This window comes from Providencia heimbachae ATCC 35613 (genome assembly GCF_001655055.1).
GTDB lineage: Bacteria > Pseudomonadota > Gammaproteobacteria > Enterobacterales > Enterobacteriaceae > Providencia > Providencia heimbachae.
Genome location: NZ_LXEW01000008.1, coordinates 1 through 52,572 on the forward strand (window position 1 = coordinate 1; position 52,572 = coordinate 52,572).

General features: G+C 39.2%; 41 protein-coding genes and 1 pseudogene. 25 read left to right on the forward strand and 17 right to left on the reverse strand.

The features are described from left to right. Positions 1 to 142 precede the first annotated feature (142 nt). From M998_RS01230 to M998_RS01285, 12 genes and pseudogenes are all read left to right on the forward strand, one after another. Positions 143 to 409 (forward strand): PAAR domain-containing protein, encoded by a 267-nt coding sequence (locus tag M998_RS01230; protein ID WP_068907179.1) that lies wholly within the window; start codon positions 143 to 145, stop codon positions 407 to 409. A gap of 2 nt (positions 410 to 411) precedes the next feature. Next, entirely contained in the window at positions 412 to 1,554 is a 1,143-nt protein-coding gene (locus M998_RS01235; RefSeq protein WP_068907180.1) for a KPHS_23130 family T6SS system protein, read from the forward strand. After that, a pseudogene (locus tag M998_RS01240) lies at positions 1,544 to 4,892 on the forward strand (ImcF-related family protein). Before M998_RS01235 ends, M998_RS01240 begins: the two are co-directional and overlap by 11 nt. Before the next feature lie 59 nt (positions 4,893 to 4,951). Further along, positions 4,952 to 6,568 carry a type VI secretion system protein TssA gene (gene tssA, locus M998_RS01245; RefSeq protein WP_068907181.1) on the forward strand — a complete coding sequence of 539 codons (1,617 nt, stop codon included), beginning with the start codon at positions 4,952 to 4,954 and terminating at the stop codon, positions 6,566 to 6,568. A gap of 24 nt (positions 6,569 to 6,592) precedes the next feature. Further along, positions 6,593 to 8,356: a type VI secretion system baseplate subunit TssF gene (tssF, locus tag M998_RS01250; RefSeq protein WP_068907182.1), complete on the forward strand. Its 1,764-nt coding sequence runs from the start codon at positions 6,593 to 6,595 to the stop codon at positions 8,354 to 8,356. After that, entirely contained in the window at positions 8,320 to 9,414 is a 1,095-nt protein-coding gene (gene tssG, locus M998_RS01255; RefSeq protein WP_068907183.1) for a type VI secretion system baseplate subunit TssG, read from the forward strand. The genes tssF and tssG overlap by 37 nt, the downstream gene beginning before the upstream one ends. Further along, on the forward strand, positions 9,395 to 9,979 hold the full coding sequence (tssJ, locus tag M998_RS01260) for a type VI secretion system lipoprotein TssJ (RefSeq protein WP_073890182.1): 585 nt from the start codon (positions 9,395 to 9,397) through the stop codon (positions 9,977 to 9,979). The genes tssG and tssJ overlap by 20 nt, the downstream gene beginning before the upstream one ends. Beyond that, positions 9,976 to 10,404: a type VI secretion system baseplate subunit TssE gene (gene tssE, locus M998_RS01265; protein WP_068443911.1), complete on the forward strand. Its 429-nt coding sequence runs from the start codon at positions 9,976 to 9,978 to the stop codon at positions 10,402 to 10,404. The genes tssJ and tssE overlap by 4 nt, the downstream gene beginning before the upstream one ends. 39 nt (positions 10,405 to 10,443) lie before the next feature. Continuing rightward, the gene (locus tag M998_RS01270) at positions 10,444 to 11,820 is read left to right on the forward strand and encodes a VasL domain-containing protein (RefSeq protein WP_068907184.1); all 1,377 of its coding nucleotides are present in this window, start codon (positions 10,444 to 10,446) and stop codon (positions 11,818 to 11,820) included. A 26-nt stretch (positions 11,821 to 11,846) separates the two neighbouring features. Beyond that, positions 11,847 to 12,689: a tetratricopeptide repeat protein gene (locus M998_RS01275; protein WP_068443905.1), complete on the forward strand. Its 843-nt coding sequence runs from the start codon at positions 11,847 to 11,849 to the stop codon at positions 12,687 to 12,689. A 119-nt stretch (positions 12,690 to 12,808) separates the two neighbouring features. Further along, on the forward strand, positions 12,809 to 13,894 hold the full coding sequence (gene mnmH, locus M998_RS01280; protein WP_068907185.1) for a tRNA 2-selenouridine(34) synthase MnmH: 1,086 nt from the start codon (positions 12,809 to 12,811) through the stop codon (positions 13,892 to 13,894). Positions 13,895 to 14,161: 267 nt separating this feature from the next. Continuing rightward, on the forward strand, positions 14,162 to 15,289 hold the full coding sequence (locus M998_RS01285) for an ElyC/SanA/YdcF family protein (protein WP_068907186.1): 1,128 nt from the start codon (positions 14,162 to 14,164) through the stop codon (positions 15,287 to 15,289). Positions 15,290 to 15,399: 110 nt separating this feature from the next. Here M998_RS01285 and M998_RS01290 read toward each other — a convergent pair whose 3' ends face one another. The 5 genes from M998_RS01290 to M998_RS01310 form a co-directional block, all read right to left on the reverse strand. Then, entirely contained in the window at positions 15,400 to 15,810 is a 411-nt protein-coding gene (locus M998_RS01290; protein ID WP_068443896.1) for a hypothetical protein, read from the reverse strand. Between the two features lie 126 nt (positions 15,811 to 15,936). Further along, entirely contained in the window at positions 15,937 to 16,581 is a 645-nt protein-coding gene (locus M998_RS01295; RefSeq protein ID WP_068907187.1) for a LysE family transporter, read from the reverse strand. 116 nt (positions 16,582 to 16,697) lie between these two features. Beyond that, the gene (locus M998_RS01300; RefSeq protein WP_068443891.1) at positions 16,698 to 17,159 is read right to left on the reverse strand and encodes a YaiI/YqxD family protein; all 462 of its coding nucleotides are present in this window, start codon (positions 17,157 to 17,159) and stop codon (positions 16,698 to 16,700) included. Positions 17,160 to 17,262: 103 nt separating this feature from the next. Further along, complete coding sequence (locus tag M998_RS01305) at positions 17,263 to 18,015, reverse strand: DUF4184 family protein (RefSeq protein ID WP_068907188.1); 753 nt, start codon at positions 18,013 to 18,015, stop codon at positions 17,263 to 17,265. A gap of 94 nt (positions 18,016 to 18,109) precedes the next feature. Continuing rightward, positions 18,110 to 19,318, reverse strand: coding sequence for an MFS transporter (locus tag M998_RS01310; protein WP_068907189.1), 1,209 nt, complete (start codon positions 19,316 to 19,318; stop codon positions 18,110 to 18,112). Between the two features lie 113 nt (positions 19,319 to 19,431). Here M998_RS01310 and M998_RS01315 point away from each other — a divergent pair, with 113 nt between their 5' ends. After that, entirely contained in the window at positions 19,432 to 20,019 is a 588-nt protein-coding gene (locus M998_RS01315; protein ID WP_068443881.1) for a TetR/AcrR family transcriptional regulator, read from the forward strand. Positions 20,020 to 20,076: 57 nt separating this feature from the next. Here M998_RS01315 and M998_RS01320 read toward each other — a convergent pair whose 3' ends face one another. From M998_RS01320 to M998_RS01330, 3 genes are all read right to left on the reverse strand, one after another. Continuing rightward, positions 20,077 to 21,102 (reverse strand): threonine aldolase family protein, encoded by a 1,026-nt coding sequence (locus M998_RS01320; protein ID WP_068907190.1) that lies wholly within the window; start codon positions 21,100 to 21,102, stop codon positions 20,077 to 20,079. A gap of 230 nt (positions 21,103 to 21,332) precedes the next feature. Then, the gene (locus M998_RS01325; protein ID WP_375342640.1) at positions 21,333 to 21,932 is read right to left on the reverse strand and encodes a YiiX family permuted papain-like enzyme; all 600 of its coding nucleotides are present in this window, start codon (positions 21,930 to 21,932) and stop codon (positions 21,333 to 21,335) included. Positions 21,933 to 22,047: 115 nt separating this feature from the next. After that, positions 22,048 to 22,920 carry an EamA family transporter gene (locus tag M998_RS01330; RefSeq protein WP_068907191.1) on the reverse strand — a complete coding sequence of 291 codons (873 nt, stop codon included), beginning with the start codon at positions 22,918 to 22,920 and terminating at the stop codon, positions 22,048 to 22,050. A gap of 84 nt (positions 22,921 to 23,004) precedes the next feature. Between M998_RS01330 and M998_RS01335 the strand changes: the two genes are divergently transcribed. Then, the gene (locus tag M998_RS01335) at positions 23,005 to 23,490 is read left to right on the forward strand and encodes a MarR family winged helix-turn-helix transcriptional regulator (protein ID WP_068443871.1); all 486 of its coding nucleotides are present in this window, start codon (positions 23,005 to 23,007) and stop codon (positions 23,488 to 23,490) included. Positions 23,491 to 23,526: 36 nt separating this feature from the next. On the opposite strand, the gene M998_RS01340 is transcribed toward M998_RS01335, so the two are convergent. The 5 genes from M998_RS01340 to M998_RS01360 form a co-directional block, all read right to left on the reverse strand. Next, positions 23,527 to 25,584, reverse strand: a complete 2,058-nt coding sequence (locus tag M998_RS01340) for a hypothetical protein (RefSeq protein WP_068907192.1) — start codon at positions 25,582 to 25,584, stop codon at positions 23,527 to 23,529. Next, entirely contained in the window at positions 25,581 to 26,744 is a 1,164-nt protein-coding gene (locus M998_RS01345; RefSeq protein ID WP_068907193.1) for a VWA domain-containing protein, read from the reverse strand. Before M998_RS01345 ends, M998_RS01340 begins: the two co-directional genes overlap by 4 nt. Continuing rightward, complete coding sequence (locus M998_RS01350; protein ID WP_068907194.1) at positions 26,744 to 29,287, reverse strand: DUF5682 family protein; 2,544 nt, start codon at positions 29,285 to 29,287, stop codon at positions 26,744 to 26,746. The genes M998_RS01345 and M998_RS01350 overlap by 1 nt, the downstream gene beginning before the upstream one ends. Positions 29,288 to 29,363: 76 nt before the next feature. Beyond that, positions 29,364 to 30,473, reverse strand: coding sequence for an ATP-binding protein (locus M998_RS01355; protein WP_068907195.1), 1,110 nt, complete (start codon positions 30,471 to 30,473; stop codon positions 29,364 to 29,366). A 24-nt stretch (positions 30,474 to 30,497) separates the two neighbouring features. Then, positions 30,498 to 34,232, reverse strand: a complete 3,735-nt coding sequence (locus M998_RS01360; protein WP_068907196.1) for a DUF4132 domain-containing protein — start codon at positions 34,230 to 34,232, stop codon at positions 30,498 to 30,500. A 391-nt stretch (positions 34,233 to 34,623) separates the two neighbouring features. On the opposite strand from M998_RS01360, the gene M998_RS01365 reads away from it, so the two are divergent. From M998_RS01365 to M998_RS01375, 3 genes are all read left to right on the forward strand, one after another. Continuing rightward, a complete protein-coding gene (locus M998_RS01365) occupies positions 34,624 to 35,013 on the forward strand; it encodes a RidA family protein (protein WP_068907197.1) in 390 nt (129 codons plus the stop codon). Between the two features lie 28 nt (positions 35,014 to 35,041). Beyond that, positions 35,042 to 36,013 carry a threo-3-hydroxy-L-aspartate ammonia-lyase gene (locus M998_RS01370; RefSeq protein WP_068443848.1) on the forward strand — a complete coding sequence of 324 codons (972 nt, stop codon included), beginning with the start codon at positions 35,042 to 35,044 and terminating at the stop codon, positions 36,011 to 36,013. A 110-nt stretch (positions 36,014 to 36,123) separates the two neighbouring features. Then, positions 36,124 to 36,753 (forward strand): helix-turn-helix transcriptional regulator, encoded by a 630-nt coding sequence (locus tag M998_RS01375; protein ID WP_068443845.1) that lies wholly within the window; start codon positions 36,124 to 36,126, stop codon positions 36,751 to 36,753. 10 nt (positions 36,754 to 36,763) lie between these two features. On the opposite strand, the gene M998_RS01380 is transcribed toward M998_RS01375, so the two are convergent. Continuing rightward, positions 36,764 to 37,690, reverse strand: a complete 927-nt coding sequence (locus M998_RS01380) for a LysR family transcriptional regulator (protein WP_231906726.1) — start codon at positions 37,688 to 37,690, stop codon at positions 36,764 to 36,766. Positions 37,691 to 37,784: 94 nt separating this feature from the next. Between M998_RS01380 and M998_RS01385 the strand changes: the two genes are divergently transcribed. Beyond that, the gene (locus M998_RS01385) at positions 37,785 to 38,969 is read left to right on the forward strand and encodes an MFS transporter (RefSeq protein ID WP_068907198.1); all 1,185 of its coding nucleotides are present in this window, start codon (positions 37,785 to 37,787) and stop codon (positions 38,967 to 38,969) included. A 148-nt stretch (positions 38,970 to 39,117) separates the two neighbouring features. Next, on the forward strand, positions 39,118 to 40,008 hold the full coding sequence (locus tag M998_RS01390) for an alpha/beta fold hydrolase (RefSeq protein ID WP_068907199.1): 891 nt from the start codon (positions 39,118 to 39,120) through the stop codon (positions 40,006 to 40,008). A gap of 95 nt (positions 40,009 to 40,103) precedes the next feature. On the opposite strand, the gene M998_RS01395 is transcribed toward M998_RS01390, so the two are convergent. Then, positions 40,104 to 40,988, reverse strand: coding sequence for a 4Fe-4S binding protein (locus M998_RS01395; RefSeq protein ID WP_068907200.1), 885 nt, complete (start codon positions 40,986 to 40,988; stop codon positions 40,104 to 40,106). 732 nt (positions 40,989 to 41,720) lie between these two features. Here M998_RS01395 and M998_RS01400 point away from each other — a divergent pair. From M998_RS01400 to M998_RS01415, 4 genes are all read left to right on the forward strand, one after another. Next, complete coding sequence (locus M998_RS01400) at positions 41,721 to 44,156, forward strand: DMSO/selenate family reductase complex A subunit (RefSeq protein WP_068907201.1); 2,436 nt, start codon at positions 41,721 to 41,723, stop codon at positions 44,154 to 44,156. A gap of 13 nt (positions 44,157 to 44,169) precedes the next feature. Next, on the forward strand, positions 44,170 to 44,787 hold the full coding sequence (locus M998_RS01405; RefSeq protein WP_068907202.1) for a DMSO/selenate family reductase complex B subunit: 618 nt from the start codon (positions 44,170 to 44,172) through the stop codon (positions 44,785 to 44,787). 3 nt (positions 44,788 to 44,790) lie between these two features. Continuing rightward, entirely contained in the window at positions 44,791 to 45,558 is a 768-nt protein-coding gene (locus tag M998_RS01410; RefSeq protein WP_068907203.1) for a dimethyl sulfoxide reductase anchor subunit family protein, read from the forward strand. A 305-nt stretch (positions 45,559 to 45,863) separates the two neighbouring features. Continuing rightward, the gene (locus M998_RS01415; protein WP_068443824.1) at positions 45,864 to 47,021 is read left to right on the forward strand and encodes an iron-containing alcohol dehydrogenase; all 1,158 of its coding nucleotides are present in this window, start codon (positions 45,864 to 45,866) and stop codon (positions 47,019 to 47,021) included. 106 nt (positions 47,022 to 47,127) lie between these two features. Here the strand turns inward: M998_RS01415 and M998_RS01420 are convergent, their stop codons facing one another. Continuing rightward, on the reverse strand, positions 47,128 to 48,534 hold the full coding sequence (locus M998_RS01420; protein ID WP_068907204.1) for an MFS transporter: 1,407 nt from the start codon (positions 48,532 to 48,534) through the stop codon (positions 47,128 to 47,130). Positions 48,535 to 48,631: 97 nt separating this feature from the next. Here M998_RS01420 and M998_RS01425 point away from each other — a divergent pair, with 97 nt between their 5' ends. Both M998_RS01425 and ydeE read left to right on the forward strand, forming a co-directional pair. Next, positions 48,632 to 49,432: a helix-turn-helix transcriptional regulator gene (locus M998_RS01425; protein ID WP_068907205.1), complete on the forward strand. Its 801-nt coding sequence runs from the start codon at positions 48,632 to 48,634 to the stop codon at positions 49,430 to 49,432. A gap of 201 nt (positions 49,433 to 49,633) precedes the next feature. Further along, the gene (ydeE, locus tag M998_RS01430; protein WP_068443816.1) at positions 49,634 to 50,815 is read left to right on the forward strand and encodes an efflux MFS transporter YdeE; all 1,182 of its coding nucleotides are present in this window, start codon (positions 49,634 to 49,636) and stop codon (positions 50,813 to 50,815) included. A gap of 26 nt (positions 50,816 to 50,841) precedes the next feature. On the opposite strand, the gene M998_RS01435 is transcribed toward ydeE, so the two are convergent. After that, the gene (locus tag M998_RS01435) at positions 50,842 to 52,251 is read right to left on the reverse strand and encodes an aminotransferase-like domain-containing protein (protein WP_068907206.1); all 1,410 of its coding nucleotides are present in this window, start codon (positions 52,249 to 52,251) and stop codon (positions 50,842 to 50,844) included. Positions 52,252 to 52,572: the final 321 nt, after the last annotated feature.

A 52,572-nucleotide genomic window follows, 5' to 3' on the forward strand; every position in this document is an offset into this window, starting at 1 on the left:
AGCAGAGCAAGAAACGAAAAAAACAGCAACTGATTTAGTGTATGTAGCTAGTAACTAGAAATTACCTTTATTTTTAAGGTGGCTAATACATCATTAATTTGTCGCATTATAAATAATCAAGTCATTAATTTGAGGTGTTGTTATGCCAAAAAATATTATTTTATTAGGTGATAAGACGAGTCATGGCGGTACGGTTATTACCGCAACCTCCGATATTATTGTCAATGGTAAAAAAGCAGCCAAAGTTGGTGATACGGTGAGCTGCCCTAAAAAAGGACATGGAGTAAATAAAATTATACAGGGAGCTTCTGACTTTACTTGCAAAGGTATTCCAATCGCCATAGAGGGTTGTAAAACTGAATGTGGTTGTACTTTAATTTCTTCTTCGTCTGATTTTGTAATGGAGTAAAAATGGCTTGGCATAAAAAACCTTCCGGACAAATTGATAAACCAACTCCTCCGCCGTATTTAAAATGGCTATTATTTTTTTTAGCCGCAATGATAGTTTCAACTTATTTATTATTGACGTTGGAACAAAAAGAATTAAAAATAAATAAGCTTTTATCAATATTAATTATTATATCTCCAGTTATTTTGGTTTTAATAACACTATCCACTAAACTATTTATATACATTAAAAATTACCGGCTATATGCTTTTCTTGAAAGGGAAAAACAATATATTGATAATCAATGGTGCCTATGGGGAGAGCGTAGTGTTAGTGTACTTGATAGTTGTTTATTGCTACCTGAAAAAACAACACTCCCATATATACTTAACCATACACAATCACATGTATCCAGCTACAACATAACACAAAAAATTGACTATCTGCCTAATCATCATGGTGCATGTTTTTATTTATTACGTTCCGTGAAAGACATTATTTTAACGCTTCCCCCTTCATTACCCTTGCATATCACATATGTAACAGATAAAAGCAATGATGATATAGCTAAGAAATTTAGAGATTCTTGGGTTAACTTATTAAAAAATAAGCAGTACGCTAATATAAGTATTATCAGTGACTTTAGTTTTAATAACGTTGATAAAATCATATCAAAAAATGATGAAATTATTAATATTATTATATTTGAACAAAATGAGATAAAGAACATTCAGTCTGAGTTAATGGCTATTTTTATATTAACATCAGATGATGTCACGAAAAAATATCAATTATCAAAAAAAATTGATTTAAAAAGACCTATGTCTATTGATGCAAATGATGATATTAAAAATAGCATTAAAATTTTCGGTGAAGTACAAGTTGATTCTATCAATTCGGTATTTTTATTTTCGGCTGGAAAAATAAATGATCAGATACTAGCTGAGCTATACCAGTCGGATAATTGTTTTGGTTATTTATCGCCTCAGAATATGATTGATTTGGAGTTTTTCTCAGGTCCTACAGGGAAATATGCTCCCTGGTTTATCGCTGCTTTAGCTTCACAATATGTCGAACAAAAACGTAAACCCACCGTTATATTATCAACTGAAAACGATGTAACGTTCATAAGTACTATTACACCGGTCATGAAAAATGAAATTTAATACGTTTAAATTGCCCATACGCTTCACTTTATTAAGCCTATTTTGTTTAGTTGCATTTTATCTAATCTGGGAAAATGGTGAATTATTACATTTATATAATAATGAGCAAAAAATTTTGGCGATGGTTGCGCTAGCCTTTGCTGTCGTAATTTTGACTAAAATCTTTGATTATTTTACTCGTCCAAAACAGGCGAGTAATGAACCAGATAAAAAAGATTCTGTTCCGAAAAAAGAAAAACGTATTTCGGGTACGACAAGATCTGATCAAGCTTTACTCATAAAAGAAAACCTGAAATCCCAATACGGTACGTTCTGGCACAACAAAATTACCATCCAGCTTCTCCTTGGCTCTCACTCTGCGGTTGAAAAATTGGCCCCTAACCTCACCCAGGAGCTTTGGCAAGAAAGTAATGGCACCTTATTGATTTTTGGTGGTGATATTTCTGCATCGGTGGATGAGCAGCGGGTGCAAATGCTAAAACAACTGCGTCGCCGTCGACCTGTGGATGCAGTGATTTGGGTTAATGAAAATTCGATTTCACAGCAGCCCCTTGAAAGCACCCTCTCCTTTAATCATCTTAATACTGCAACATCCGATATCGCAGGACGCTATATCCATAATTTATTTAAAGCCTTGGGATGGAAAGCGCCCGTCTGGTTATGGAGCGTCAGCGATACTTCGGTGCTCAGCAGCAATGAAACCCCTTCGGTGTTGTGTTTAACCGAACCCGGTAGCGCCGCAGAAAAATTATCACCGACTTTGTTGAGTCTATTACCCATATTGACGCAGCAAGGTACATTAGCCTTATTACAACAGCCCAAACATACCTATTTGTTGACCTTGGCTCAGTATTTACGAACTGGGGGAAGTCAACAGCTTGCCACCCTATTAGCCCCCCTCGTCTCCGGTTTTCGTGCATTACCGTTTGCAGGCTTGGCCTTTAGTACCGTGCCGGTGACCGCTGGCGTTCGGTTATTACCCCATAGTTGGCAGCCCGATAATCGCTGGCAAAGTTTGTTAACCGCACAATCTGAGTTGTCGGCAGCATTAAAACCCGCTGCGCTAGGCGTCAACACCAAACGTGTTCTGCAATATACCGCAGCAACGGCCATGACCCTTTGGGGAATTGGGATGGTGGTGTCTTATCTTGCTAATCGACAATTAATTAACGATAGCCAGCAAAATGCCCTGATTGCATCAGACAGTAAGCTGACTGATGCGACACGACTTAAAGCACAGTATGACTTTCAGCAAACATTAGGGCAGCTTAATCACCGTGAAGCAACCTATGTGCCGTTATGGATGCAGTTTGGGCTAAGTACCAATGAGGCTTTATTGACTCAGTTATGGCCTGTGTATAGCCAAACTATCCTGCCATTATTGCGCGATACCGTCCGCCAGCAACTGGAAGAACAACTCCAAAAATTTGCGCAACTTCCTCCGGATAGCGATGAGCGCGCTGGCGCATCACAAAATACGTATCAGATATTAAAAGCCTATTTAATGATGAGCACACCTGAACGTATCGAACCTGAGTTTTTTGCCACAACCGTATTAACGGCAATGCCAAAACATGAAGGGTTTATTGATGGCGAGTGGCAAACCTTAGGTAAAGAATTATTGCTGTTCTACGCGAATCAGTTGCCACAACACCCTGACTGGGTTATCCGCCCGAATAAATCACTCATCGCCAGCAGCCGTACCTTGCTTATCCGCCAAATTGGACAACGTAATGGCGAATCAGCGCTATATCAAAAGATCTTACTGCAAGCTAAACATAACTACGCCGATATGACATTGGATGAAATGGTAGCGGAAACCGATGCGAGCTTCTTATTTACCACGCAAGAGTTCATCCCCGGCATATTTACGCGCAAAGCATGGGAAGAATCGGTTGAACCTGCCATTAAACGTGCAACGGAAGAACGTCGCGAAGAAATAGACTGGGTATTAAGTGATAACCAGCACCAAATTGACAGTGACATTTCCCCCGAGCAACTGAAACAGCGTTTAACCGACCGCTATTTTGCTGATTTTGCCGGAAGCTGGCTTAACTTTATGAATAGCTTGCAATGGCGCCATACTGAGAATTTATCAGACACTATCGATCAGTTAACCTTAATGAGTGATATCAATGCAATCACCGGTGATTGCATTGATGAATACATTATCTTATCAAGGTAAAACAGGCCGCCAGCAACAAAAGCTGTCAGATTCATTTATGAGCTCCGCCAAGGATTTACTTAACAAAGAGCAACAGCCGATTATCAGCCAAAAAGCGGAATATTCAGGCCCTCTAGAAGATGTTTTTGGACCCATATTAAACTTTACGGATCCCCAAGCAACGAGTAACAATAGTGATAATTTAAGTCTACAAGCCTATCTGACTCGGGTAACGCGTGTTCGCTTGAAGTTGCAACAGGTGGTCAATGCCCCTGATCCTCAAGCCATGTCACAAGCGCTAGCGCAAAGTATTTTTGAGGGAAAAACAGTCGACCTATCTGAAACCCGAGATTATGGCAGTCTGATCGCGGCAAGTCTTGGACAAGAATGGAACAGTTTTGGCGAGACATTGCTGGTTCAACCGATGACGCAAGCATGGCAACAACTGTTAATGCCGACCTCTCAAGGCATTAACAGTGAATGGCAAAGTGCCATTGTCAATGATTGGAATACGGCCTTTGGCGGGCGTTACCCCCTAAAAAATACCCAGAGTGAAATCTCTCTGCCTTTAATGGCGCAATATTTGCGACCGGATAATGGGCGAATTCAACGCTTTCTCGAAACACGTTTAAAAGGTGTTTTACGTAAAGAAGGCAATCACTGGGTGCCAAATAGTACGCATTCACAAGGGTTAAGATTTAACCCAGAATTCCTAAAAGCTCTCGATACATTAAGTTACCTTGGTGATGTCGCCTTTGCCAATGGCGAAGCACGTTTGTATTTTGAAATGCGTCCGGGAACCGGAAAAAGCATCATGCAGACAACCTTAGTGATTGATAAGCAAACCCTCACCTATGATAACCAACAACCTCAATGGCAGCGATTTGCTTGGCCTGCCGATACCATTGCATCTGGCGCATCATTAAGTTGGATGACCACCAGCACGGGTACCCGTTTATACGGTGATTATCGTGGCGTATGGGGCATTATTCGCTTACTAGAAACCGCCACGGTGACGCCTTATGCAGGAAGTACAAGCAGCTATTCCATTGACTGGAAAACGCTCGGCGGTCATTCACTGGCCTATACCCTACGCACTGAAATGGGTGATGGCCCATTAGCGTTATTGAAATTACGCGATTTTGTGTTACCTGAAAAAATCTTTTTAGATTAGTCATCCCTTTGTTATTTATTTTTCAATTCAATATTCGGCCGTAATAGGACTGACCTTTTATGAATGTACTGAGCTCACTGCGTGCGACCTGTTTTCCTGACAATCCGGAAGCAGCTAAACAGCTAGCCGAGCAACAAATTATTTTATGGGAACGCTGGTTATTACCGATCACACCTGATCTCCCTGTTGGAGAGGATCCGGGTTATGACGATGATTTCGAACGAATGCGTGAGGAAGTCAATAAACTCTCCGGTGCGGACACCGATTTAATTTGTTCACTCGCCGAAAAATTATTGACCACGGTATGCAAAGATGTGCGCATCGTGACCTACTATATTTGGGCGCGATTACATAAAGAAGGTGAAACTGGGTTTGCCGATGCGCTAGCCTTGTTAGTGGGGTTATTAAGTCGATACCATGAAAACTTACTCCCGACTCGCCCAAATAGCCGAAAAGCTGCTTTAGAGTGGCTTGCTGGTGCAAGAGTTCTCGGCAGTTTATCACTCTATCCCGAGGTCGACAGAAACGAATTTTCACGAATTATTGCCTTACTCGGAGCCATCGCCGATGAATTTCAATCATGGCCAGAAGCTAGTCGACCTACATTGTCCCCATTGGTTCGCGCATTAGAAAAACGCCTTGCTCAGTCCGGTGGCGCAGACAGTCTCGTTCCACAAAACATTCGCACTTCTGATAATACGCGCATCGGCAATACGAATTCTTCCGCAGCGTCCAGTTCTTTAGCGCCAATACAATCCGGTCGTGAATTATTAGACCAAGCCAAAGTCCTTGCTGGTTACTTACGCAATCAACCTAATGGCTGGCTTGCTGGACATCGATTAATGAAATCAGTCCGTTGGGATACCGTTCATCAATCTCCCCCACAGAATCAACAAGGCTGTACTCGGCTTACACCGCCGCGTTCAGAAGCAAAAGCACAACTTAAGCGCTTGTATTTACAGCAAAGCTGGGGGGAACTCACCGAACAAGCCGATAAACTGTTTGCTGAAGGGGTGAACCATTTTTGGTTGGATGTGCAGTGGTACCTTTATCAAGCTTTAAGCAAATCATCCGCACCATGGGATGGCTGGGCAAATGTGATTATTTCTGATTTAAAACAGCTTTTATTGCGTCTGCCGGGTTTGGAAACGCTTGCATGGGAAGATGGCACACCTTTTGCTGATGACGTCACCTTAAGTTGGATCAAACAGCAAGTACTTGAAGATCAAAATAACCCATTGCATGGCATTCCATCACACCATTTACCACAGGCTGATGAAGATTCAGTGCTGGCGCTTGAGCAAGAAGCGCTAATTCAAGCCGACAGTGAAGGCATCGAAGCCGCATTGACTTGGTTAAGTCGTCACCCAGATATTCGGAGTCCAAGGCAGAAATGGCTGCTTAATTTAGTGATGGCGCGGGTCTCTGAACAATTTTCCCGCCATGATCTCGCATTAAACCTCTTACGTGAGCTTGATGGGCTCGCCGCACAGATGCCGTTATCCGATTGGGAACCGCACTATATTTTTGAAATCAAAGCGCGCCAATTGCAATTACTACGAACTAAAACGCAACGTAATACCGCAGACAAACTGGGGTTGCAGCAGCAAATGGACGGTTTGTTAGCCGAATTAACCCGTCTTGACCCGGTTCGCGCTATCGTTTTGTACAGCTAAATTTAAAATAAAGAGAGTGAATGAATGGATGATTTAACACTCCGCTACTTTGATGCGGAGATGCGCTACTTACGTGAAGCCGCAAAAGAATTTGCGCAAGCGCACCCTGATAGAGCTGCAATGCTCGATTTAGACAAAGCGGGGATCCCTGATCCCTTTGTCGAGCGTTTATTTGAAGGATTTGCCTTTTCGATGGGGCAACTTCGCCAAAAAATTGATGATGACCTACCCGAATTAACTGAAGGTTTAGTCAGTTTACTGTGGCCCCATTATCTGCAAACGATCCCCTCGTTATCGATTGTCGAATTATCGCCAGACATCGATAAAATGAAAATCACCGATAATTTACCTCAGCACTTTGAAATTTTATCTCGCCCAATTGGTCCGAAAAAAACCGTTTGCCGTTATCGGACTACCCGTGATTTGCCCTTAAACCCGTTTACGCTATCAAATGTGACACTAACAACCGAGCCAGATGGGCGTTCGCTGATCCGAATTAAATTTACGTGCAGTGAGATGATTGATTGGACACAAACGCAGTTGAGTGATTTATCACTTTACTTAGCGGGTGATATTCCCACCACCAATGCCCTACATCTTGCATTAACAAAGCAAGTCTCTGCCACCTACTTAAAATTACCGGCAGCGCCTGACAGGATCCCCCTTCCACTCTATTTTTCGCCCGGGGGGTTCAGTGAAAATGACCAATTATGGCCCAAAAGTGACACCACATTTAGCGGCTATCAATTGCTATTAGAGTATTTTTCATTTCGAGAAAAATTTCTCTTCGTCAATCTCAAAGGACTGGGAGATATTCACTTTCCTGAGCACACTAACCAGTTTGAATTAGAGATTGTTTTAAACACGCTATGGGATAATGACCTTACGCTTAATAGTGATAACATCCGACTCCATTGTGTGCCGGTCATTAACCTATTTAATGTGGAAGCTGACCCATTAACGGTGAATGGATTAGAAAGTGAATACTTATTACGTTCCCGTCGTATTCAAGATGGCCATACCGAAGTCTATTCCGTTGATAATGTCCATGGCTCAAGGCGTGATGAAAAAGTTAATTATGTGCCCTTCACCAGCTTTCGTCATCGCGGCGGAATGTTACGCCGTAACGCACCTGAAAACTATTACCATACTCGAGTGAAACGCGGCGTCACCGGCTTACACGATACTTGGCTTATTTTGGGTGGTGAAAGCCGCAATAACGGCGCCTCGTTGGAAAGTGAAACCCTTTCCCTTCAGTTGACTGGAACCAATGGGCAACTTCCTCGGAAAGCGTTGCAAAGTACCTTACTCGATAGAACCGAGCAAACCTTACAAGTCCCCCTTAAAGTTCGCAATCTGTGTAAACCGACATTACCCACTTACCCTCCCGCAGAAGATCGCTTTCATTGGCGAGTTTTAAGCCATTTAGGTTCAAGCTTCCTGAATATGATGGATAACGCCGAGGTATTGCGGGGAACGCTAGCCCTTTATGATTGGCGGGATGATGATATGAACAGCCGCAAACTCGAGGCGATTATTCAGGTAGAACATCATTTAATTGAACGTTTCGAAAAAGGCTTCTTGCAACGTGGAATCGATATCGACGTGACCCTAGATAGTAACGGATTCAACGGCGAGGGTGATATTCATTTATTTGGCGAAATGCTCAACCGCTTCTTTGGTTTATATACCGATGTTCACCTTTTTAACCAATTAACCCTCACGATATTACCGACAGGAAAACAACTGCAATGGACAGAAAATCACAGTCCTCAGCTACCGCGGTAATTGAGGCATTGGGTGATAAAATTTCCTATGTGAATTTTTATCGCTTCTGCCAATTACTGGAAAATAAACAACCCCACAATATCCCATTAGGTAGTTCGCAAGATCCCAAAACGGATCCGATCCGTTTTCGTCCACACCGTGGAATGGGGTTTCCTACAACGGAAATTAATGGGCTTGATCAGGATGACCGCTATCGCCCATCCGATGTCCCCAGTGTAAGAACCACTTTTCTCGGTTTATATGGTATTACCTCACCACTGCCAACTTCATACCTCGATGATATTGCGCAACGGCGAGATGGTATTGATTCACTGACAGACTTTTTAGATATTTTTAATCATCGGCTAACAACGCAGTTTTATCGCATTTGGCGTAAATACTCCTACCCAGCGACCTTTGCCGCTGGCGGAGAAGATGAGACATCCCAATATTTATATGGATTAATTGGTTTGGGGATCCCCGGTTGTGCGAACCATGTGCAAACGCCACTCTCCCGTTTTTTAGCGCTATTGGGCACAATGCGTTTACCGACTCGGACGGCAGAAGGTATTATCGCACTCATTACCTTATTAGCGCCGAATACTTCAGTACAGGTTATTCCTCATGACCCAAGGCGTATCGAATTAGACAAACCCACCATTTTGTCAGTTCAGCACCCTATCACGCTAAAAAATAAGCCGGTATTGGGGACATATGCCACAGACGTCAATAGCCAAGTACTGATCAAGCTACAAACAACCGACCTGTCAGAAGCGCGTGAATGGCAAAGTGATGGGCAAATCTATCAAGACCTAATGGCGCTGTTGCATGTCTATTTAGGCTCTAGAGTTAATGCCCGATTAACCTTAACTTTACCCCGCAATTTATTGCCAGATGCGAGCTTAAATTCTAAATCTTATCAAGGCGTCCAACTGGGACGTACCGCCGTAATGCGGCCACATGGCAATGCAAAAGCCTTCTTTGATACTGAAATTACCATTGGCCTAGGCCATTACCTACGCCTGAAGCCCAATTTTCAACGCCAACAAAGTGATGAATATGCTAACTATCGATTCTAAAAAAAATCATTCCTCGGTTAAACCATTTACTCGCGGTATTCAATCCACGCGTCATGCTTTTTTATTGATGGCAGTGTTAGGTTTAACGGGTTGCGGATTAACGCAAACTATTGGTGACGGCACAAGCAACATCGCTAAATCTATTTTTTATAAGCAAATTAAAGTGGTGCATTTAGATTTTGTGGCGCGAGATGCCTTAAATACCAATGACAACGGGGTATCACTGTCAACGATCATTCGTGTTTACCAATTGAAAAATGCGGATAACTTCAACGACACAGATTACCCATCGTTATTTGCTGAGGATAGCGAAGTGCTGAAATCATCACTACTGGCGCAAAAAGACCTACGTATCCGCCCGGGTGAATCGATTTCACTCGATATGCCAATGGAAGAAGGTGCCGAATTTGTCGCCATTGCAGTTATGTTTCATGATCCTGATTTAATCACGGATGATTGGCGAGTGGTTATCCCTAAAAAACGTTTACTGCCTGATGATCCGCGCCGTCTTGTGCTATCAGAACACACAATGACGCTGAATCCGTTAGGGGATTATAAGTTATGAGCCAGCCATCCTTATATGAGATGTTAACCGGTTATTTCGCCGGTGGCTTACCCATCGAAACGATTGATGAGGAAGAACAACTCATTCTTTCGGTGATGGATAATATACGACGTATTTTAAATTCACGAGCAGGTACAATTGACCATTTGCCGGATTATGGGCTACCTGACATGAGTAAAATGATCCAAGGATTACCCGGTACCGCCCATAATATGATGAACATATTATCGAATACTTTGTTGAAGTATGAGCCACGCATTAAGTCCCTCTCCCTTGTGCTATTACCACAGAACGAATTTGGTACTCTACGTTATTCCTTGGATGTTGAATTACACGAACGTGGGCTTATACGCTATGGCACTGAGTTTGTGCCCGATGGACGCATTCTTTTGCATCATCTAAAAAAACAATTTGATCTATCCTAAATCGCCTTATAGGCCGACTATTTTATTTTTGAGGCTGGTATGAATTCTGACTTAAATACGCTACGTCCCGGTGGCGACCCTCGCACACTCAGTGATTTTTCCGCATTAAAAGAAGAACTAAACAAACGTTTTCACCCTGCCCGTCCTGATGTTGATTGGGCGAGAGCCCATGGGCTTTGTTTATCATTATTTAACCAAAATGGGGCAGATTTACAAACCGCGGCATGGTTTACACTGATTCGTCAACATCAAGCCGGTATTGATGGGTTGAATGAAGGGTTATCAATCATACAAATTCTACTCAGTCAGCATTGGCAAGCTATCTGGCCACAGCAAACTCATGCTCGAGTTGAAATTTTATCCGTGCTTAGCCAGCAATTAATTGCCGGATTGCGTAGTATTCACCCTATTTACGCTGATTTACCTGCGTTATATCAAGCTGAATCAACGCTGAGTAAAATTGGTCAGCAACTGCAATCATTAGAACTAAAACACTTAACGCAACTCGAACGCTTACAAGATTTACTCACCACCCAAGCAAGGCAACTTGAAAGTACGGATATGCCTGACAGCGGGTTTGTGCCATCAACGCCACTGAAAATGCCACCTTCTTCTCCCTCTAGCTTCCATGTACGCACGGCTGCAACGCCAATATCAATCAAAGCGAACGCGACATTAACAACAAATTCCCCGCAACCCACTGCCGCGGACATAGCAAAAAAACAATATCGTCGAGGATTAGGGATCGGCATATTGGCCGGACTGGTTACAGCGAGTGTTTTAGGAACCGGAATACTCTATGGGTTATCACCTGATTTTATTGCCCAAATCAAAGCATCAAAAAGTATTGAACATGTTTTACCTAAGTTGCCTGATTTTAACGTCAATACTGAATCTATTTTGAAATCTCAATTAGTCGATAAAGCAAATCCAGAGCTAGTATCAACCCAACATCTTGCTTCAATCGATGGCTATCTTGGTGAATTAGAATCACTCTCTCCGATTTGGTCACAAGAGTATGCCTTTGATATGGTGAGTTTTCTTAAAAAACAATTCAATAATAATTCTGATATCAATAAATTAAATGAACAATGGCAGCAAAATATTCAGGTTAACGCCTTGCCCGAAGATCGCTTAAATCAATGGTCTGAAGGTATGGCTAAGTTAAATGCATTGAGCCTGCGATTGGATAGCCTTGATGGTAAGCCTCGCAGTTATATGACCGGTTCGGAATTAAAAACGATCATATTCAATGCACGGGAAAACTTTAATCGAAGTATTCCTCTGGAAGAAGAGTTACGACAATTAGAAGCATTACAGAAAAAAGGCACTGTCGCCGAATCCGAGTACCAACGGATTGATACGCATTTTAAGCAATTGCTTAACCGTTACACGCTTATTTTGCATGAGAAATAATTATCTCAATAACAAGGTTATTTAATATGAAGGGTTTTGTCTTATTTTTATTTATTTTATTTTCCCCTTTTCCATTTTTTGCATCACAAAATAGCGTGAAACAATCTGATATTGAACAATGGACTGAACTTGCTACAAATAAAAATTCGGCTCAAGCACAATATGCTTTAGGTATTTCATATTTCTATGGCGATGGTGTTGAAAAAAATAATACTAAAGCCATTGAGTGGCTTGAAAAGTCAGCGAAGCAAGGTGATGTTGACGCTCAATCTTTTTTAGGCGCTATTTATTATTGGGGCACTAGCTCAATACCTATAGATTATACTAAGGCTTTATTGTGGAATGAAAAAGCTGCAAATAATAATCATGTTAATGGTCAATTCTATTTAGGATTAATGTATGGCAAAGGGCTTGCGGTAAAACAAAATCATGAAAAAGCACTCTATTGGCTCACTAAAGCGACTGAAAATGAGTACAACTCCGATGCAGCTAAATACTATTTAGGTTTGATGTATGCTAATGGCTACGGTGTTCCTAAAGACTATGTAAAAGCAAGAGCCCTATTTAAAAGCATGTACAGTGATATACAAGGCCTTTATGTCTTAGCGCTTATGAATATTGAAGGAATTGGAGGAGAACAAAATTATGAAGAAGCACGGAGATTGCTAGAGCAAGTAGCTGTAAGTGAGGAGCGTGAAATCATAGTTCCAAAATCACTTATTTATTTGATTCTATTAATGGAAACAAAAAAAATACAACCTAAATTATTTAGTAATTCAGTTATTTACGCATATGTATTATTAAATTATGCATTAAAACCTTATCCATCAATACAAGAGAGAGTAAATAATATCATTATTGGTGATTAATTAGCCCCTCTTATCTTCTTTAACAACGGCTCTTTTAAACGCATCATTACGTGTCATCATGCCAATTTAGGCGTATAATAATTCGCATTACAACCTGAATTGACAACACAATTTTTATTATGGAATTAATCCCATCGTCTCAAAATATCCGCCAACTTCTTGCTTCCGATACACCTTTAATCGATGTTCGAGCACCTATTGAATTTCATCAGGGTTCAATGCCTGCTGCTTATAATTTTCCATTAATGAATGATGATGAACGGGCTGCGGTGGGAACCTGCTATAAAAAATATGGTTCAGAAAAAGCACTGGCACTCGGCCATCAACTGGTTAATGGCGATGTGCGAGCAGATCGTTTAGCGGCTTGGATGGAAGCATGTAAACATTTCTCCAATGGATATATTTGCTGCGCTCGTGGTGGAATGCGTTCACACATTGTTCAACAATGGCTAAAAGAAGCTGGTATTGATTATCCTCTGATAACTGGGGGTTACAAAGCCTTGCGTCAAGCAACAATAGATGCAATGAATGAACTTACTCAACGACCCATTGTGCTCATCGGCGGCTGTACAGGCAGCGGAAAAACGACATTAGTGGGTGAATTAGCCGATGGCATCGATCTTGAAGGTCTTGCTCACCATCGTGGCTCATCGTTTGGTCGAACACTACAACCTCAGTTCTCACAAGCGACATTTGAAAATCATCTCACCGTTTCCATGTTAAAAAAAGCGAGCCAATGCACTCGCTGGGTATTAGAAGATGAAGGCCGTGCTATCGGTATTAATAGCTTGCCTGAGTCATTGCGGAATCAGATGGAAGACGCTGACATTGTTGTTGTTGAAGATCCTTTTGAACTCAGAATTGAGCGATTAAAAGAAGAGTACTTTGACCGAATGACCCATGATTTTTTAAATGCTTATGGGGAAGAAAAAGGTTGGATTGAGTATAGCGAATATCTCCATCATGGTTTGCATGCCATTCGTAAACGTTTAGGATCTCAGCGGGCAATCGAGCTGACAAATTTACTGGATAATGCCCTTAATGTACAAAAAATCAGCGGTAATACCGAGGTTCATTTTGATTGGTTACGTCCGTTACTTCATGAATATTATGACCCGATGTATCGTTATCAATTGAGTAAAAAACAGGAGCGAATTGTCTTTAGTGGAACCTATGACGCTGTTTTGCAATGGCTACAAAGATAACTATTAATCACGTTACCCCACCAATATTTATCCTCTATAAGACCTTATCATCACCTCACTTATAGAGGATACCCCGACCTAAATTACCAAGAATTCAATACGTACAGTTATCTACTTATTTTACGCCACTTATTTTTCGATAAAAATTAATGAGATCTGTATTTGATTTCTTAACGTTACTTTCCCATTGCTGCTTAACCTTTGTTAGTATCATATTGTTTTGCAAGCACATAAAATTATAAACTTAATTTTAAAAGGAAAATAACTATGCGTAAGCCTTTTACAAATCACATCCAGGTAAAAACAATTGCTGCCATTGCGGTCGGATTAGCACTCTCATTTCAAAGCTTAGCAGCACCAACAATTACCCCTCCGCAGGCTAACTATTCAGACTACGTTAGCCAACGTCAAACGGTCGACCTTCTCGTAAATGAAGCACTTCAAGCGTTTAAAAATCCTTCACGGGTTTCTGATGCTGGCTTTACCGGCAAATTGCCGTCTAATCTTGAAATTGTTGCTCAAAAACTACTTCAAGCCCACAAACTTGAGCCCTATCGTGTCGATTTATTATTTAGCGCCGCTAGCGCTTATATTTACAATAATAACGTTGATAAGGCACTGGAAATCTATCGTGATATTCTTGAAGTTGCGCCCGATGACATTGATGCCTTAATTTATTTATCAGCATGGTCACGTTTTGCGGGCAAAACGCAAGACAGTGAAAAATACCTCGCACAATTAAATGAATTAAACGTAAATAAAGCACAAGAGCTCAGCGAGTTTTATAAGGTTATTGACCGCGTTACCACAATGCCAATCACCGATAACCTTTCACCTGAGTTACAAAAAAAATTACGCGAAAGTCAGGAAGGAACGGCAATTGTGACATTAGGTTACGCCCTTAACCCAGATGGAAGCATGCATGATATCTTAATCAAACGGCTTGAAAAAACGTTACAAATTGCCAATGAGTTACCTAGTGCAATTATCTTAGTCACTGGCGGTGTGCCTCAGAATAATAAAACTGAAGGTAAACTAATGGCTGATTGGTTAATCAAACAAGGTGTTGATAAAACACGTATTTACCAAGATAATTACGCAAGAACTACCGTAGAAAACGCCTTATACAGCCGCTATGCGCTGGCTAAGCATCGCATCAAAGATACGGTATTAATTAGCTCCGGCAGTCATATCCGTCGTGCGGATGCCATATTTACCTTAGCAAGCTGGGAGACTGGCCCTCGTAATATTCAATTTTACGGCATAGTTGCATTAGATAAGCCATTAGAAGAATTGCAAAAAGTGAATCAAAAAGATATTCAAGGCATTTATCGCGACGGCTTGAAGGCGCTTGGTTTATGGAGTTTCCGCAGTTATCCACTTGAAGAACGTTAATTTTTTATTTAAAAAAACACAATCGTCCCATTGATTGAATTAAGATTAACCTAACCGCAGGGTACCTCATCGCAATAATGACTGTGGGGTACCCTGCTTATCTGTTTACACTAATACAATATTGCACCGACTAGATAAAATAAACCCAGAATTAAACATACCGATGAACTAACATACCAAAATAGATCACTATTTCCTTCAAATCGAGACTTTAATAATGGGAATAATGCAGCCCTAAGTAGAAATATGGTAGCAACAATCATCAAAATGGGTGAGGTAAATGGCAAAGAAGGGCTACCTTTTGCCGCAGTAAAGGCATAAGTCGCACATATTGCCAGTACACCGCCTACAATAATTGCTGCAACATTAGGATACCAACTCCCTTTTTCTGCTTTTTTAACAAGTGACTCCCCCGCCCCTAAAAAGCGGAAGCCTGCCGCTCCCCAAAATAGACATGCAAAATGTAATAATGCAGCAATCAACGTAAATATTGAAGCTAGGTATAACGTATAACTTCCCATTCGAGGATCTCAAATTAGCCATAGACAATATAAATTAACAACTCAATGGCAGTAAGCCATAAAGTTTAAAATTAAGTGCTTTAAACCGTATATTCAATACACAAATTTGAGTTTTTTGTGTATGAATTATCTTTTGCTCATTAGCTCGGAGATACCCTGATAAATTAGCTTAGAGGCTAACGCACCTAATACTAAACCCACAAACTTGCCGACGACTTTATGGACTCGCGAATAGGTTCGTCTAACTGAGCTTAATGAAAAGGTTTGGCATAAAATGATACGCCATATTAATGACGCCAAAACAATGCCTAACCACATTAATACTTTTGCCCACAGTGGCGTCGCTGGTGAAATAGTTGTCGAAAAAATACTGACAAAGAATAAAACAGTTTGAGGATTAGAGAGATCCGCAATGAGCCCACGGCGAAAATAGGTTCCTGTCGGAAATTTTTCCTGTGTATTTTCTGTTGATAAATTAAGCTGAGTTCTATTTTTAAAGACACTTATCGCATAATAAAAAAGGTATAATCCGCCTAAAATCTTAATCAACGAAAATAAAGAGCCAAATTCAGACATCAATGTAACTAGGCCAAAAAGCCCTAGCCCTGAATAAATAGCATCACCCAGAACAACGCCATAACCACATGTTAAGCCAGCTTTTTTACCCGAACTCAATGTAGTTTGCACAACGGTGAATAAGTTAGCGCCAGGGTTAAAAAAGGTTAACACGAATAAAAATAACGTGATTATAATGCTATGAATGGGATCCATAATTTGTTCTTCCTAGACTTAGGGATAACAGCATTATAAGCACGAAATAATCGACAACTCTATTTAAAAATTGGAGATTGACTGAACAAATTTAGATTTATTTTTAATCCGAAAAATTAAGAGGCTAACGCTTTTTTTCTGTGCAATAACCATTTATCTAATTCATTGGCAAATTGCTGGCGATCACGTTGATTTAAAGTTGCAGGCCCACCTGTTTGAATACCACTTGCTCGCATCGTATCCATAAAATCACGGATGGTTAAACGTTCACGAATAGTGGCTTCACTATAACGTTCTCCTCGTGGATTTAGCGCAATAGCCCCCTTCTCCATCACTTCAGCAGCAAGCGGAATATCTGCGGTAATCACTAAATCACCGGCATTGGCTAACCTAACAATCTCATTATCCGCAACATCAAACCCAGCAGGAACTTGTAACGTTTTTAAAAAAAGTGACGGTGGAACCGTTAGCCGCTGATTGGCCACTAACGTAATTTGCACTTTTTCTCGGTCTGCGGCTCGATATAAAATTTCTTTAATCACTTTAGGACATGCGTCAGCATCTACCCATATCAACATAATATTTCCCATAATTTTTCGAGTAAACTACTGTATATCATAACATGTTCATGCATAAATCGTTTATCGTTCAATCACGATAATTGTGATTTATGCTTTTATTCTAGGTTAACATCTTAGATGATTTGTAATTTTTGAAAAGTGCATAACCAATGATAATCCCAAAGAAAAAGGGGACCGATAGCGTTAATTCAAGGTAAACAAATCGATTAAAATTAAATAAATTAGCGTTAATGGCTAGATAATAGGCTAAAGGGAAAGCGATAATTCCAGCGCAGATAGATATAAGTAATAAATTTTTAAGTTTAATTAAATTAGCTTGTTGGTTTTTTTTTGATTGTCTTTGGTGAAACTTAAAATATTTAAAGCATAAATACAATAGCCCCAATAAAGAACCCAGATGCTGCAAGATTTTGTATATCGTAATTTCTTGGCGGTCCGTCATGTTGATCAAGCCAAATTGCAACAAAGGTAGATTTCTTACTGCGGCTCCTGACTCATGAGTAAAGGAATCCCAAACGATATGCGTCGCGGCACCGATAAATAAGGAAAACAGTAAGGTAATAAAATAGCGTTTATCCCATTGGTTATTTTTTTCAATTGGAAAAGGAATAACCTGCTTCAATGGTGTCGCTAGCAGGTATATTCCAATATAAATGATTAAACAGACTGGAAGCCCAGTATAAAACCAGCCAATAAAATAATGGGCTGTCGTCGCGGTATGATATAAACCAAATGAATACAGTAAATCTGGACTTAAGCTCCCCATGATCAGCGCGGGTAAATTTAAAAAACGTCCCCATTTTGATTGTTTCAATGGAAATACAACGGCTGGGTGTGAAAAAGTCCAAGGCATAAAAACGCTCAAAATAATCTATTGTTGAAGAATAGCTTGCGTTAAAAAACACCATAAATCTATACGAGAAGTCGGAAAAACAATGTGTGGTTAATTAACCTAAATGACACGCAACACGCGACTTTGATGGCGACTGAGCGTAGCTAAAGATAACCGCTATCATTACAAGCCCCCCACCACCTATAGCAACAAAGTAGCTAGTATAAATATCAAAACTATCAATAACTTTCCCTGACAATATTGCACCTAAAGCAACGCCAATATTTAACCCCGCCAATAGCCACGTCATTCCTTCTGTTAACCTATTTTCAGGCACAATACTTTCAACTAATGACATAGCGATAATCATCGTTGGGGCAAAAAAGAGTCCTGAAATAAAGACCACTAAAGATAACGTCAAAATACTGTCCACTAATAACAGAGGAATTATTGATAAGAACGTCATTAATCCACTCATTAGCAATAAACGAGGTAATGGCGTTGTTAGTGTTAAAGCACCAAAAACCAACCCCGTAAAACAAGAGCCTATGGCATAAGCAGATAACACCATACTTGCGGCTGCAGGTTGATTTTGTAATTCCGCTAAACCTACACTTAAAATATCCACGGAACCAACAATAATACCTAAAGCTATCATTAGAATGATTAACAACTGCAAACTCGCAATTCCAAGAATGGATTTTTTCGCATGGAATGTGTCGTTTTGAGCTAATATTTTAGGCTCGGTACTGCGCTGAGCAACTAATAAAACCACCCCGCTAATGAGCAGAATTGCGGCAACTAGCAGCCCCGCTTGTGGAAACAATATGACAGTTAATCCAACAGATAGCGGTGGGCCCGTGATAAAAGTAACATCGTCGAACACGGTTTCTAACGAATAAGCCGTCTGTAAAATAGGCTGACCTTTATAAATAGCGGTCCAGCGAGCTCTGACCATTGCAGACATACTTGGCATAAATCCGGTTAGAAATGCACCAATAAATAAGCCGATATCAGGCAATAGTAACCATGTCGTGGTAATAATAGATACCACACCAACAATACTGATCAGCGTAACCATGGGTAGAATGCGAAACTGACCATATTTATCCACTAGGCGAGAAATTTGCGGTGATAATAATGCATAGGTTAATACAAATGTTGCCGATACCGCCCCTGCCAATGTATAACTCCCTTTTAACTGCGCTAACATAGTTATGATACCAATCCCCATCATGGGCAAAGCTAAGCGGGCAAGTAAGCCTGCAAGAGCAAAGCTTTTACTGCCCGGCGCCTTAAATATTTCTTGATAGCGACTTATCATTAATTTCTCCAGAAATAAGGATATAAATTATATATACGACATGTATGTATAAAAATGATATATTGATACGAGATGAATGTAAACAATTATACGTTATGTATGTAAGGGGTTTTATGGCACGACGAACGCAAGCCCAAATGGAAGAAACACGTGCAATTTTACTCACCACCGCACGTGATTACTTTAGCCGACTCGGATATGCAGAAACTTCAATGGATGATTTAACCGCGAGTGTTGAATTAACTCGCGGCGCACTCTATCACCACTTCGGCGATAAAAAAGGATTATTAACTGCCGTTGTTGAACAAATAGATGCAGAAATGTATGAACGATTGCACGCAATTACCCATGACTCAGACGATTTATGGCAAAGTTTCCGCCAACGCTGCCATGCTTACTTGGAAATGGCGCTAGAGTTGGAATACCAACAAATTGTCTTGCGTGATGCTAAAGCTATTTTAGGTGTGGCTATTAACAAATATCATGCTCAATGCATTGATTCTATTGAACAAATAATTGTTAGGTTAATCCAGCAGAACATTATTGATGATGTTAATACGCGAGCATTGGCTTCAATGCTCAATGGTGGTCTAGCAGAGGCAGCTTGTTGGATAGCACAAGAAAATAGTCAAGAAAGGCTCCAACAAAGCATTACGGTAATTGATTTATTGTTAAACGGATTATTATGTGACAAAAATTAAAGTAGTCTGCTCAGTCTATTAACCTGAGCAGACAAAAAGAGCGATATTAAAAATATATTAACTTAATGAAGTAAAAAAATTAATAAAATCATCAATGTCTTGCTGACTAGTAGACCAAGAGGTACAGAGGCGAACACAGGTTTTGCCCTGCTCTGGTTCACAGATTTTGTTCAATTCATATTTTACGAGTAACTTCTCGGTAAGCGGATTGGGTAAAATCACAAATACTTGGTTGGATTCTGTTGGCGCTAGCAGTTCATAGCCTTGTTTTTCAAGAAAATCAGATAACTGTAATGCGGTATCGTTGACATGTTTACCTAATTTGAAATACAGGTCATCTTCAAATAACGCTTTAAATTGAGCGGCAAGTAACCAACCTTTTGCCTGTAACCCACCACGTTGTTTAATACTAAAGCGAAAATCTGATTTTAATTTATCATTCAAAATGACTAAAACCTCACCGGTGAACGCCCCTATTTTGGTTCCGCCAATATAAAACATATCTGTTAATTCGGCGATATCTTCAATGGTGAGATCACTGAATTTAGACATCAAGCCCGAAGCTAAACGAGCACCATCTAAAAATAAAAATAGGCCATTATCATCACAGACTTTTCGTAGTGCGACTAATTCGCTTTTGCGGTAAACCGTGCCAATTTCAGTTGAATTGCTGACATAGACTAACTTTGGTTGAACTGTATGTTCGTCACCGTGCTCTGATAATACTTTTTTGATGTGCGCTGGCGTCAACTTGCCTGATTCAGACACTACCGTAACCACTTTATGCCCAGTGGCTTCGATAGCTCCCGTTTCATGGGTCGATATATGCCCTGAATCTACAGTAATAACCGCTTGGTGTGATCTCAAAATATGAGAAATCGCCGTTAAGTTGGTAATGGTGCCACCATTAAAGAAATGAATGTCCGCATTATTTTGGCCAATTCGACGCTTTACTTGTTCGGCAACCTCCGCACAAAGCGTATCTGTTCCATAATTCTTATAGCGTTTACCGACTAAACTATTAAGTTCTTGCATCACCGCAGGATGTGCTATTTCGTTATAATCATTGAGAAAACTATACATAAATATGACCTTCTATTGACCAAATTATACTTCAAGTTGCAGGATTGCTGGCTACCGGTAACTCGACGTATTTTAAGTATTGTATACCATTCAAATAGTACATTAGTTATATGTGTATCTTATTAATTATTCAATGTTATTTTTGGTCATTCACTAGATAAAAATAATAAAATCGCAATTTATTTATTAACAGGCAGTTAATAACCCGTTGTTGTATCAATATGAAAACATTAATTTTGGTCTACGGTAATAAGTAATGAAGAATCAAATATTGCTTTTGGTGATATAACAGTTTCATTGAAAGGAATATTTCGCCCATAGCGCTCAATCATTTTTAATTTTACTTCCTTTGAGTTTAACTCAAACTCTTTAAGCTTTTGCAATTTGCCCACTTTCAGATCAATACCATGGTAATAAATCTTCCAGACTAATTCAGAACAATAAATTTTATCATCAGACCAAGAAAAAGCTAAATCATAGGGCTTAGCTTTATATCGCATTGCCTGTTGATATAGCTTGTTTTTTTGCTCATTATTCAACGGTTTTTCAGTTCTTTTTATCACATATTTATTAGATATTCCCTGCTCAATCCAAGTTTGCAATGGGGTAAATTTAACAATATTAGATGCCTCGTAAACATAAGGTTTATTATTTTTAAATAAAATAATTCCCATATGGCTATAAGGTGAGTTTGTTGCTTTTTGAATAGCAAGACTTTGTGATGATTTTGATGTCTGAAAAATAATATCCCCTTGCTCTGGGGTAAAGCTATAACTAAAAGAAGCCCAAAAGATAAATATGAGTGTCGATAGCCTTACAATTCGCATCATTCGCTATTTTTCCGTTAATCAAAAATCAATAGGATTTAAAATTGATTATCTCACTTATCGATAACCGATCACTAAAAAGTGAATAAAACGGTTAATTTATAAGATAATGCCTGAATTAAATGGATAATTTTTTCAACGCCAGTTTTTTCTCAGACTGCTGACTGAGCCATACACTCACTAATATCACGACCATGCCTATAAATTGCAAAATGGTCAGTTGTTGACCTAACCACATCCAACCTAGAATAACCGCACTAACAGGACTTAAAAAGCCAAGAGAGGCTACCGAACTTGGACCTAATAAGGCTAATCCTCTAAACCAAAGTGCGTAAGTTAACGCACCACCAATAATCGTTAAATAAGCCAAACCAACCAGATTAATTGCTGTTAATGATGGTAAAGCAGGCTCAAACAATAAGGCAAACGGTAACAATATTGCGCCGCCAGCGGTTAATTGCCAAGATGTAAAGGTTAATGCAGTAACCGGGGGTTGCCAGCGGCGGCTAAGTACTGTCCCTGCTGCCATCGATAATGCCCCCGCAAGACCTGCGATAATACCAACGATATCAAGTGCTGCATTAGGTGTTAGCAGTAATATTGCAACGCCCATTATCCCCGCAAAAGAAGCAAAAATGGATAACATCGACAGCTGACTATTTAATAACCAACGGCTTAAAAATAGCACCACTAACGGTTGAACCGCCCCTACCGTCGCAGCAACTCCGCCGGGTAAACGATATGCCGCAATAAATAATAACCACCAAAAAAGTGAAAAGTTCAAAATACCCAAGATAATGACACGAACCCACCAAATACCTTGCGGTAATTGACGTAAGAAAATCAGTAAAAATAGTCCCGCAGGTAAAGCTCTTAGCGCAGCAAGCGTTAAGGGTAACCCCTTTGGTAACATTTCCGTTGTGATTAAATAAGTACTTCCCCACACAATCGGAGCAAGTGCAGTTAATAATAAAATAGCGTATCTATTCATGATATGACTCATTCAATTTATCTTGACGTCAAGATAGTTTTTAATTACCTTGACGTCAAGATAAATAATTGTCATTATTTATTCATGGATAGAATAGATAAAATCACTCAACAATGGGAACGTGAACGCCCTGACTTAGATATTAGCCCAATGGGGCTTATCGGACGTTTAGGTAATATTGCCCATCACCTTACTCGAGAAATGGAGAAGGTATTTGCCCAGTTTGACCTAAATCGTTCAAGTTTCGACGTGCTGGCTACCCTTCGGCGTTCAGGTTCACCTTATACATTAAGCCCTAGTGAAATGCTGGCGACGTTGATGGTGACATCAGGAACAATGACTAACCGTATCGACCAATTAGAAAAAGTAGGTTATGTAACCCGTCACGTTAACCCTGAAGATGGCCGTGGTTTTTTGGTGTCATTAACACCGGAAGGGTTAACCCTGATTGATCGAGTTATTGAAGCCCATACTCAAAATCAAGCTAGGCTTGTCGCGAATTTATCAAAAGAACAACAGCAGTCACTTAACCAACTGTTACGCACATTTTTAACTTCATTCGAGTCGTAGAAGTTTAGGGCACAAGCAATCATGCCCTTCTCTATTTTATTTATTTAATTCAAACGGTAATACGACCTGCATTCGTTCAAATCTATCGCATAAATAGACTAAACGTAGCAACCCCTCGGCACTTTGCTGTGTGGACAAAATGAAGCTTTCAACCTGATTAGCAAACCATTCCATGCCTAAATCTTGCGATACCTTAACAACATGCATTAAGTCTTGTTGTTGTATTTGTGAAAGAATCTGCCTTCCCGTGCAAGCTTGAGTTTCTAAAATCGCATAAATAGGTCTGGTGAGTTGCTGAGCCAGTGTGGACTCGGCAGAAAGAGTACGGCTTTTTTGCTGTTTTTTTGCCATATATTCCAAAATATGGTTAATAAAATTTGAATTTTTCTTTTTCCGAGGAATGGATTCAAAATCCAAATAGAATAGCGCTATTCCCTGATCTTTATGGATCCACAACGTTTTTGGAACAAGTTGAATTTGTTGTTGGTGATAAATAACCTGTGCCGATATCGCCACGACCGGCATTTTTTGTTGAGTTATAAAACGTAATTCTTCAATTTTATTATGCTCATTGCCTTCCCAATTCAAACGTAAAAAGGCTTTATTCTGATTTTTATCTGTCACTGCCCATAAGACACATTGTTCAGTTTCATTCCAATATAATTGTTCATAACTATCGATATGTAACAATATCGGCTCAAAAACATAATCATCCTGTAAATTGGATAAATAATCTGCCGCTTTTTGCCAATCCATATAGCCATATTCTGCTTGTATTTGTTGATATTCGGCTAGTGAGACTAATTTATTGGAATGACTAATCGCATAGCTTTCACCACTCGCCGCTAGTTTTCCCTCTTCAGATAAGCGAGGCGAATGCAACTCAAATGCGCTATGCATCAGATGATCTGCGGTTTGTTTCCAAATGGCTAACGTTTGCCAGACATTGATGCGATTAAACATCGGGTCTAATCGATTTGCTCTTGCTTGGGTACATTGGATAACACGTTTTTCTTGGTCATTCCAAAAACTCAATGTTGCACCAATAGCCCCACTTTGAGTCTGCCACCATTGCGCATCTATCGGTATGAGATTAAGCGAAATAGATTGATCTTCATATTGGCGTCTTATTAGACCTCTCAATCGAATAAGCTGGTTTTCATTGGCATAAGATAATTGGTATAAATAAGCAAAAATTTGTGCAATAAAACGTAAAACCTGCCCTTCATCCACAGTGAAATGTTTATCCGCCAACAGTTTTACTTGGTGGCTTAATTGTTTTAAATAATTGGCTAATCTTGGTAGCCCTTCTGCTCTAGCAGACATATTCAAAAGATGTAATTGCACCGCACTGCTTTGGCTTATATGAGATAACCCTTGGCGCAACATATCTTGAATAAAAACCTGTATGGTTCCAATAACCGCTTTATCGTCATCACTCAAGGTTTGCCTTGAATCTTGCACGGGTGCTAAATCATCAGGCCATTGCCATAACAGATTTTGTTGCTGAAATAATTTAGCCATGGCCGCTAAATGCAGTGCCTTTTTCTGTTTTTCGGGTAATGAAGATAAAATTCCTTGAAAGCCATTTCCACGCATGAAAATAATAGGTTCGTCAAAATTGGGTAGGAAAATTTTAAATTGTGCGCATTGGTCGTCTGTTTGTAATTGATTATTATCCCATTCATAAAGGATACGCACCGCTAGCCTACAATCCGCTTTAGTCGTTTGTTTAATGAGTAATTCAGGGTTTAGGGCTAATAATTCAGGCAATAATGACTCAGGCTCTTCAGGAATGAGACTGCCACTATTTTGAGAGGCTATTTCTGTCTGCTTATTTTCTTGTAACCATAAAATAGCGGCTAAAATATGTTTACAGCATCCCACTGCAACACAATCACATGTTGCCCTTTGAACCCCTTGTTCATCAAGTTTGACTTGTTGGCCATCGCTGTTGAATAAGCCATGTTCAATATCAATAAGTACTACTTTGTCATTTTCTATATCTTTACGTGCTCGCCTTAATAGCCCAACATTAGCAAAGACAGCTAAGGCATCATCATCGTAGTGAAAATAGACCGTTCTCCAACTCATTGCATCACCTCCGCCAACCACTGGGCGAAATGTTCGGGGGTCAATGCGGCAACATGCATTCCCCTATCGGCCAGTTTTTGGGCAATCTCGGCATCATAAATAGGTAATGCTTCGTCATCGAGCGCCGCTAAGCCAAGTAATTTAACCTGTTGGCTGTTTAAACGCTGTGTACAATTGAGCAAATTATTTAATGCACCACCTTCTTCAAAGTCACTAATTAATGAAATAACTGTACGCTTTGGGTTTTGAATTAAACTTTCGCAATATTGCATCGCTTTCGCAATATCAGTACCGCCGCCAAGTTGAACAGTCATTAACACTTCGACGGGATCATGGGCTAGGTGGCTAAGGTCAACAACTTGAGTATCAAAAATCACTAATGAAACTTTTACGGTTGGAAGCGCAGCCAGAATGCTGGCGCAAACGGCAGCATACATAATTGAACTTGCCATTGAGCCACTTTGGTCAACACACAAAATAACATCCCAAGGTAAGTGTTGTTGTTGCCGAGAATTAAAATACGGTGTTTTGATCACTAAACGCTGATTATGCTTATCGTAATTTTTGAGATTGGCTGCAATGGTGGCTCGCCAATCAAAATTGCGACTATTTGGTAATAATGAGCGTCTAAAACGATTACGTCGCCCTGTTAGTGCATGCTTAAACTGGTTTCGCATTTGGCTTAAAATATCATCGACAACTTTACGAATAATATTTTTTACTGCATCACGGGTATCCTCACTCATTTTACCTCGTAGGCTTAACAATGATTTAGCTAAGGCTTTGGTCGGTTCCATCTCATTGAGTGCTTTAGGATCTTTTAAAAGCTCACTAATTTCATAACGTTCTAGCGCCTGAGATTGCATCCGCTCAAATGTACTATTTGGAAATAGCTTGCGAGCTTGATTTAACCAATTTACCGCCGTTAATTGTGATGCATCTAATGAGCCATGACGGCCATTTTCTTGACGTAAACCACGACGCTGGTATTCACGTCGATATAAAAAATCAAGAGAACGTTCTATTTTTAGCTCATTTGCATCAAATTTGGCTTGTCCCAATGCATCATCCGCATATTGGCCTAATATAAGTCGCCAGCGTTTTGCTAGTTGGATCTGCTCAATGGTTAGCGCTTGATTTTCAGATTTATTTTTGCTCATTAACCCTGACTCCCAATCGCATTATCAAACCAGCCTTGTAAACCTTGTTCTGCTAACTGCTGTTGTATTTTTTGTTCCAATTGAATGGCCTGTAGCATCTGGTTTTGATTAAATTCAGTTTGATGCAGCGTTAGGCTTTGCGTATCAATCGCTAAATGATTTGCAATAAATTGCGCCATTTGTGCATTTTGCTTTGGCGTTAACTGACTAAAAGCGAAGCGTAGATCCGGTAGAACCTGGATAAAACGGTTATCATCCCATTGACTAAGAAGTTGATTTAATAACTCAATGAGCAATGGCATACGGGTTACTAATTCCGGCGCTGTACGCATTACACCAATAAAATAACCAATGGCAATTTCAGGATCACTCCCCGCACTAAACGCACGCTTAATTTCCTTAATCAATACGGATTCATCAATCTTTCCACCTAAATATCGCAATGTATCAACTGCGCCTTTAAGTAACGGTACATGATTGAGTTGCCCATCTAATCGAGATAATTGGTGATAAAAATCTGTTGAGTAATCAATATTATTCAGTTCAGGCATAAACATGATTAACTCACGACATGAAAGTAATGAATTAAAGTGTTGCTGTTGCTGCTGTTCATCCCCCTGCGATATTTGATCAAAATTATAAAATATTTGCTGAAGCACATTATCTAAACGCTGCTCTATGGCAAAATTTTCATCAATATCAAAAAAGTGGCGACCTCGCCATAAATGAACCAATCTATGTCCACAAGAGATAAGCGATTCAAAATTTGTATCTTGTTGGATATAACGGTCAAGCAGATGAAATAAAGTCGGAATTCGTTGGTGTAAACCAATCAGTGCAGCCTGCATTAATAAAGAAACCGCATTTTGACTAGAACGGCTTACCCCCTGTTCTTCGAGTTGTTTTTCCATCTCAAACACGCGATTAAGTGCGATAGCTTTAAGCTGAGTTCCTTTTTCGGATAACGCAATTAATTCCCCTTCAACATTCGGCGTCCAAGCATATCGCCACTCTTCGAATAAGAGATCCATCTGATTACCCGATAGAAAATTAGGGCCTGAAATATGTTTAGCAAAATGAATGTCGAGGAAGGATAATAAGTGTAAAAAACGGCTACGCATACGATGCTGGCGGTTACGGTAGACATCCAACCGACTCACTTTACTCAAGGTATCTTCTAATTTAAAACGAAAGCCCTTCGCCATGGCGTAAGTTTCAGCCACTAATGGGGGTGTAACGGTATCTTTAGGTATCTGCCCAAGGGTAAATCCTGAAAAACAGGTTTTAATTTCATGCCATAATTCATTTTGACTTTCGTCTAAACTGCCTTTGATAAAAGCACTTTGTAATCCATCAAGTAAATCATACCGCCCAGGCCCAGTATGCCCTCGAAATACGGCTAATCTTAAACTTTGCTCTGCAGCAAGTTTTACCGATAAAAACCCGGGCGCTGCATCAAATTGTTTTTCTCTCAATACTTCGGCAACTTTGGATAAATAATTGATACCCAATTGATTTCGATAAACTTGTGTTGGCTTAACGAGATTGTTAGCAAGATCTTCCCGTTGTTGTAATAGCGTATTCCAAACCTGTTGATAAAATGCAGGTGATGGCATACCGGATGCATAACCATTTAACGCATCTAATCGGTCATAACTATAACGGATCAGCCAAGCATTATCTTTTTCGCTTAATTTTTGCTTATGGCTAAACTGTTGTTTTTCTTTATCGGTTAAATCAAAAGCAGACGTAATATTACTCGCTAGCCCTTCAATCAATGCTAGGGTATGAAAACCGCCAGTAACAACAACAATTTTGGCGTCAGGTTCCTGCGCTTTTATCGTTTGAATATGCCCTTGCATATGCCTTTCACGTTGAATAGAACCTTCAGATTCAAGTACTTCTGGCTCATAATCAAGACGTGCTAATGCGCACCAAATAAAACTATCTTGAAAAAATGACTGCCAATCAATTAACGATTCAATAGTGCGTAATTCAAACAAATGTTCCCATAATTCATCGTGATCGCGGCAACCACATTTTTTAGCTAATTGTTCGATAAACAAACTATGTGCTAAATAACGCTCTTTCTGTAAGCTTTGACTTTCATGATCGCCATCTATTTCAACTTGGGCTGCCCAAGGTAAATCGATAAAGCGTAACTTGGCCTTATATTGATGCCCTATCTGTAACGCTTGCCACTCAGGTGAATATTCACAAAATGGAAAATAAGCTGAACGAGTGACAGCGTCACGTTTATCACTGTCTGATGGGCTTTCTTTTTGCTCAGTTTGCGCCATAATCGCGATTGGCGGCTGCGTTTCCTTATCAAGTAATCCCGAAATAAGGGGATTGAAGCTGTCTGGGCCTTCAATGAGTACATAGTCAGGCTGTATCTGTTCAATCAGCGATAATACACTGTAAGCACATGCAGGGCTGTGATGGCGTATTGGTGCAAAATACAGTTGCTGAGACTCTAACAGGTGCCATTGTGTTAATGCCCTTTCAAGTCGTTCAGGTAGAGGTATTGATGGCAAGCTCACCGATTATATTTCCTAGGGCTGTTGATCTTTACTGATTATTGGCAAGGTAGACCCTCACCAATATCATTTTCACACGTTATTGCCAGAATGCACGAGAAGCCTCAAAAAAGGCTTTCCACTCTTTGCTCTGTTTTGCCCTTTCACGAGCAACATTATCAATGTAATAACGCATTCTTTTGATATCATCAGCATTGTCTTTAAGCACAACGCCAATCAACTGACGTGCGACAGCTCCTGCATCAAGGATCCCATCGCCAAGATAATGTGCTTCAAGTGCGCATGCATAAGCTATGTTCACCGCTTCTGCTGTCGACATTACTGCGTCAGGGGTTTTGATATTGCCACCATCCCGAGTATTGCCTGAGCGAAGCTCTTGAAATGTCGTGACTAAAAGCTCAATCACATTTTCAGGAATAGTAATATGGCTGTTAAGTTCGCCCAATTCAGCGTTAAGCTGTTTATTAATTAGCTCAATTTCAAATGCTGGATCTTGAATCGGCTTAACGGTTTCAAAGTTGAAACGACGTTTAAGTGCTGATGACATTTCATGTACACCACGATCACGTAAGTTGGCAGTGCCAATCAAATTAAAGCCCTGCTTAGCACTAATGCGAGCATTGTCTTTCATTTCAGGGATCATCATTTGTTTTTCAGACATTAGGCTCACTAACACATCCTGAATTTCAGGTGGGCAACGCGTAATTTCTTCAAAACGGACTATTTTTCCTTCCTGCATCCCTTGATAAAGAGGCGAACTGACTAAGGCTTTTTCTGTCGGACCTTCTGCAAGTAATAATGCATAATTCCATGAGTACTTTATGTGATCTTCCGTTGTTCCTGCCGTACCTTGAATAGTCAGCCCCGAATCCCCGCTAATTGCAGCGGCTAATAATTCTGAAAGCATTGATTTGGCCGTACCCGGCTCACCCACTAACATCAACCCTTGTTTGCCAAGCAATGTAACGATAGCTCTATCGACTAAGGCATCATCACCAAAAAATTTAGGGGTAATCTGTAATGCCTCATCCCCAATAATAAATTGCCTAACTGCACGAGGGGAACGCAACCATCCTTTTGGTTTTGGGTTGTTTTTATCGGCTTGTGTCAAGCGTTCTAATTCATCAGCAAAGCGAATTTCTGCGCTTTCACGCAGTATACCTTCCTGAGATTTTTGTTTATCGACCATTTCCATATCCTAAGTTAATACGCATTACCACGGTGTTTTCTTTTCCCATTCAGGATCAAAGCCAGCACAAGCATTCGCAACTTTTAAATAATCAGCGTAACTTTCCGCTAATAAAATAGGCGGAATATCTTTTAATTCGATATAACTTCTATTCCAAGTGCTTTGCTGGGATCCTTCGAAACTGAGTGTATATAGTACGGCGGGAATATTTTCTTCTGGCACATAACTGCCACTGAATTCGATGTAAACATAAAAGTCTAAGCTAGAGAAATGTTTATAATAATGACTAAAACTTCCACCGTCTTCAGCTTGTCCGCGCTGATAACCCATTTTGGTTAAAACGCTTCTTAAGGTGAAGGTATCTGTTAGCCAACCTTTGCGATCGTCGATTTCAGTCAGCATTAGCGCTAAATCAGGGATGTTATGCTCCATTTGTGAAAACAAAAATTTTATTTTGTAATCTTTAAAATGCGCAATCCATGCTTGGCTTTCCACCGGTGAAACTAACGCCGAATGAGCAAGTTTAATCGATGAATCAACACTGAGCGTGATTTCATCATCATCTAGGTTTAACAAACAACCGTCATCGGAAGGTCGGAATATATTAATAACTTTATCATCTTTTACTTCCATCCAAACTAATCGTTCAATTAAGCAACGCATAATTGGGTGAGCTTGAATATATTCTTGCCAGTCAGCAGTTGTCCAAAGACGCTCTGCGCACATGGCTTCATAAAGGCGAGCGGTTTGTAATTCGATAACTTGTTTCAGCTCTTTCTTACTTGAGGTGAGCAATTTTTTAGATTCTTTAATTTGTTCTTCATTATCTGTTTTACGGGCGGCAGGTAATGCTTTGATTTCTTTACCTTCCGGATTAAATAAAACTAACTTTTGCTGCGCATCCAACTTCGCAGTAAAGGTTCTTTCGCCATATTCCAGCACCAATGTACCGGTTTCATCCATACCTGCGGTTGGAATAGTACGGTCTGCTAGCTCATCTGAACTCCAACCATTTCGTTGAGCAATTTGAGTGACTAATCCACGCGCTTTTTCTTGCACGGATGCGGTACGATAACGGCGAGATAACGACAGCAGTAATTGGATAATTAAGGGGTCATTGCTTGTTGCTATCGCATCAATCATCGCTTCAATTTGGGCACGACGTTGGTAGTGATCACGCATATAATTACGCATTGCGCTTACGGCAATGTGCCCTTCGATGCCACAAATTAGTGCTAACATTCCTTTATCGCTGATTGCTGAACCTAAATAACGACGCAAAACTTCATTTTTAATCTCGTTAATAGTCTGCTCAAGCGTATAATTTTCATATTGTGCATAATATTCAGGCCAGCGTTTTAAACTATTTTGGTAGTTCACTAATCGCTGTGGTGCATTTTTTTCCGCTTCTGCCATTGCCTCTTCAAGTGATGGGCCGGCAGTATCTTGGGAAATAAAACTATTCAAAATGAAGCTGCCTAAATTTCTTTGGCTTTCTAGCGAAAGCAAACTTACATAACGCTGTAATAAACCATTTCCCGCAGGCATTTTTAATTTAACCGCAAGTACTATCCACCAGCGGATAATATCCGCATCTACTGGTTTTTTATTCTGCCATGTCAACGTTGGAATCGTGTCTAAATTAAGCCAAGCCATACTGGTAGGCGCTTTCGCTTTTAACCCCTTTTGTGCTTCAGTTAAAAGTACTTTTGGGGAAAGGTAAGCAGAAATATCTTCACCAAGCTGTTCCAATGCAGTTAATAATGCAGCACGAACAACTTCTCTTTTTTCTTTTATCAATAAAGCGTATAGCGGCTTTAATGATTCCGGGTGCTTAAGGCGCACCAGCCATTCTATCGCAGTGACACGAATTTCTTGTTTACCAGAATCTAACCCTTCAGCCGCATTAAGATGAATATTAGGTAGCGTTTCAAGTAGTTTTTGTGCACTCAGACGATGTGTCTTATTTTCCCCTAAAGCCAATTCCATAATACGCGGAATAAAGCGCGCCGGAATTGACGGTAACATTGCTAATACTTCGATAGCATTGGTTGCGTCATATTCCTGATATGAGTTTTGGACTTGCTGTTGAGGAATTAAACCTAATGCTTCGGCTAAGTAGTCCGGATTTTGCACAAAGAAAGGCCATATTTGCTCTTGATTTGGAAATAAACGCAAACCATCCGCATATGAACGTAAGCAAAAATCCGCAACCAACCGTTTCGGTTCTTTAAAATAACAGTGAGTTAATGCATCTTCAAGTTGGCGTAATTCCAATTGAGCCATAATTCGCGCAGGCACTTCACGAATAAGCTGATAATGAGACAAATGTTCAACATGACGGCGGTTATTGCTCATTAAGCGTAGTGCATGAAATAAAGTGAAATCTGGTAGATTGGTAATGCGCTCTTTGTATTTAGCGACATTATATTCGTCTTGAGTGATTATCTCTTTCCCAGAATTAAGCTTATTAAGGATCTTCCGGCAATCTTTCTCATTGAGCTTTTTAAATTCTTTATAATGTCGTTGCGACCAATTATAGGTGTGCTTCTGATTTTTATTTTCTTCAACTTCTCGCTCGGCGTTTTCTTTTGCTTTTTGCAGCATTTCATTGAAGTTATTCGCTAATATTTCTTCCGCACTTTGAGGTAGAGGCGTATCGTCAAGTCCAATAAAAGGCGGCAGCTCAGCGTCTTTAATTTCACTTGCCGTATCCATAACTTCAAATCGAGAAATGGCACTCTCTATACTTTTTAATACCGTTTTATTTGTTTCAACTTTTAAAGCTGCTTCAAGTATTTCCCTATCTTTTCCTATTCGAGCAAATAAATCAGCGGCTTGTGTGCGCTGTTTCGGTGTACCTTCAAGTAAAACTTGTGTTAAATATTTTTTTACTGACTCCGTTGGCAAAATAGCCATAATCGGTTCAGCCGCTGAACGTACAGTTTTTAGTGAGCTAGTTGCAAATAACACTAAAATATCTGCGAATGCGGTATACAATTCTTCATCGTTTTTCAAGTTATTCAGCAACTGGATTTGCCCTGCCGCCGATAAATTTTTAATTAATGTTTGTTTAATGAAATCCTGCTCAGCGAGTAAATAATCTTTCAATCCAGAAATAGCAAAGAAACGATTAAGATTATCGTAATGGTAATCAGATAAATTTTGCCTGTCGAAAATAGCATATAAAATTGTATTGGCAGGCTTATCGGTCTCTTGTTCAACAATTTGCGCAAGTAAATCAAAATTCCAATGATTACGATGTTCTAATTTAGTATCTCGAGTATTATCAAATGTTTTTGCGAATGCATCACCAAGTAAGTAAATCACCCATGACGGCAATTCTTGGGTAAAGACTTTAATATTAATATCTTGGCATGCTGCTGCCATCACTTTGGCAAATCTCGCGATTTGAGATGCAGTTATTTCTTCACCTACTTTTGAATACAATTTATGCCGTGCATTCATCCCTTGACGGATCACTTTGGTATAGGGGTTAGTATCAATACCATTACTTCCCCACCACCAATCTATCGTCCCCGGCTTATCCAGCAATTGAGCCGCTTTTTCATTATCTAATTGGCTCAGTTTTACCAGTATTTCCGGTGATTTCCCTGCTAATACATACTCCAATATCTCTTTAGGCAGCTTTTCATCAAATACAGAAAAAGGTAAAAGCGCTTCTTGAAGATATTTCTCCGCAACTTTAGATTCTTTTTTCCCAAAAATAGACAGCAAATTAAACATAATTTTAGCCATGACAGATCCCTGAATGTAGTTATATAACAACTTCTTACCATTTCTTTTTTATCGTCACAATTTGATTATTCTTAATCGAATTTTTTTAAGAAAGTCCTATTAATGTGTATTCAGATTTTAATTCTGATTATTCAAATCAACCTTATAAATACGGTTTTAATAAACCTTATTTTTGGTTAATAAATTTTAATTTCAGCATTTTATTTTTTTATTATTGGAAGGAGAACATTACAATTAACACCATTTTTTAACTGAATTGACTGATTGAATTTTTAGTCTTTTAGATTGGTATTATTCTGCTTTACTTATTTTCAGTACTTAAAAAAACGTTGACTAAACATATAGTCTAGTATTAGATTAAAAGTCTAATCGATAAGCAATTGGAGTAACTATGCCTAAATCTATTCTGTACCTTAATGCACCAGGACTTATCCCACCAAAGGGACATTACTCTCATTGTGTCACTGCAAATGGATTTGTCTTTATTTCAGGACAACTCCCTGTTGATCATGAAGGTAATCCAAGAGTTGATCTGCCCTTTCAGCAACAAGCGGAACTGGTACTTGAAAACGTTACCGCATGCTTAGATGCTGCTGGTATTGCCAAAAAACACTTAGTCCAGGTCCGTGTTTATATTTTAAATATGGATAATTGGAATAGTTTTAATCAGGTTTATGCACAATGGATTGGCGAATATCGTCCTGCTCGCGCTGTTGCAGGCGTTTCCGAACTTCATTTTGGTGCCGAACTTGAAATAGAAGTTACGGCTGTTTCAGCCTAAAGTTCCCTATTCTTTTTTGAGGTAATCAATGACAATTTTAACTTTACCCACTTATCAAGATATTCAAGCAGCGGCTAAGCGTATCGCTGGTTTAGCAAATAGAACACCGGTTATGACGTCGAGAACCGCCAATGAGGAATTTGGTGCTGAATTATTTTTTAAATGCGAAAACTTTCAACGAATGGGTGCATTTAAATTCAGAGGAGCATTAAACGCACTTGCACAATTTACGCCTGAGCAGAAAAAAGCAGGCGTCATTGCATTTTCCTCGGGGAATCATGCCCAAGGAATTGCACTTGCTGCACAAATTCTGAATATTCCTGCTACTATTTTGATGCCACTCGACGCACCGGAAGTAAAAGTTGCAGCAACAAAAGGTTATGGCGCAAATGTCATTACATTTGATCGTTACACTCAAGATAGAGAACAACTTTGCCAAGAACTCGCGCAGAAGCATGGATATACGCTGATCCCTCCATTCGATCATCCCCATATTATTGCAGGCCAAGGAACAGCTGCAAAAGAACTGATTGAAGAAGTTGGTGAACTTGATGCATTGTTTGTTTGCTTGGGGGGTGGCGGGTTATTATCAGGCTGTGCATTAGCAACTCGAGCATTATCCCCTAATTGCATGATATATGGTGTCGAACCCGAAGCCGGAAATGATGCACAACAGTCATTCCGCTCAGGAAAAATTGTGCATATTAATACACCGAAAACCATTGCTGATGGCGCACAAACTCAGCATCTCGGCCAATATACTTTTGCGATTATTCAGAAAAATGTTGATGATATTTTGACGGTCACTGATGAGCAACTTATTGATCGAATGAAATTTTATGCTGAGCGTATGAAGATAGTTGTTGAACCAACAGGTTGTCTTTCTTTCGCCGCAGCGTTGGCTCAAAAAGACAAATTAAAAGGTAAACGTGTTGGCATTATTGTCAGCGGAGGCAATGTTGATATTCAACATTTTGCGCAGTTAATATCTCGACCATAATGAATAAACTCACTGCTGTTTAACCTTAAAACACTCAGTGAGCTTTGCCTATGAGCCATAATAAAAATAGGTTAAAATTGCACAAAGCGAGCGATAAAACGGGGTTATTAATGTCAGTTTCAAAAGAAAATACACTACTTGCACAAATAGATACTATTGCTAAAGGGCTCAGTGAAACTTTAGCGCCATTTTGTGAGGTGGTAGTTCATGATCTTAAGAACCCCAAACATTCGATTTTATCTATTCATAATAACTTATCGGGTAGAAAAATTGGTGAGTCAACAACTGAGCTTGGATTAGCAAGAATTGATTCTGCAGATTTTCCGAGCATCATTTCAAATTACACCAATCAATTCTCTGATGGCCGCCCGGTAAAAAGTACATCTATTGGTATTAAAGATGACAATGGAAATTATGTTGCTGCACTTTGTTTAAATTTAGATATGACTTTATTTAGAGGCATGCAAAGCATGCTATCTCAATTTACCGAGGTCGGTACGAGCCCTATAAAAGAACATATAGAACCCAATGGGTCTGAAGCGATCCGTTTACGCATTGATCAATTCGCCGCTACCCTTGCCGCGACGCCACGAACATTAAAAGCAAGTGATAGAAAAACATTGATTGAGACCCTTCGAAATGAAGGATTATTAGATGTTAAAAAATCGATGGAAACAATTGCGCAGCACCTAGGTGTTTCTCGAGCGTCAGTTTATCTTTATGCCAAAAAAGAAAGTTAGTCTCATTAGCTTAAAAACGCCAAATAGCCTTTCCTTGCCAACATTCATCAAATAGTGATAAAAACATTCTAACTTTGGGGGGCAAATAACGTTTGGTAGGATAAAGCGCTAAAATCGGTAATTCAGGCGTTGAATAATTTGTCAATATAGGTACTAAGTGACCTTTAGCGATACTCTCGCCAACTAAAAACTCCCCCAATTGGCATATTCCTTGACCATCAAGTGCGGCATTAAGTATTGCTTCTGTATCGCTAAGCACTAAGCGCCCTTTAGCCCTATATAATTGCTGTCGTTGATCTACTCTGAATTGCCAAGGGACCATATTACCTCGATGCCGAAAAATAAGGGCTTTATGACTATCTAACTCACTTATGTTTTGTGGGATATTATATTTTTCGAGATATCTTACAGAAGCGCAGGTTATGAGCCGATGAGGCGCCAGTACCTTTCGGACTAATCGATTATCATCATTCCCTCCAATTCTAATTGCAACATCAAAACCTTCGCTGACAATGTCACAATAATCATCGGAAAAATCCACATCTACCTCAACATCAGACCAGCGTTGAAGATATTCTTGAACTAAGGGCATAATAAAGCGTCGTCCAAAAACAACTGGCACTGTAATACGCAGTAATCCTCTTGGTTTTATTTGCCCCTGGCTCAACGTATTTTCAATACTTTCAATTTCTAGCAGTATTCTTAAGGCTGCTTCATAAACAACTTGCCCTTCATCACTTAAACGGATGCTACGCGTAGTACGATGCAATAAACGAGCTTGAAGCCGACTCTCTAAGCGTGTAATACATTTTCCAACAGCTGAACGTGATATTTTCAATCTTTCAGATGAACGCGTAAAACTACCTGTTTCGACTACATCAGCAAGCACTTTCAAGTCAAACATGTTCTCTATAGCGAGAAGTGCAATATTAGACACGATTTATCCCCAATGATGCGACTAATGATGTATTTATCAATAATATTGTCCCATATATGATCCATACACAAGCTGAATTTCATTTGGAACATATATGTTATTAAATTTATCTATAAAAGTATCGACAACAGATAGACAACAATTTTGGGGCGCTGTTTTCACCATAACATTAGCGACCTTTATCGTCGTGACAACAGAAATGCTCCCTATTGGATTAATAACACCAATAGCATCACAATTTTTAGTCTCTAAAAGTGCCGTTGGATTATTAATGACTCTTCCCGCCATTACTGCGGCATTAAGTGCGCCTTTAATCATTTTATTTACTCGCTCCTTGAATAGAAAAATACTACTACTTTTTGCCGCTATCTTACTGATGATTTGTAATTTAATTGCGGCATCTACACCTCATTTCAATATCCTATTAATTAGTCGAATTTTTGTAGGAATATGCATTGGAATAATATGGGCGATTGCCGGTGGTATTGCATCTCGATTAGTTAAACCAAGTCGAATTAATATTGCAACCTCATTAATATTTGGTGGTGTTGCTGCAGCGTCTGTGATTGGCGTTCCATTGGGTGTTATGGTTAGCGAATGGCTCGGCTGGCGTAGTGCTTTTTTAGTCATGAGTGGGCTATCTTTTATATTAATTCTATTAATGTCCGTATTTTTACCTTCACTGCCTGTACTCTCAACACCAACGATAAAAGTATTTATTACTCAAATTAAGCGGCCAATTATATCAATTGGATTGCTTATTACTTTCCTTCTCGTCTCCGGGCACTTTGTTGCATTTACTTATGTACAGCCTTTATTGTCCACCATCCATATTTCTGGTGAGCAACTTGGCGCTATACTATTACTGTATGGATTAGCTGGGATCTTGGGCAATTTTATCTTTGGTATTAGCTCAGGTAAGCGCCTCACATTAACGCTATTGATTATTACTCTTGGTATTTTATTTACTCTATTCATCTTTAAGTTAATGCCACTAAATTTTTGGTTGAGTAGTATTAATATGATCTTATGGGGTTTCGCCTATGGTGGCGTGTCTGTGAGTCTCATGACATGGATGATAGTTCATAGTGCTAAAAATATAGAAATCACCAGCTCTCTCTATATTACTTTTTTCAATATGGGAATTGCTATTGGCTCAGCTCTAGGAAGTATTGCTGTATCATTTGATGGATTGAGTGCAAACTTATTGATCGCGATCTTGCTGATTTTAATGGTGCTAATCATTATTTTTATCAGTAAGATAATGATTAAAAATTAATTTTAATCAAATCAATATAAATCTAATTCGTTAATTTTAAATTAACGCCATATATGACAAAATTAGCAATGCTTACCCTTTTTTATTGCTAGCCTTTTGAATTCACTTATTGCGTAAATAGTGAAAATTTAAGAAAAATGGACTAAAAATGACAAATAAACCACAAATAACCCTTTTTTATGACACCTTTGGTATACCTGAAAACCCTGCAGTTGTTCTTATTCCCGGCCTAGGAGGACATAATATCAGTTGGGCTGAGGATTTTTGCCAACAAATTGCAAATGCAGGTTTTTATATCATCCGCGTTGATAACCGAGATGCGGGTTTATCAACACACTATGATGACTACCCAACTATTGATTTAGCTGAGCTTGCACAAAAAATGCAAAGCGGGGAAAGCATATCGTTCCCTTACACGCTATTTGATATGGCCGATGATGTCATTAATCTTCTTGATAAGTTATCCATTGAAAAAGCACATATTATTGGCCGTTCAATGGGCGGAATGATTTCTCAACTCATTGCGGCTAAATACCCAGAACAGGTAATAAGTTTATGCCCTATTATGTCATCAACAGGTAACCCTGCATTGCCACAGAGTGAACCTGATGTTATGCAAATGCTGATGAGCCCTGGCGCTAATCCAAAAGACAATTTAGACGGGTATTTAAGTGGTCAATTAGCCTTTTACCGCCGAATTAGCTCAACAAGCTGCGCATTTGCAGAAGAATATTACCGTGATTATATTTTAAAAGCCTTTGCCCGTAATTATTCACCTGAAGGGACAAAACGCCAAATTGTTGCAGTTGGTGTCACCGGTGATATGCGCCCTTATTTGAAAAGTATTACAGCACCCACTTTAGTTATTCATGGCTCGGTCGACCCACTATTTCCTTTAGCTGCCGGCCAAGATATTGCTAATAATATTCCTAATGCAAAAATTGATGTCGTTGACGGAATGGGCCATGAAACCCCTCCGGCACTGAATGCTGATATTGCGAATAAAATCATTATTCATTTATGTTCAGCAATGGCGTAATCTTAAAAATAAGTAATAACGCTATCCATACAATAGTAAAGAGCTAACCTCGTTTCAATATTAGCTCTTTACTGAATGGAAAAGGCTGTTATTGATTACAACCAACCCTGTTTTTTATGTTGCGCACAAATTGGGCATATCTTTGCGTCTGGTTCCCATGACAAAAAGGGTAAATTACAGCTGTGACATGACGAATCATAATACTGGTATGTAACCGGCTCACTATTTTTAGCCACATGAGCATGGACGTGAATAGATTTTGGAAAACAAACAACCTGACAACTCATACAACCAGTGCAACGTTTTTCATCTACACTAAATTGGTTATTTTCAATTTCAATTGCTTGCTCATCACAAACTTTCGCACAAGCTCCACATAAAATACAACTTGATGACTCTAACTCAATCTGAAACCAGCTATCTTCAGGATAAAACTGTTTTCTTGCATTTAATCCTGTTTTAACGCTACCTTTATTTAATGGTTTTTGATCTAGTTTTTGACGAAAAAGCATCATACGACGCCCACTATCAACCTCTAGTGGCTGAGTAATTAACAGTCGCCAGATAGGTTCTTGTAATGTTTTAAGTTTTAGATTTAAAGCCGCCAATGTTGGTAGCCATTTATCAACAAGAGGTTCCGCAATTTGTATACCTCGAATGCCATACTGCCTATGCCAAACAACCAACTCTTCTGCGTTTGCTAATGGCTCATCATGGCTTATAACTAGATAGTCATTCTGATAAGTGCGTTCATGGGGCACAATATTTTCAATTGCATCAACAGGGCAGGAAAATAAACAGTTACCGCATTGAAAACATAATTCATTATCAATTTTTGCATTCATGTGGGTAAATGAAACTGCATCTACAGGGCAGCTGGTAGCACAGTTATCGCAAATACTATTTTTTAGACGCTTTCTGACACACGAATCATTGATTAACGGCTCAGGAGGAAGATCTATATTCATAAAACGTCGCATAGTTCAACATCCCCGCTATTTGCCAAAATTAATTTCAAGTCACCAGCTAAGTATCTCAAAAAACAGTCTTATTCCGCAACCTGTGAATAATTATATTAACAGAAGCCACCCATTGCAAAGATGATTTAGGCTAAAGATATCATCATTAACCTCTTCTTATTTTTTCATCGAGTATATTGCGGCACATACCCTTGTTAATTTAACTTATAGTTAGATAATTACATATGGCATTAGTTTTATTAACTATCAATCATTGTTTTTTATTTAATTATTCTAATGCATAAGTTCAAATTCATTATTGATGCTGATTCAATGAAAGTAATTAGAACACCATTACCCTTCCTATAGTGAAAATAATTTATCATTAGCACTGTTTGCACAAAAAATTAAATAAGTGACAGACTGTATCACTCATTTATTTGAAAAATAATTTGGCCATATCATTAATAAATCAGGGGCTTATATTAAAAATTTTATTTTAAATGATAATGATTGTTAATTAAAAAACCATATTGCGATATGTTAATTTTTATATATTGAATGACACGTAAATATATAAATAAAATTTTATTGTCTATTTAAAAATTTCAAATTTAAAATAAAAATATATTTAATGTCAATATTTACACATCTAACAGTAGGTATTAACCCTCTGATTGATTGCAGTCAATATATGAATTATCAATACGTATAATTATATATATAACAATAACTATTAAGAGCAATGTCACTATGGCTAATAATTTAACAAAAGTACTGTCTTATAATCTCAGTCGGCGCGATTTAGTTAAAAACACCTCAAAAATAGGCGCAACGGTTGCTTTAACCAGTGCAATCCCCCTACCATTTTCAGCAGCAGCAACCACTGATGTAAAGAATCTTGAATCAGCAACAGCAATAGAACAAATTCAACACAGTGCCTGTTTAGTTAACTGTGGTAGTCGTTGCCCATTAAAAGTTATCGTTAAAGATGATGTTATTCAACGCATTGAACCTGAATCTGCAACCAACGAGTCTGTATTTGGACAACACCAAATTCGTCCTTGCTTACGAGGCCGTTCAAGTCGCTGGCGTGTCTATAGCCCTGATAGATTGAAATACCCTCTAAAAAGAGTTGGCAAACGAGGTGAAGGTAAATTTGAACGCATTACTTGGGATGAGGCCAATAAATATATTGCGGATGAATTGCAAAGAATAATAGCTAAGTATGGTAACGAATCTGTTTATTATAATTACCAATCTGGTGCTTATTATCATAACCAAGGCACCACGGCATGGAAACGCCTACTTAATTTAGCGGGAGGGTATTTACGTTATTATAACACTTACTCTACCGCGCAAATATCTGTCGCAACCCCCTACACTTACGGAGAATACACCGCCAGCCATTTCGACCAAGTTAGGCATTCAGATCTCGTCGTCTTTTTTGGTATGAATTTATCAGAAACTCGGATGTCAGGAGGCGGTCAAGTTGAAGAATTAAGGCGTGCACTTGAAGACTCTCAAGCTCAAGTGGTCATCATCGACCCTCGTTATACAGACTCTGTAGTGACTGAACATGCCGAATGGCTTCCAATACGTCCCACAACAGATGCTGCATTAGTTTCAGGAATTGCTTGGACATTAATTAATGAAAACTTAATTGATGAAGCGATGATCAACCAATATTGTGTTGGTTTTGACAATAGTACCCTTCCTTCTTCTGCGGCCTCAAACGCGAGTTATAAAGATTATATTTTAGGTACAGGCGAAGATAACGCAGAAAAAACACCTGAATGGGCCGAGTCAATAACCGGCATACCTGCGACACGAATTCGTCAATTAGCAAGACAAATCGCCAACGCAAAAGCCTGTTATATTGCTCAAGGTTGGGGACCTCAACGCCATGCGAATGGTGAACAGTCTGTTCGTGCCATCAATACACTACCCTTATTAACGGGTCACTTTGGCCTTGCTGGTACAAATACCGGTAACTGGCCATATGCCACTAAATACGGTGTGCCTAGTTTGCCTGATGGTGAAAACCCAGTAAAAACTGCCATCCCTTGCTATCTATGGACCGATGCAATCATTAATCCTGAAATCATTACCGATAAAACCCATGGTTTGCGTGGGAAAGAAAAACTGGATGTTGGGATTAAATGCATTGTTAACCAAGCGGGTAATACCCTTATTAATCAACATGGTGATATCAACCGCACCGCTAAAATTCTCGAAGATGAAAAACAGTGTGAATTTATATTGGTGATCGATAATCATATGACGGCAAGCGCTAAATTTGCAGATATCTTACTTCCTGAAACTAGCTACTTAGAAGCACAGGATTTAGTTGATAACTCATACGCTTCAGGCTCTAATCACTATATGATCGCAATGAAGCCCGTAGTCACACCGATGTGGGAAGTGCGCAGTACTTATGATATTTGTGCGGATATTGCAGATCATTTTGGCTTTAAAGAGGCTTATACAGAAGGGCGTAGCCAAAGCCAATGGATTGAAAAACATTATGGTGAAGTGAAAGCAAAACGCCCTTACCTACCTGATTGGTCAATTGCGCAAAATATGGGGATTGTTGATCAACAAAAAGCCACCGAACAACAAAGTATCGCTTTAGCTGAATTTCGCCAAAATCCAGCAGCCAACCCGTTGAAAACGCCTTCAGGTAAAGCTGAAATTTATTCCGAAGCCTTAGATACTTTATCCCGTACATGGATTTTACCGGAAGGCGACAAAATCACCGCATTACCTGAATTTTGCATTGCAAAAGAGTCTCACCTTGATACCGCCCTAAATGGCAAATATCCGCTACAACTCAGTGGATTCCACACTAAAGGGCATACGCATTCAACGTATTCAAATGTTCCTCAACTACAAGAAGCTGTTCCCGATGAAATCTGGATGAACCCAATTGATGCAAGTGAACGAGGGATCAGTAATGGCACTCTCGTGCACGTTTTCAATGACCGTGGTGTTGTCGAAATACCTTGTAAAGTGACCAACCGCATTATTCCGGGTGTTGTTGCTATGCCGGAAGGCGGTTGGACCAAAAAAGATGAAAATGGTGTTGATGTCGGAGGTTGTATTAATACGCTCACCTCACACAACTTATCGCCGCTCGCAAAAGGCAATCCACAGCACACCAATCTTGTCGAAGTTCGCAAGGCTTAAGGAGTAGAACACTATGACACAGTACGGATTTTATGTAGATTCATCACGCTGCTCTGGTTGTAAAACTTGCCAAGTGAGCTGTAAAGATAAGAATGAACTTGATGTAGGCCCTAAATTTCGCCGCGTATATGAATATGGTGGCGGTAGTTGGGTTAAATCAGGTAATGGTTGGCTAAATAATACCTATACCTATTATCTGTCAATCGCATGTAACCATTGTGATGACCCAACTTGTGTTAAAGGTTGCCCAACGGGTGCGATGCATAAACGTGAACAAGACGGTTTAGTGGTTGTTAATCAAGATATTTGTGTAGGCTGCCGTTATTGCGAGCTACGTTGCCCCTATGGAGCTCCACAGTTTGACGAGAAAAAACAGCTTATGACGAAATGTGATGGCTGCTTTGATCGCGTTGAAAAAGGGTTGCAACCAACTTGTGTTGAATCTTGCCCTCAACGCGCTTTAGATTTCGGCCCTATTGATGAACTTCGTCAGCGTTATGGCTCAGAAAATGCCATAGCCCCACTACCAGACCCAAGCCTCACTCGACCCAATCTTATTGTTAAACCGCATCCATCTGCTCGACCAACGGGTGACAAAGAGGGTGCAGTGATGAACCCTAAGGAGATTTAAATTATGCATGAATTACCATTAGTCTTCTTTACGGTTCTTGGACAAAGTGCCGTTGGTGCCTTTATTCTTCTTTTATTATTTTCGCCTTACAACGGAAAACAACTCGGAGGGCGCTTATTTACGACCCTTTGTTTATTTGGTATCGGCCTGATTATCGGTGTATTCCATATGGGGCAATTATTACGTGCCATAAATTTATTATTTGGCGTCGGACGTTCTCCAATGAGTAATGAAATTGCCCTCTCCGCTTTATTTGGCGCTTTCGGTGCCATTTCCGCGCTTGGCTTACTCAGCGGTAAAGGAAGCGCTCAGTTATTTAAGATCTTCGGATGGATTGCGGCTCTTATGGGGATCGGCTTTGTGGCGGCTATCCCGGCGGTTTATCAACTCGATACCGTCGCAGGCTGGAAAACCGAATATACTTGGGTCGTTATGTTGTTGACCGTATTCACTGGCGGCGGATTAATTGCGGCAGCACTCGGCGCAGGAAGAAAAGCATTATGGATAGCGGTCATCGGAATAGTTGCAAGCTTATTGATCCGCCCAAGCTATTTAGCGGTACTTTGGCGAGCTGACAATGTGTTGACCTCAGAGCAAACGTTGTGGTTTGGCTTTCAATTAATCCTCATGCTTGCAGCCTTGCTCGTTGCATTATTTGTTTTATTCAAACGACTTCCTCGTAATTGGGTATACGCATCCGCTGCCTCGATTATTGTTGCGGAATTACTCGGCCGCGTCGCCTTTTATAACATGTGGGCAATGACAATGTAGTCTTTAAATCACTTGATAATAAACACGAAAACGCCATTACAGTTAATGGTGTTTTTTCTTATTAACTCAGCGAGATACGCAAGTGTTATCTTTTTTTTATAACCAGATCGCACGACATACAAGTACACTGACGAGCTTGATTATTCCATTTGTAAATCAATTTATTCGCTATTATTCCCACAAATAGAACAATATGATAATTATCTTAAATTATTTAGCGTTATAATATCTACAGTAGCAATTATTGAATCTACAATATTTTCTATCTGCCACATTCTCCTTCCACATTAAAATAAGGCTTGTATATGAATAATTTCGAGTTCTACAATCCAACCCGTATCGTTTTTGGTGAAGGTAAAATCGCTGAATTAAACAGACTTATTCCAGAAAATGCCAAAGTTCTTATTCTTTTTGGTGGTGAAAGTGCTCGTAAATCAGGTACGTTAGATGAAGTTGAGCGCGCTCTTGGAAGTCGTAAAATTGGGCTTTTTGGTGGTATTGAAGCTAACCCTCGCTATGAAACTTTGGTTAAAGCCGTCGATAAAATTGAAAGTGAAGGATTTGATTTTTTACTTGCTGTAGGTGGTGGTTCTGTTATTGACGGTACTAAATTTGTTGCAGCAGCGGTTAATTATCCAGGCGATAGATGGGAAGTCGTTACCAGTGGTGGTTCAACTATTAATAAAGCACTTCCTTTCGGTACCGTACTCACTTTGCCTGCTACTGGCTCAGAAATGAATAAAGGCTCAGTGATCACACGTGAAGAGTTGCACTCTAAATTGGCATTTATGAGTGACAAGGTTTTCCCTAAATTTTCAATTTTAGATCCTGTGAAAACTTATACTCTGCCTCCTCGCCAAATCAGCAATGGTGTCGTAGATGCCTTCGTCCATATTATAGAACAATATTTAACCTATCCCGTTAATGCGAATGTACAAGATGTTTTTGCTGAGGGTTTGCTCAAAACATTAATAGATATCGGCCCTAAAGCATTAGAAGCGCCTGAGAATTATGACATTCGTGCCAACCTTATGTGGACAGCAACCTTAGCGTTAAATGGCTTAATTGGTGCGGGTGTGCCACAAGACTGGTCAACACATATGCTAGGTCATGAAATTACAGTGCTATACGGTTTAGATCACGCACAAACATTAGCCGTTATATTGCCATCAATGTTGATTGAAAAATTACCACAAAAGCAAGCTAAGCTAGCGCAATATGCAGAGCAAGTTTGGGGTATTCATGAAGGCACTGAGAAAGAAAAAGCACTTAAAGCCATTGAGCTGACTCGCAAATTTTTTGAAGAAATGCAAGTTAAAACAAGATTAACTGATTATAATTTAAGCCAAGATGTTATCGAGCCTTTAGTTAAAAGTTTAGAAGCTCATAATATGATTAAATTAGGTGAACATCAGGATATTACCCTTGAGGTTAGTCGCCGCGTTTATATCGCTTCACTATAACTATTCAGTAAATTTTTCACCTTTTTCTAATACGTTAGCGTGCTACTTTATTTTTAAGTAACACGCTAATTAACGTGAATGAATAAACTACTTGTTGAGCCTTTTATTATTTATTAAATGGTACTCTTCTTACCAAAAAATAGAGCAACAATGCGGCGCAAAAAGACATGACAATATTAAATGTTAAACTCAAACTTATCGCCGTTCTCAATTTTTCGAATATATTTGTGCTCGAAAAGTACAATAAACCATATTGAAGAATAACAGACACTGCCGTTGCCCCCATAGCCGCGCCAACTTGTTGTAAAGTTGCTGTAAATCCTGAAGCCATTCCCATTAAATCTACGTGAACTTTTGATAACACCAAATTTAGCAATGGCGTCATTACCATTCCTTGGGTAAATCCAATAATCAACAATAAAGGCATGAATAGATAAATGTTTATTTCAAGAGTAATAACCAGCAAAAAAATAATTAATAAACAGTAGCTTACCCCATATAATATTGCACCTAAAAATAAGGTTTTATCGCCATAACGATTAATCCACCGAGGAGTCATGAATGATGATAAAACAAAACCAATACTTGCTGGAACAAAGACCAAGCCTGATGCTAACGGTGTTAGCCCTAATCCATTTTGCAACAGTATGGATAACAATAAAGGAAAAGCTGATGATGTCGCATAAATACACATAACAACAAATAAGCCGATGACGAATGCTGAATTTAATAAAATTTTCATACTAAAGAGTGGCATTTTACCTATTCTTTCTAGATGATTTTCATAATAGACAAATATACCAAGCAATAGCCCTCCTGTTACAAACAAGCCGGAGCTAATAAGTCCCCATCCCCAAACGGGTAACATCAAAAATGGCACTAACACACTACCAATTCCTAAACTGGATAATACGACGCCCCACCAATCAAGGTTAAGTTTGATTTTTTTTCCTTCACTTAAAAAATGCGAGAGTATTAAAGCAAGGACTCCAATCGGAATATTGATTAAAAAAATCACTCTCCAGCTCATTCCAAATAAATTAAGTGTGATAAGTCCACCGCCTAATGCTTGACCCGCTATTGCAGCAAGGCCTAATGTCATGCCTAGATAGCCAAACGCTTTTTTAGCTTGTAATTCATTAAAGTTAATTCGAATACTTGAATAAACTTGAGGAAAAAGGATCGCTGAAGATAACCCCTGAATAAAACGAGCGATGACTAATAAAGTTGCCGTTGGTGCAACCGCACAAAGTGCAGAAGAAATAATAAAAAATAGCATCCCCACTCGGTACAACATTCTCTTACCAAAAATATCCCCTAGCCTTCCTCCTGTAATAAGAAGCAAGCCAAAAGCGAGTTCATATCCTACGATAATCAACGTAAGCTCGGTAAGATTGGCATTCAATGACCTTTCAATACTAATAATTGCGACGTTAACCACAAATAAATCAAAAATAGTGACAAACCCGGCCAGTAATAATACAAATAGCGAAATTCGTTGATGTTTATTCATTTTATTCTCATTTAGACAGACTCATAAATGAGGACTATAATGATTAATTATTCTGATACAATTTAACTATTTATACTATTACTAAAAGCAATAGACTATGAAAGAGAGACAACGAACTCGCCCCGAACTCGCTGATTTTTTAAAGCGTAAGCGTGAAAGTTTATCCCCTGAGCTGTTGGGATTACCAAGAACAACTCGCAGAAGAACGCCAGGGCTTAGGCGTGAAGAGGTTGCAACGCTAGCAGGCGTTGGTTTAACTTGGTATACATGGTTAGAACAAGGTCGAGAAATTGGCGTATCTTCACAATTCCTCGATAGCCTTTCCGCTGTATTACAATTAAATAATGCCGAACGTCAGCATCTTTATTTATTAACTCAAAACAGAGAACCTTCGAGTACAGGAAGTACTGAGTACTCTGTTCCCTCCATAATCTTACAGATGATTAACGATTTTCCTGATGATTATCTTTGTTATGTTTTAAATCTGCATTGGGATATATTGGCTTATAACGCGCAAGCAGATACCTATTTCCATTTTTCAAAAACAGAAGCTTATTGCTGTAATTTTCTCTATTTATTGTTTATTGATGACCGTTATCAAGAATTATTTACTGACTGGACATTAGTTGCTCAGCAATTACTGGCGAGTTTTAGGCGTGATTATGCCCGCACTAAAAACGACCCAAATATTAAAAAGCTGATCAAAAACTTATGTGCGCAGTCCGAATTTTTTAACGATTTATGGAACAAATATGAAATTTACCAACCTTGTACTGGCGTTCGCGAAATAAGTTATCACGGAAAAATAAGTACATATAACTACAGCTCTCTTACTTTTGATATTGAAAAAGGTAATCGACTGCTGGTTTATATCCCAGTGAAAAACAAAGAAAAATAAGGCTAGCACATAACTCTAAATAGTGGACAGCGGTAGCTCATTGCCAGATTTTTAATGGCTAATGGGACATTAGCATGAGTAAAATATTGTATTTATTCTTGTGACCTATAACTTATTTATTGCTGCATTAAATTTATGTACTTTATAGTCTCTATACCCAAAATATTTATATAACAACTATTATAATCTTAGGTCGTCGCTATGTGGTCAAAATCCAATATCTCAAATATCGCATTGTTAGCCTCGTCATTGCTGTTAACCATTGGGCGTGGCGCAACCCTGCCCTTTATGGCAATTTACTTAACACGTGAATATGGCATGGCAATTGATATTGTTGGAATAGCAATGACCATCGCCTTGACGGTCGGTATTTTATTTAGCATGGGTTTTGGTATATTAGCCGATCGTGTTGACAAAAAGCGCTGCATGCTTTTAGCGATTATTGCATTTATTTGTGGCTTTATTGCTATCCCTTTAATGGATAATGCCATATTAGTTGTAATATTTTTCTCTTTAATTAACTGCGCTTATTCTGTCTTTTCGACGGTGCTTAAAGGTTATTTTGCCGACACTTTGTCCTTATCGCTTAAAGCAAAAATATTCTCTCTCAATTATACATTTATTAATATAGGTTGGACTATCGGGCCACCGCTTGGTACTTGGCTATTAATGTATAGCGTTAATTTGCCTTTTTGGCTTGCTGCCATTTCAGCATCTTTACCGATCTTTTTTATTCAACGCTTTGTTCAAAGTATCAAGCCTAAACAATATGAAGAAGGTAAATCTGTAGCATGGAACCCTGCTGCTATGCTACATGACCGAACATTGGCATGGTTCATCTTATCAACTTTTCTTGGTTCCTTAGTCTTCGGTACTTTTATCACATGGATCTCTCAGTATGTCATTACAGTTGCAAACAGTGATTTTGCACAAGCGGTAATTGGTGTTGTTCTACCTGTTAATGCAATTGTTGTCGTAACATTACAATATACCGTCGGTAAGCGCATCACTCCTGATAATTTAAAAAAACTAATGACCCTTGGCAGCTTCTTTTTTATTATCAGTTTGGCTGTATTTATGAATGCGGGTGATAACCTATATTTATGGGCGCTAGCTTCGTTTATTTTCACATTAGGTGAACTAATTTATGCGCCTGGAGAATATATGTTGATCGACAGTATTGCGCCAGAAGGTATGAAATCAAGTTATTTTTCAGCTCAAGCTCTTGGATTGCTTGGGGGTGCATTTAATCCTATGCTAACCGGATTTGTACTAACCACTTTACCGCCTTATTCCCTATTTATTATCCTAATGTTCATTACCGTTCTTGCTTGGCTAAGTATGCTTAATGGGATGCGAATTAAGCAAAATACCAGCAAATAGAAAAGAATGACAAAATAATTTAGCGTCTACTTCAAGGCTGTGACTTTTAATGTTTCACCTAATATTTTAATTGCATTTCGTCTTCTGGCAATTAACGGTAATGCATAGTTAATTCTTAAATGATTCGGGAAACATCCACCAGTAGAAAAATGCTCTCCAGTCAACACCGTAACTTTATTTCGATGAAGTATATCCTGCAATTTACTATTATTAACAGGTAGATGCTCGACCCATAAAGAAAATCCACCTTTAGGTCTTGATATCCGAGTATTAGCAGGAAAATGGCTTTCCACCAACTCCTTATATTGACATTGAAGCTCACTATAATGTTGGCGCATTCGGCGTAAATGCAGAAAATAGTGCCCTTCTTTTAGAAAATTAGCCATAACTTGTTGCATAAATATCTCACCAGAGCAGTGTGATAAATATTTCAAATGTAGAACTTTTTCTTTGTATTTACCGGGTATAATCCATCCAGTTCTCGTTCCTGGCGCCACTGTTTTTGAAAATGAGCTACATAAAATAACATGACCATCATTATCGAATGACTGAATCGTTGAAGGTTTTGGATATTCATATGCTAGGCCTGCTAGGCAATCATTCTCAATCACTGTGCCATTATGTTTTACCACAATTTCCAGCAGTCTCTTTTTATGGCTATCAGGCATAATACAACCCATTGGGTTATTACATGTTGGCGTCACAACCACTGCTTTAACTTTCCAACATTCAAACGCTTCCTCGAGCCTATCGAGGTTTATACCTGTTTCTGGATCCGTTGGCACCTCTATAATCTTGCGCCCTAATCCATATAACGTTTGCAAAAGCCCCGGAAATGCAGGCGACTCAACCGCCACAACATCATTTCCCTGAGTACAGGCTTGTAAAGCAATCGCAATTGATTGATGTCCACTGGTTGTCGTCACAATATCATCAGGAGTGAATAATTGACGATGGTCTGAAATAAGATGAATTTGCTCACGTAATGCCTCTAAGCCTTGAAGACTATCATATTCCAACGTTAGCGAGTTTTTACGGCGTGTCACCATACTCATTTCTTGCCAGAGAGGCTCTAAGCTCTTATCTTCAATATTTGGTACCGCACATGATAGCGATGTCACTCCATGGCGCTCCGCAACGCGAAGAAAATCCATTGTTGGCGTCCATTGGGCGATTTGAACGGGTTTTTGTATATAATTGGCCACTTTGGGCAGTAGAGCCTCCGTTTTTTGTGGGATCACAAAATAACCGGATTTAGGCACAGCATAAATCAACTGCATTCTTTCTAATTCACGATAAGCAAGCTGTGCCGTAGTGATACTTACATCATGAGAACGACCAATGTCCCTCACCGAAGGCAATTTTTCCCCACCAAGAAACTCACCCTTGCTGATTTTATTTTGCAGTATTTGCGCAATATTTTTATACAGTAACACTGTTTAAGCCCCTAACATTTTCCCTGTATCTGTAATGTAATACAAAAGGCACTGTATTTGATCTGTATTTTGTAAAAAAAACCATCTGTCACTTTTTTATAGTTTTCGCCTATGTAATCCTAATTTAAATATTAATGCTTATAGGATTACTTATGGAATATGAAAAAAACATAAGCGGTAAACTTTACCCTAAATTTATCTTATCCCAATCTTTTATTTGGATAATCAAAAAAATTGTTTTTTTGATTAAAAGAAAATACCATGAAAAATATAAAGGTCAGGAAATTTAATCTATTATTTCGAAGGCTATTTATCTATCCG

Coding starts and splice junctions, on each gene's coding strand:
- M998_RS01230 (WP_068907179.1), top strand. CDS start 143: ATGCCAAAAAATATTATTTTATTAGGTGATAAGACGAGTCATGGCGGT.
- M998_RS01235 (WP_068907180.1), top strand. CDS start 412: ATGGCTTGGCATAAAAAACCTTCCGGACAAATTGATAAACCAACTCCT.
- tssA (WP_068907181.1), top strand. CDS start 4,952: ATGAATGTACTGAGCTCACTGCGTGCGACCTGTTTTCCTGACAATCCG.
- tssF (WP_068907182.1), top strand. CDS start 6,593: ATGGATGATTTAACACTCCGCTACTTTGATGCGGAGATGCGCTACTTA.
- tssG (WP_068907183.1), top strand. CDS start 8,320: ATGGACAGAAAATCACAGTCCTCAGCTACCGCGGTAATTGAGGCATTG.
- tssJ (WP_073890182.1), top strand. CDS start 9,395: ATGCTAACTATCGATTCTAAAAAAAATCATTCCTCGGTTAAACCATTT.
- tssE (WP_068443911.1), top strand. CDS start 9,976: ATGAGCCAGCCATCCTTATATGAGATGTTAACCGGTTATTTCGCCGGT.
- M998_RS01270 (WP_068907184.1), top strand. CDS start 10,444: ATGAATTCTGACTTAAATACGCTACGTCCCGGTGGCGACCCTCGCACA.
- M998_RS01275 (WP_068443905.1), top strand. CDS start 11,847: ATGAAGGGTTTTGTCTTATTTTTATTTATTTTATTTTCCCCTTTTCCA.
- mnmH (WP_068907185.1), top strand. CDS start 12,809: ATGGAATTAATCCCATCGTCTCAAAATATCCGCCAACTTCTTGCTTCC.
- M998_RS01285 (WP_068907186.1), top strand. CDS start 14,162: ATGCGTAAGCCTTTTACAAATCACATCCAGGTAAAAACAATTGCTGCC.
- M998_RS01290 (WP_068443896.1), bottom strand. CDS start 15,810: ATGGGAAGTTATACGTTATACCTAGCTTCAATATTTACGTTGATTGCT.
- M998_RS01295 (WP_068907187.1), bottom strand. CDS start 16,581: ATGGATCCCATTCATAGCATTATAATCACGTTATTTTTATTCGTGTTA.
- M998_RS01300 (WP_068443891.1), bottom strand. CDS start 17,159: ATGTTGATATGGGTAGATGCTGACGCATGTCCTAAAGTGATTAAAGAA.
- M998_RS01305 (WP_068907188.1), bottom strand. CDS start 18,015: ATGCCTTGGACTTTTTCACACCCAGCCGTTGTATTTCCATTGAAACAA.
- M998_RS01310 (WP_068907189.1), bottom strand. CDS start 19,318: ATGATAAGTCGCTATCAAGAAATATTTAAGGCGCCGGGCAGTAAAAGC.
- M998_RS01315 (WP_068443881.1), top strand. CDS start 19,432: ATGGCACGACGAACGCAAGCCCAAATGGAAGAAACACGTGCAATTTTA.
- M998_RS01320 (WP_068907190.1), bottom strand. CDS start 21,102: ATGTATAGTTTTCTCAATGATTATAACGAAATAGCACATCCTGCGGTG.
- M998_RS01325 (WP_375342640.1), bottom strand. CDS start 21,932: ATGATGCGAATTGTAAGGCTATCGACACTCATATTTATCTTTTGGGCT.
- M998_RS01330 (WP_068907191.1), bottom strand. CDS start 22,920: ATGAATAGATACGCTATTTTATTATTAACTGCACTTGCTCCGATTGTG.
- M998_RS01335 (WP_068443871.1), top strand. CDS start 23,005: ATGGATAGAATAGATAAAATCACTCAACAATGGGAACGTGAACGCCCT.
- M998_RS01340 (WP_068907192.1), bottom strand. CDS start 25,584: ATGAGTTGGAGAACGGTCTATTTTCACTACGATGATGATGCCTTAGCT.
- M998_RS01345 (WP_068907193.1), bottom strand. CDS start 26,744: ATGAGCAAAAATAAATCTGAAAATCAAGCGCTAACCATTGAGCAGATC.
- M998_RS01355 (WP_068907195.1), bottom strand. CDS start 30,473: ATGGTCGATAAACAAAAATCTCAGGAAGGTATACTGCGTGAAAGCGCA.
- M998_RS01360 (WP_068907196.1), bottom strand. CDS start 34,232: ATGGCTAAAATTATGTTTAATTTGCTGTCTATTTTTGGGAAAAAAGAA.
- M998_RS01365 (WP_068907197.1), top strand. CDS start 34,624: ATGCCTAAATCTATTCTGTACCTTAATGCACCAGGACTTATCCCACCA.
- M998_RS01370 (WP_068443848.1), top strand. CDS start 35,042: ATGACAATTTTAACTTTACCCACTTATCAAGATATTCAAGCAGCGGCT.
- M998_RS01375 (WP_068443845.1), top strand. CDS start 36,124: ATGTCAGTTTCAAAAGAAAATACACTACTTGCACAAATAGATACTATT.
- M998_RS01385 (WP_068907198.1), top strand. CDS start 37,785: ATGTTATTAAATTTATCTATAAAAGTATCGACAACAGATAGACAACAA.
- M998_RS01390 (WP_068907199.1), top strand. CDS start 39,118: ATGACAAATAAACCACAAATAACCCTTTTTTATGACACCTTTGGTATA.
- M998_RS01395 (WP_068907200.1), bottom strand. CDS start 40,988: ATGCGACGTTTTATGAATATAGATCTTCCTCCTGAGCCGTTAATCAAT.
- M998_RS01400 (WP_068907201.1), top strand. CDS start 41,721: ATGGCTAATAATTTAACAAAAGTACTGTCTTATAATCTCAGTCGGCGC.
- M998_RS01405 (WP_068907202.1), top strand. CDS start 44,170: ATGACACAGTACGGATTTTATGTAGATTCATCACGCTGCTCTGGTTGT.
- M998_RS01410 (WP_068907203.1), top strand. CDS start 44,791: ATGCATGAATTACCATTAGTCTTCTTTACGGTTCTTGGACAAAGTGCC.
- M998_RS01415 (WP_068443824.1), top strand. CDS start 45,864: ATGAATAATTTCGAGTTCTACAATCCAACCCGTATCGTTTTTGGTGAA.
- M998_RS01420 (WP_068907204.1), bottom strand. CDS start 48,534: ATGAATAAACATCAACGAATTTCGCTATTTGTATTATTACTGGCCGGG.
- M998_RS01425 (WP_068907205.1), top strand. CDS start 48,632: ATGAAAGAGAGACAACGAACTCGCCCCGAACTCGCTGATTTTTTAAAG.
- ydeE (WP_068443816.1), top strand. CDS start 49,634: ATGTGGTCAAAATCCAATATCTCAAATATCGCATTGTTAGCCTCGTCA.